The sequence below is a fragment of the Nonomuraea antimicrobica genome, assembly GCF_039536965.1.
GTDB classification, from domain to species: domain Bacteria; phylum Actinomycetota; class Actinomycetes; order Streptosporangiales; family Streptosporangiaceae; genus Nonomuraea; species Nonomuraea antimicrobica.
This window is the reverse complement of the sequence record NZ_BAAAZP010000106.1, coordinates 53967-99002: the sequence shown is the minus strand read 5'-3', so window position 1 is coordinate 99002 and position 45036 is coordinate 53967. Positions and strand designations below refer to the sequence as shown.

Below are 45036 nucleotides of genomic sequence, written 5' to 3'. Positions count from 1 at the left end.
GCGTTCGTGGGGTTCGTGGACACCGCTCGCGACCCCGGCCACGACCTGGCCGCCGAGTCCCGCCGCACCGGCATCCGCCGCTACGCCCTCGGCCACCTCGTCGCGGACGGCGACGGCTGCGCGCCCAAGTGGGCGGGCCTCAAGGGCAGGGACGCGGCCGAGCTGGGCGGGGACGCGGCCGAGCCGGACAACGACACGGCCGAGCCGGACGGGGACGCGGCGGACGTCCGATCCGCCCGCCCGCTGGCCGAGCGGATCGAGCGGCTCAGAGCGGCGGGCGGTGACGTGGTCCCCGTACTCGGCGGCTCCGGCGGCAAGGAACTGGCCGCCACCTGCACCCGGTCCGGCGCTCTGACCGACGCCTACCGGCGGGTGGCCGACGCGTTCGACGCCCCCGCCGTCGACTTCGAGGTCCGCGACGGCGGCGAGCGCGCCACCGTGCTGCGCAGGGCGCGGGCGATCGGCGCCCTGCAGAACGAGCGCGACCTGCGGGTCAGCGTCACGCTGCCGCTGCGGCGCGACGGCCTGGCACCCGGCGACGTCACGATGTTGCGCCTCACCCGCGAGGCCGGCGCGGAGATCGCCACCGTCAACCTGCTGGCCCCCATCGAGCCTCGCGGCACCGAGGGCGGGCGGCTGGGGCAGGTGGCGATCGCCGTGCAGGCGGCCGTCGAGCAGCTCGCGCGGGCCCATGACCTGAAGGACCCCGGGCAGGCGTGGCGGCACGTCGCGCTGACCCCGGTGCTGGCGGGGGAGCGCGACCTGAGCGAGCTGGACGCCCGCAAGCTGACCGCGTACGCCGACCGCCACGGGCTGGCCTGGCTGTCACTGCGCGGAGTCATGCCGAAGCCGGACGTGTCATACATTCTTTGGCGTACTCCGGCCTGAAGATAGGATTCCGCTGACGGGGGAGCGTCGAGTCGGCGGGGAGGGCGTGATGGCGGCGCGTTCCGATTCCGCGAGAAATCTGCTGATCTACTGGATGGACGCCACGATCTGCCTCTTGCTCGTCGTGTCGGTGATCTTCACGGTCGGGGAGGCGCTGGCGGGCAGGATCTCGATCGTCAGGGCGGCGGGCGTCATCGTCCTGTCGATCGCCTTCTACGGGCTCGTCCCGTTGCTGCTGCGCGCGGGCTTCGACCGCGGTTCGGGGCTGGGCTGGCGGCTGGTGCTCGGCGGGATGCTCTCGGCGGCGTTGCTCGTGTTCGCGCCCATCGGCATGGATACGCGAAGCATGTGGATGGACTCCACGGCGCTGTGGCTGTCGATGGCCGCCCTCCACCTCAGGCCGCGGGCGACGCTCGCGGTGGGCGCGGGCACGGTCCTCCTGGTGAGCGCCTACGTGGTGTACAGGACCGGCAACTCCTGGCCGGGCGTGCTGCTCGGCCAGGCGGCCATGAGCGCGGTCGTGGTCGGGGCCATGCTGCTGTGGCGCTGGCTCTGGTGGGTGATCAGAGACGCACACAGGAGCAGGGAGGCCAGGGCCCGGCTCGCGGTCGCGGAGGAGCGGCTGCGCTTCGCACGTGACCTGCACGACCTGCTCGGGCACAGCCTGTCGGTCATCACGCTGAAGAGCGAGCTGGCCGCCAAGCTGGCGACCAAGGACGCGGGCCGGGCGGCGGCCGAGATGTCCGCCGTACGCGAGCTGGCCGGGGAGTCGCTGGCCGAGGTGCAGCAGGCGGTGCACGGCTACCAGGCCCTCGACCTGGACGAGGAGCTGGCAGGGGTGCGCGCGGCGCTGGCGGCGGCGGGCGCGCACTGCGTGGTCGAGGCCAGCACCGGCGACCTGTCGCCGGCCGCCAGGACGTTGCTGGCCTGGGCGGTGCGCGAGGGCGGCACGAACATCCTCAAGCACAGCGCGGCCACGCGCTGCGCGATCACGATCGACGCGGGGGTGCTGGAGATGGTCAACGACGGGGTGGACGGCACGGCGGCGACGCCCGGCAACGGCCTGCGCGGCCTGTCGGAGCGGCTGGTCACGGCGGGTGGCTCGTTCTCCGCCGGGCCCACGGGGGGCGGGGAGTTCCGGCTGCGGGCGGTGGTGCCGGGGTGAGGGCGTTCGAGCGGATCAGGAACGCGCCGAGGCTGACGAAGGTCCAGTGGCTGATCATCTACTGCACCGACGCCCTGCTGGTGTTCCCCCTTTTCGGCTACTACGACTTCTCCCTGCGCTTGCAGGCGGGCGTGGCGTGGCCGATCATCGCGGCCGGGGTCGTCCTGCTGCTGGTCTTCAACGTGCTGAGCTTCCGGCCGTTCCGGGTCGCGGTGCGCGGGGGCCGGCCGCCGACGGCGGTCCTGACGGTGACCGGGGTGATCGCGCTGGCGCTGGCCATGGTCGGACAGGTGTGGTCGGTGCCCACCTGGCTGGGGCTGCTGACCCCGTTCGTCCGCAGACGTACGATCATCGCCGCGTCGGCCGCCACGATCGTGGCCTTCAACCTGTACATCACGGTGCTGGGCGGCTATATGGTCTGGCTGATGGTCCTGGTCCAGACCGGGTTCACGGTGATCAGCGTCGGCGTGGTGTGGGCCAACCTGAAGCTGTGGCACCTGACCGTGGAGGCCCACGACGGGCAGGAGGCGATGGCCAGGCTGGCCGTCTCGGAAGAGCGGCTGCGCTTCGCCCGCGACCTCAACGACCTGCTCGGGCAGAGCCTCACCGACGTGGCGGCCAGGACGGCGCAGGCCGAGCGGATGCTGGAGCGCGACCGGGAGGCCGCGGCGGCCGAGATGTTCGAGGTGCGCGACCTGGCCAGGCGGTCGCTGCGCGAGGTGCGCACCGTCGTGCAGAACTACCGGGCCGTCGACCTCGACGAGGTGCTGGCCAGCGTGCGCGCGGTCCTGGAGGCCGCCGACGTACGCTGCGTCGTGCACGCCGACACCGGCGCGCTGGCTCCTGAGACCCGCACGCTGCTGGCCATCGTCGTACGCGAGGGCGCGACGAACGTCCTCAAGCACAGCAAGGCCGAACGCTGCACGATCACGATCGAGGATGGGGTGCTGGAGATGTCCAACGACGGGGTGAGCGGCCCGGTGGGCGAGCACGCGCCCAACGGCCTGGCCGGGCTGGCCCAGCGGGTGCGCGCGGTGGGCGGCACCCTGGAGGCCCAACCGGCCCAGGGCGGTCGCTACCTGCTGCGGGCGGCGGTGCCGGCATGACCACCCGCGTGCTGCTGGCCGACGACGAGCACCTGATCCGCGGCGCCATCGCGGCCCTGCTCGACCTTGAGGAGGGCATCGAGGTCGTCGCCCAGGTCGGCCGGGGCGACGAGGTCGTGGCGGCGGTCGCCGCGCACCGGCCCGACGTGGCCGTGCTCGACATCGAGATGCCCGGCATGGACGGGCTCAGCGCGGCCGAGCAGATCAGCTCCCAGTGCAAGATCGTCATCCTGACGAGCCTGGGCCGTCCCGGCTACCTGCGCCGGGCCATGGCGGCGGGCGTCAGCGGCTTCCTCGGCAAGGACGCCTCGGCCGAGGAGCTGGCGATGGCCATCCGCAAGGTCCAGTCGGGCGGGCGCTACCTCGACGCCGAGCTGGCCGCCGCCGCGATGGCCGCGGGTGACAGCCCGCTGACCGAGCGCGAGCGCGACGCCCTGCGCCTGGCGGGCGACGGCGCCACGATCTCCAGGATCGCCGCCGAGCTGCACCTGACCGAGGGCACCGTACGCAACTACCTGTCCAGCGCCATGACCAAGCTGAGCGCCCAGAACCGCCTGGAGGCCATCCGCACGGCCCAGCGCATGGGCTGGCTGTGACGGACGACCAGACGGCGCGCCGTACGGTCAGACCCTGAACTCCTCGGTGCGGTGCCCGTAGCGGGGCACGGCGGCCCGCATCTCGTCGGTGACCACGGGCGGGGGCAGCGGCACGATCTCCCGCGCGTGGAAGTCGCGCACGTCCTCGCCCTCCTCGAACAATCCCTGGACGGCTCGCAGGCACGGGGTGACGACCGCGGGGTCGGTGATCCGCCGACCGCCCCGGCCCCCGCCGTACTCGTCGTAGAGCACCTCGTACATCAGGGAGGGAGAGAAGATCACCAGCTCGGGCACGGGGTCCAGGGCTGCCACGCGGGCCCCCGGCACCACCCGGCACGGGGAGCCCGCCGCCGCACGCAGCGCGAGCACGTGCATCTCCCACTGCAGGTACGCGGTGACCGGCAACTCGACCACCCGCACCCGTCTGACCGGCTGGCGGCGCAGGAAATAGTCGGCCAGCGGCCCGGCCACGCGCTCGATCAGGGCCAGGGAACGCTCCCAGTCGCCGTCCATCATGGCCCGCCAGCTCGCCACGTCGGGCTCGTAGAAGTCCTGCGCGCGTTCGAGCTTCCACATCGGCTCGACGCAGGCCGCGTGGTCACGGTCGAAACCGGCCTGGTACTCCGGCACGTCCAGGACGAGGCCGCCGGCGTCGGCGACGGCGACGGCGACGAACGGATTCGTGAGACGGACCGGAGTGCCCTGCTCGGTCATGCGGCTTTCCCCTTCGCTCTGAAGACCCGCCCCAGATCATCAGTGGCGCCCCTGACCCGGTCAAGGCCCAAAACGATCTGGGCGGGCCGTCAGCCGCGGTAGTGGAAACGCCGGTGCGCGAGGCTGAACAGCATGGCCCCCAGCCACACCACGAACAGCACCTTGAAGATCCCGAAACCGCCGATGATCAGCCCCAGCATCATGAGCACGAACAACATCGGCAGGAACGGGTGCGGCCCCCGGTGCCGGTGCCGCATCTGCCCGCGCCGGGCGGCCCACGCGGCGCGGTGCATCTCCCGCTGCGCGTCCCGCATGGCCTGTATCTGGTGCTGCTGGGCGTGCATGTGGGCGTGCACGGTCGCCCGCCAGTCGCCCGCCCCGTAGGGGGAGACGGGCTCCTGGTAGGCGGGCCGCTGCCCCGGGAGGTCGGCCGTCACCTGCGCGAGGTCACGGACCGTCTTGGCGGCCAGTGTCTGGTCGAGTCGCTCGTCGAGCTCCTCGTGGGTCAGGCGGCCCTGCGCGAAGTGCTCGCGCAGGTCGGCCATCGTCTGCTCGCGCTCGGCATCGCCGATGCGGAGTTCGCTGCGGAGTTCGTTGCGGTCCACGCCTGGATTCCTCGCTCTCCCCGAACGTCGGGTATCACTCCTCGCCCGGGTCGCCGTCGGCCAGGATCTGGTAGAGCTTGCGCCGGGTCTCAACCAGAGTCTTACGCGCTTCGCGGATTTGTGCGTCGTTTCCGGTCTGAAGAACCTGCATCATGGCGAATGCCGACTGCCGGGCGATATGCCAAAGATCAGCGGTGTTGTCGTCGATGTCTGGGCGCATCTCGTCCCACGGGGCGCGGACTTCATCGGCGTGCGCCTCGATGTAGTTGCGGCCCTCATCGGTGAGGCGGAAGGTCTTGCGACCCTCGTTCTCCTCCGGGATCACCAGGCCCTCGTCGGTGAGCTGCTGCAACGCCGGGTAGACGGCGCCGGGGCTGGGCTTCCAGCCGCCCTCGCTGCGCTCGGCGATCTCCTGGATGACCTGGTAGCCGTTGCGCGGCTCCTCGGCGAGCAGGGCCAGGATCGCGGCGCGTACGTCGCCCCGCTTGGCCTTGCGGCCCCGGCCGCCCCAGCCTCGGTGGCCGCCCCACGGCCCGCCCGGGCCGCCCCAGGGGCCGCCGCGCCCGAAGTCGAACGGGAACGGGCCGGGCCCGCCCCTCCCGCCGCGCCGGCGGTGCTCTTCTGGGCCGCCCCTGCGACCGCCCCGGTGGCCGCCGATCTGCTCGAAGGCGTCGGCCATCGCGTGGAACGCCTCGCGGGCCGCCCGCTTGTAGTCGTGTGCGCCGGGCCAGGGGCCGCTCGCCGCCATGTTGTGAGTCATCTTTCCCCCTATATCGTGATCTATTCTCGATGCGTCAACGATATATCGATAGTATGTCGTCAGCAAGCCCCGCGGAGGAGTGAGCCAGATCACGAAAAAGTTGCGGAATCCGGGAACAGGATCGGGGAGGGCGTCGTTATTCACGTCGGACGAGGTCGTTCCGCGTCGGCAGGGCTGGGGGGTGCTGTCGCCGCGGAGGCGGCCTCGTCTGCGTTTGCGGGCACTTCCCGGGGAAGGCTCCGGCACGCCTCGGCGCGTAAAGAACTTCTTTGCCGTACAGTCCCGATCATGATGGGGCACACGCACGCGATGACGGGGGCCATCGCCTGGCTGGGGCTGGCGCCTCCCCTCGCCGCCCTCCCGCTGCTGAACGAGTCCTCCCGCTACATCGACACCGGGATCATGGCCAATGCGCTCACCCCCGCGGAGCTGATCGCCGGCGCGATCCTCTGCGCGGGCGCCGCCATGCTGCCCGACCTCGACCACCCCAGCGCGACGATCGCGCAGACGTTCGGGCCGATCACGTGGGCGCTCAGCAAGGCCGTCTCCTGGCTTGCCGGCGGGCACCGCGGCGCGACGCACTCGTTGGTGTTCGCCGTGGCGCTCGGGTTAGGTGCGCACTGGCTGGCCGACACCTATCCGATCGGGCGCGACGTCATGGTGGTGCTGCTCATCGGGCTCGCCCTGCGCGCCATCGGCGTCGGCATCCCGGGCAACAAGATCGGATCCGCGCTGATCAACGTGGGTCTCACCGCCGGACTCTACGCCGTCTTCCTCTCCCTCGGCGTGGGCTACGCCTGGCTGGGGCTCGCGGTGGCGATCGGCTGCTTCATCCATGTCGTCGGCGACTGCATGACCGAGCGGGGCTGCCCGGTGTTGTGGCCGCTGAGGGCCAAGTTCGTGCTGCCGTGGAAGATCGGCATCAAGACGGGCAGGAAGTTCGAGCAGAAGATCCTGGCCCCGGCGCTGTCGGTGGCGATCGTCGGGCTGCTGTTCTGGCGGCTGGCGCCGGTTTAACTTGATGTCGAGATATCCTAGAGATATCTTGACGTCGAGACATCCGCCGCGGCCTGCGAGTTAGGGTTGCCTTACGTGCTCCCCAGTCGCGCGATGCGGCAGGATTCTGTCTGAACACCTGTCTATGGAGGAGGCGAATCACCGTGTCCGCGAACAGCTTCGGCAGCCGTGACACGCTACGCGTCGGCGACGCGTCATATGAGATCTTCCGGCTGGATGCCGTCGAGGGCGCCGCACGTCTCCCGTACAGCCTGAAAATCCTGCTGGAAAACCTCCTCCGCACCGAGGACGGCGCGAACATCACCGCCGACCACATCCGGGCGCTGGGCGGCTGGGACCCGGCCGCGACGCCGAGCGTGGAGATCCAGTTCACCCCCGCCCGCGTCATCATGCAGGACTTCACCGGCGTGCCCTGCGTCGTCGACCTGGCCACGATGCGCGAGGCCGTACGCGACCTCGGCGGCGACGCCTCCCGCATCAACCCGCTCGCGCCCGCCGAGATGGTCATCGACCACTCGGTCATCGTCGACTACTTCGGCCACCCCGACGCCTTCCAGCGCAACGTCGAGCGCGAGTACGAGCGCAACCGCGAGCGCTACCAGTTCCTGCGCTGGGGCCAGACGGCCTTCGACGAGTTCAAGGTCGTGCCCCCCGGCACCGGCATCGTCCACCAGGTCAACATCGAGCACCTGGCCCGCGTGGTGATGACGCGCGACGGGAAGGCCTACCCCGACACCTGCGTCGGCACCGACTCCCACACCACGATGGAGAACGGCATCGGCGTGCTGGGCTGGGGCGTCGGCGGCATCGAGGCCGAGGCCGCGATGCTCGGCCAGCCGATCTCCATGCTCATCCCGCGCGTGGTCGGCTTCAAGCTCAGCGGCAAGCTGCCCGCCGGTGCCACCGCCACCGACCTGGTGCTGACCATCACCGAGATCCTGCGCAAGCACGGCGTGGTCGGCAAGTTCGTGGAGTTCTACGGCGAGGGCGTCACGTCCGTGCCGCTGGCCGACCGGGCCACGATCGGCAACATGAGCCCCGAGTTCGGCTCCACCTGCGCGATCTTCCCCATCGACGGCCAGACCATCGGCTACCTGCGCCTGACCGGCCGCTCCGAGGAGCAGATCGCCCTCGTCGAGGCGTACGCCAAGGCCCAGGGCCTGTGGCTCGACCCGGCCGCGCCCGAGCCGGTGTTCTCCGAATACATCGAGCTCGACCTGGCCACCGTCGTCCCGTCGATCGCCGGCCCCAAGCGCCCGCAGGACCGCATCGCCCTGTCGGCCGCCAAGACCACCTGGCGCCACGACGTGCAGAACTACGTGACCGACAGCGTCGACGAGGCCGTCGAGGAGACCTTCCCCGCCTCCGACGCGCCCGCCTCCAACGCCCGCGCCAACGGCGCCCGGCCGCACAAGCCGGTGCCCGTCACGCTGGCCGACGGCACCTCGTTCGAGATCGACCACGGCATCGTCTCCATCGCCGCGATCACCTCGTGCACCAACACCTCCAACCCGTACGTCATGCTCGGCGCGGCCCTGCTGGCCCGCAACGCCGTCGAGAAGGGCTTGACCCGCAAGCCGTGGGTCAAGACCTCGCTGGCCCCCGGCTCGCAGGTGGTCACCGGCTACTTCGAGCGCTCCGGCCTCCAGCCCTACCTCGACAAGATCGGCTTCAACCTCGTCGGCTACGGCTGCACCACCTGCATCGGCAACTCGGGCCCGCTGCTGCCGGAGATCTCCGACGCCATCCAGGCCAACGACCTGGCCGTCACCGCCGTGCTGTCCGGCAACCGCAACTTCGAGGGCCGCATCAACCCCGACGTCAAGATGAACTACCTGGCCTCGCCGCCGCTCGTGGTGGCCTACGCGCTGGCCGGGACCTTGGACCTCGACCTCGACACCGAGCCGCTCGGCGTGGGCGCCGACGGCGAGCCGGTCTACCTGCGCGACATCTGGCCGTCGCCCGAGGAGATCTCGGCGGTGGTCAACTCCTCGATCGGCCGCGACATGTTCGAGCGCGACTACGCCGACGTGTTCAAGGGCGACGACCACTGGCGCTCGCTGCCGATCCCGACCGGCGACACGTTCGAGTGGGACCCGTCCTCGACCTACGTGCGCAAGGCTCCCTACTTCGACGGCATGCCGTCCAAGCCCGAGCCGGTCACCGACATCACCGGGGCCCGCGTGCTGGTCAAGGTCGGCGACTCGGTCACCACCGACCACATCTCGCCGGCCGGCTCCATCAAGACCGGCACCCCGGCCGCGCAATACCTGCAGGCCAACGGCGTCGAGGTGAAAGACTTCAACTCCTACGGCTCCCGGCGCGGCAACCACGAGGTGATGATCCGGGGCACGTTCGCCAACATCCGCCTGCGCAACCAGATCGCGCCGGGCACCGAGGGCGGCTACACCCGCGACTTCACCCAGCCCGACGGTCCGGTGTCGTTCATCTACGACGCCTCGGTCAACTACGCCGCCGCCGGTACGCCCCTCGTGGTGCTGTCCGGCAAGGAATACGGCTCGGGCTCCTCGCGCGACTGGGCGGCCAAGGGCACGGCGCTGCTGGGCGTGCGCGCGGTCATCGCCGAGTCGTACGAGCGCATCCACCGCTCCAACCTGATCGGCATGGGCGTGCTGCCGCTGCAGTTCCCCGAGGGCGCCACGGCGGAGTCGCTGGGGCTGACGGGCGAGGAGACGTTCGACATCACGGGCGTCGAAGAGCTCAACAGCGGCGGCATCCCGCGCACGGTGCGCGTGAAGGCCACGGCGCCGTCCTCGTCCGGTGACGGGGTCGAGTTCGACGCGGTGGTCCGCATCGACACGCCGGGCGAGGCCGACTACTACCGGCACGGGGGCATCATGCAGTACGTGCTCCGCTCCCTGCTCGCCAAGTGAGGCCCGCCAGGTGAGGCTCGCTTTGTGAGGCTTGATTAGCGAGTCAGAGCTTCCCGCGCTCCCGCCCGGTCAAGAGCCGAGACGGGGGCCGGGGAACCCTTGGCCGTAGGGCCGGGGGTTGGGCGCGATCCTCACGCGCCCAAATCGGGGGAACCACCCGACACCCATGAGAGCCGCCCTGCGGGACACCCCCCGCGGGGCGGCTCTTGTCATGCGGTGACGGCGGGTTCCCAGGTCACCTTTGCGATGGGGACCGACCAGAGGTCTTCAGGCGGTGGGCCGATCCAGACATTTCACGACCGTCCGAGGGTGCCTCTGGTTCTGCGGGATCCCACCCGAACTGATCGGCCCCTCCGGCGTGCTACCAGCCCGGGCCACCGACTGGGCGGTGGCGTGAGGAGAGAGGCGGGTGGCCAGCGTGGTAAGGGTGAGGTTGAGGGGCGAGAGTGGCACGCTGGGCAGCCTGGAGGCACCCGACTGTGGCAGGATGAGGAGAGCCACCCGGCGAACTCTTATTTCGCCGGGCGGCGCTCAGATCATCCGCTTCAGCACGGTGACTGCTTCTGCCACCACCTCCTCCGGCACGCTGCCGACGAAGAAGTCGAACCGGTCGGGGGAGATGGCCCTGACCTGCTCCACCATCGCCCAACTCGTCTTGGCCAGGCCGGTGCTGTCGCGCCCGAGGCGGATGTGGGTGACGTATCCGCGATCGCGCGTGGTCAGCGGCACGGCCAGGACGAGATCAAGGCGTGACTGGTTGAGATTGTCGTTGCTGACGATCAGAGCCGGGCGGTCGAAACCCTGCTCACGACCAGTCGGTCGGCCGAACCGGGTGAACCAGATGTCACCTTGCGCTAGCTTCACTGTCTCTCCTCGGGAAATACGATCAGGCCCTCCCATTCGGGCGCGACCTGGCGGGCGCGGGGGCGAGGGCCCAGCACGAGCTCGCGCTCGGCGAGATAGTCGGCCCAAGCTTGCGGGTCTTCGCGCTGGGTCCGCTCGATCTGCTCGTTGACGGTCTCCCAGAACTGCTTCTGCTCGTAATTGGTGATGGCGTCGTTGAGTACCTCGGTCATGTTTCGGCCCTCCTGTCGTGCGATGCGGGCTAGGCGGTCTCGGGTGGTGACGCTGACGCGTATCGTTGTCGCCGCTTTTGACTTCATGTTCATACTCCAGAGGCTACGTCCGCGTCGTCGACGACTCTACCGTGCGGCGGTCACTCTCGCAGATATTGCGGCAACAGAGAGTAAAGATGATTGACTCTCGTGCATGACTAATGCGGTGTTGGTGGTTCTTATAGGTGGTTTGGCGGTTTTGGTGGGGTCGATCGTCCAGGGGGCCGTGGGTTTCGGGCTCGGCCTGGTCGCGGCCCCCATGCTCACCCTGCTGGCGCCCGACCTCATGCCCGGCGCCATCCAGGTCGTCAACCTGACCCTTCCGTTGTTCACGCTGGCCGTCGAATGGCGGAAGGTGGACTGGCGCGGGGTGGGGTTCGCGATCCTCGGCAGGTTGCCCGGTAGTGCCTTAGGCGCAGTCATTATTGTCTACGTTTCCGTATACACCCGAGGCATCCTGGTGGCGGTCATGGTGCTGGTGGCCGTGGCGCTGACCGCCAGGGCGCTGAGCGTGCCGCGCAACAGCTACACGATCACTTCGGCGGGCTTCGTGTCAGGTGTCACCGGCACCGCCACCGGCATCGGCGGCCCGCCCATCGCGCTCGTCTACCAGGACGCCAAGGGCCCGCAGATCAGGGCCACGCTGGCGATGTTCTTCTTCCTGAGCGCCGCGCAGTCGCTGGCCATCCTCGCGTTCGTGGACGAACTGCCCGCCCAGGCGCTGCTCACCGGGGGTGTGCTGATCGTGCCCATGGTGCTGGGGTTCCTGGTGTCGGGGCCGCTGCGGCGTCATCTCGACGGGGGCAGGGTACGGGTGGCGGTCCTGGTCGTGGCGGCGGCCTCGGCCGTGGGACTGATCGCGCAGAACGTCGTCACGCAGCTCTGGGGATCCTGACCCGGGGTCCGGCCTCTTCCGCTCCGCCCGACGAGGTGGACCCTGAGCTCCGCCCGATGAGGTGGACCCTGACGGGAGGCTCGTTGTTCCGCCCGTGGGGTGGGCCGTTCCACCCCATGGGCGGGCTGGTGCATGAGCGGCGCTCACGCTGGGGAGGCGGTCACAGATCGTGGCGGGCGGCCCAGGCGGTGATCGCTTTGGCGATGGCCTGGGGCTGGTCCTCGGGGCGTGGTGGCCGGACGGGCCGCAGTGCTCCGTCTCCAGGGTGGCGATGTCGGCGGTGCACCACTCGATCATCCGGTCGTTGATGAGGAGGGTCGGGGAGGAGTCGAAGGTGAGCAGGAGCTTGGGCGCCTCGGTGCTGGCGGCCAGCCACCGGTCGTACTCCTCGACGCGTTCGGCGACGTCGGCGGGCTCGCCGTCGAGGGGCAGCGAGCGGGCCCACTCCAGGATGGGGCGGCGGCTTTCCGGAGTGGGGTAGGGCTCCAGGTAGGCCCGCAGCTCCTGTTCGTCCGCGGGTTGAGCACGCCGCCGGTGAATGCCGACCGTACGAAGAAGTCCTGGTCGAGGACCAGGCTCGCGCCCTGCGGCCCGCGTATGGCCTCGGCGCGCGAGCGCGGCCCCTCGCCCAGTTCGCTCCAGGAGATCGGGCGGACGATCGTCTCGAAGAAGGCGACGCCCCGGACGCGGTCGGGATGGCGGGCGGCCCAGTCGAAGGCCAGCGCCCCGCCCCAGTCGTGACCGACCAGCACCACCTGGTCCAGGCCCAGCTCGTCGAACCAGGCGTCCAGGTAACGGGCGTGACAGTGACCGCGGGCTCGTGACTGTGACCCCGACCATGACCCCGACCATGACCCCGACCATGACCCCGACCATGACCGCGACTGTGGCTGTGCCTGTGTCTGACCTCTGATGGCGCGCACGTGCCGGGGTTCAGGAAACGTCGGCGAAGGTTCCCCGGCGAAGGTTCCCGGCGCCGGTCAGGCGACGACCGCGAGGAGAGCTGTCATGGCGGCGGTGAGCTCGGGGTCGCCGCTCGTCCGGGAGCGGTCGCGGGCCTGTTCGACGGTGATGCCCCGGGTGGCGAGCCGCCAGAAGGTGTCCTGGTCCATCGTGACGCGGGCCTCCGGCTCGGGCCCCGGTGCCGCCATGTGCCACCGGCCCTCCTGCCGGGCCGCGCTCCACCGTCCGCCCGCGGCCCCGAGCACCTCCAACTCGGCCACCGTCCCCTCAGGCCGGTCGTGCCCCCGCAGGCTCTGCGGGAGAGCACGCGCGAAAAGGTCCAGCACCGGGGCCAGGAGCGCGGGCTCGGTGGCCCCCGGCCGGGCGACGGCGTCGCGGACCTGCTGCTGGTGCACCCAGAACTCGGTGTATTCGCGCCCGATGTCCAGCCAGGCGGGGCTGGCGACGTCGGTGGCGGCCCACGACACGTTCAGGTCGGCGGGCGCCTCCAGCTCACGGGAGGCCCAGAGGGCGTCGAGCCGATGCCCCAAGTGCTCAAGCAGCTCGATGAGCAGCTCAGGGCTGATCTGGCGGGTCGCCTGGACGAACTCGCCGTTGACCCGTGTCAGGTAGCCGGGCAGCGTCTCGCCCTCGGCGAAGCGCGCGCCCGCATGCCCGTCACGGCCTCCCGAGATGCGCCGCAGGTAGTCATTGAGGACATGGCCGACGACGTCGTGGACGTCCCATCCCGGGCAGACCGTCGGCTTGGCCCAGTCTTGCGGGCTCAGGTCGCGCAGCAGTGCGAGCAGGGCACGCCGCTCGACAGGGAAGAGCGGGCGCACGTCGATCGGCGTACCGAAGATCGTCATGCGGCTCAATCCTAGCGCGGACGGCTAATGACCTCGGAGGGTGATGAAGCACCCGCACGACAGCCGCGACAGTGAGGCTGTGAACGACAGATGGCCGTTGGGAGCGATAGGTGGCCACGATGAGCGAGGCCATCGCCCAGTCACTGCGACCCCCAGCTATAGGTGGCGCGCATGGGGTTGCAACGGCGACAGTATCGTCGCTTGGTTCCTTGCCGCTTTCACGTGACCTTCGGTGATTTCTACGGACCATCCAGTCGCCTGGTGACCGTGTCGAGTGTCGGCCAAGGAGGACCCTTGCGCAGCGAGCGCAAGAATTCCTCTCCGAATCGCCGCCCGTTCGGAAGCTGGTCGCCAGGTTCCCAGCGCCAGGCTGCGACCATCGCGAGAACGAGCTGCCGGCACTCGTCCAGCAGTCCTTGGTCAACGTTCGGATAGTGCTCGCAGACCGCCTCGGGGACATGGGCGAGATCGAACTCGACGGGTCCACGGCAGCATGTCTCAAGGTCGATGAACAGCGGGCCGTCCTTCGTGCCGAGCACATTGCCTGGATGCGGCTCGCCGTGCAGCAGCTGCTCTACGGCGCCGCGGTCCTCGATCGCCCGTCGCAGGCTTCCCAGTCTGCTGCTGAGGAACGTGCGGTCCGCGTCGGCCAGCTCTGGCGAGAGATGCGGGTTGGCAACGACGTCTTCCGCCTCCGCGATTCGATCCGTGAACCGCGGGCTCGGCACGTCAACCTTGCGCATGCCGTCGTGCAGTTGCTCCAGCGCCTTGGCGTAGTCGACTGGTGAGGTGTGAGGTGTCACGGGTTCGTAGTAGGTCCACAGCGTCACTCTGAAGCCATCGCGCGTGTACACAAGTGGGTCCGCCCGAGGGTCCAAGAGGCCCGTCGGGCATCCGACCTGGGCGAGCCGTTGAGCGAGCTCGACTTCAAACTGTGCAGCCTCATGTCGCACGGGGGCGACCCGGGCAAGGACATCGCACGGCGTCAGCCGCAGCGCCAGCCTGTTCGAGTTGTGGAGAACGATTGCGTCGTTGGTCGGCAGGTTGAGCGATGCGGCGACCGAAGTCGCAGCCGCGATCGCGCGCGTGATGTCGGTCATCTCCACCCCTCGAATCTTGGCATGGATGACCGAGGACGGTGCCAACCGGCCTGGCCAGGTGCCAACTGTCGTGGCTCGGCACAGCGGGTGACCAACTACCGCTCTCAGGGTGGCCAACTACTGCTCACACTGGCCATCTACCGCTCACACGCTCAGACAGGAAGAGTCGGGAGCGTTGAGCCGACGTTTCTGGATTGTTACCGGAAACAACAAACTAGCCCCCGCCACCCCCTTCCAAAGTGCTCCATCCCGAAATACGTTGCCGCAAACAACATTCATCCGGGCCCCTCCGGAAGAAAGGACCCTGCACCATGCGCAAGGGGATCCTCAGCATGACCGCCGCGGCAGCCGCGCTCGCCCTCGGTCTCACCGCCTGCGGGGGCGACAGCGGTCAGACCACGACCTCGACCTCGACCGCCTCCGGCTCGGCCGCCCCGGCCAAGGTGGGCAAGGTCGGCGTCATCCTGCCGGACAGCAAGTCCTCCGCCCGGTGGGAGACGGCGGACCGCAAGTACCTCCAAGAGGCGTTCGACGCCGCCGGCGTCCAGTACGACATCCAGAACGCCCAGAACGACAAGACGGCGTTCCAGACCATCGCCGACCAGATGATCACCAACGGCGCGACAGTCCTGATGATCGTGAACCTGGACAGCGGCACCGGCAAGACGGTGATCGACAAGGCCAGGTCGCAGGGCGTGGCCACGATCGACTACGACCGGCTCACGCTCGGCGGCGGCGCCGAGTACTACGTCAGCTTCGACAACACCAAGGTCGGCACCCTCCAGGGCGAGGGGCTGAGCAAGTGCCTGACCGACAAGAAGGCCGACAAGCCGATCGTGGCCTACCTGAACGGGTCGCCGACGGACAACAACGCCACCCTGTTCAAGAACGGCTACGACGGCGTGCTGAAGCCCAAGTTCGACGCGGGCGAGTATGTCAAGGGCCCCGACCAGGCCGTGCCCGAATGGGACAACACCCAGGCCGGCACGATCTTCGAGCAGATGCTGACCCAGCAGCCGAAGATCGCCGGCGTGCTGGCCGCCAACGACGGTCTCGGCAACGCCGCCATCACCGTGCTGAAGAAGAACAACCTCAACGGCAAGGTCCCGGTCACCGGCCAGGACGCCACCGTCCAGGGGTTGCAGAACATCCTGGCGGGCGACCAGTGCATGACCGTCTACAAGGCCGTCAAGAAGGAGGCCGACGCCGCCGCGGCTCTCGCGGTCGCGCTGGCCAAGGGCGAGAAGCCGGCCGCGAGCAGCAGCGTCAAGGACCCCGAGACCGGCCGCGACGTGCCCGCCGAGCTGATGGAGCCGCAGGCCATCTACTTCGACAACGTCAAGGACGTGGTGGCCGACGGTTACGTCACGAAGGAGGACCTGTGCACAGGTGACTTCGCCGAGAAGTGCACCGAGGCAGGAATTCAGTAACTCTGCGGGGTACGGCCCGCGTCACGAGCGCGGCCGTGCCCCTCACTAGGGAGCCACATGACCCCCCTCCTTGAAGTGCGCGGGATCGACAAGAGCTTCGGTCCGGTGAAGGTGCTGCACAAGGTGGAGCTCTCGGCCTACGCAGGCGAGGTCACCGCCCTGGTCGGAGACAACGGCGCGGGCAAGTCCACGCTGGTCAAGTGCATCGGCGGCATCTATCCGATCGACGCGGGCCAGCTCCTCTTCGACGGCCGCGACGTCCACGTGCACAGCCCCCGCGACGCGGGTGAGCTGGGCATCGAGATCGTCTACCAGGACCTCGCCCTGTGCGACAACCTCGACATCGTCCAGAACATGTTCCTCGGCAGGGAGCGCAGGAACGGCCTGCTGCTCGACGAGGACACCATGGAGGAGCTGGCCGAGAAGACACTCAGCGGCCTGTCCGTCCGTACGGTGAAGTCCATCAGGCAGCAGGTCTCCAGCCTGTCCGGAGGGCAGCGGCAGACCGTGGCCATCGCCAAGGCCGTGCTGTGGAACAGCAAGGTCGTCATCCTCGACGAGCCGACCGCGGCGCTGGGCGTGGCCCAGACGGCGCAGGTGCTTGAGCTGGTGCGCCGGTTGGCCGACACCGGCCTGGCCGTGGTGCTCATCTCGCACAACATGAACGACGTGTTCGCCGTCTCCGACCGGATCGCGGCGCTCTACCTCGGCAGGATGGCCGCCCAGGTCAGGACCTCCGACGTGACGCACGCGCAGGTGGTCGAACTGATCACGTCCGGCCGCAGCGGCGAACTGGGCCTCAGGAACGGGGTCACCTCATGAACAGCCCCACGAACAGCCCGATGAACAGCCCCGTGAACAGCTCCATGAACAAGGTCAAGGAACTCCCCGGCGAGGCCATCGTCGCGGCGGCGCAGGCCCCGTCGATCAAGAACAGCTTCCTCGCGTACGTCCAGCGGGTGCGCGGCGGCGACATGGGCGCCCTGCCCGCCGTGCTGGGCCTGGTCGTGCTCTGCGTGGTGTTCGCCGCCGCCCGCCCCTCGTTCGTCACCGCCATCAACTTCGCCAACCTGTTCACGCAGGGCGCGGCGATCACGCTCATCGCCATGGGCCTGGTGTTCGTGCTGCTGCTCGGCGAGATCGACCTGTCGGCGGGGTTCGCCAGCGGGGTCTGCGCGGCGGTCCTCGCCGTCACGCTGACCGGCGCCGGCCTGCCCTGGTACGTGTGCGTGCCGGCCGCCGTGCTGACCGGTGTGATCATCGGCACCGTGCTGGGGACGCTGGTGGCCAAGGTCGGCATACCGTCGTTCGTGGTCACGCTGGCCGCCTTCCTCGCCTTCCAGGGCCTGGTGCTGGTGCTGGTCGACGAGGGCACGAACATCTCCATCCGCGACAGCGTGGTCGTCGCCATCGCCAACAGGAACCTGGCGCCCTGGCTCGGCTGGGTGCTCTACGCGGTCTGCGTAGGGGTGTTCGCCGGCGTGCAGCTCCGGCGGGCCGGCAACCGCGCCAGACGCGGCCTGGTCGCCGACCCGCTCTCGCTGATCGCGTTCCGGGTCGGCCTGCTGGCGCTGTTCGCCGGGCTCGCGGTCTTCGCGCTCAACCTCGAACGCAGCCGCAACCCCGCGCTCGTCTCGCTGACCGGCGTGCCGATCGTGGTGCCGCTCATCCTGGCGCTGCTCATCGCCTGGACGCTGGTGCTGCGCAGGACCGCGTTCGGACGTCACCTGTACGCGGTCGGTGGCAACACCGAGGCCGCCCGGCGAGCCGGCATCCCGGTGGACCGGATCAAGATCAGCGCGTTCGTGATCTGCTCCGCGATGGCCGCCGTCGGCGGGATCGTGGCCGCGTCGAGGGCCAGCTCCGTCGACCCGAACACGGGCGGCTCCTCCGTCCTGCTGTACGCGGTCGGCGCGGCCGTGATCGGCGGCACCAGCCTCTTCGGCGGCAAGGGCAGGGTGCTCGACGCCGTGCTCGGCGGCGCCGTGGTGGCCGTGATCGAGAACGGCATGGGTCTGATGGGGTACGGTTCGAGCGTGAAATACCTGGTCACAGGGTCTGTACTGCTGCTGGCCGCAGGCGTCGACGCGCTGGCGCGCAAGCGGGCGGCTGCCGCTGGTCTAAGGTGAGCAGCGACTCACAGCCCCTGAAGGACCCTCAGACGATGCGTGCCGGCCCCTCCCAAGAGGACATCAGGCGCCACAACCTCGGCGCGCTGCTGCGCCATGTCCACCTGGGCGGACCGATCTCGCGCGCCGAGCTGACCTCGAAGCTGGGGCTCAACCGCAGCACCATCATGGCGCTGACCTCCGACCTCACCGCCGCCGGGCTGGTGCGCGAGGAGCTGCCGCGCGAGACGGGCCGCGCCGGGCGGCCCTCGCTCGTGGTGCGCCCCGAGTCGGCGCGGGTCTACGTCTTCGCCTTCGACGTGGGCCCAGACCGGCTGGCGGCGGCGCGGGTCGGGCTGGGCGGGGTGATCCTCGACCGGCGGGAGACCGTACGCGACCGCGACACGTTCGAGCTGGACGAGCTGACGGGCGTGCTGGCCGGGTTCGCCCGGCTGATGCGCCGCAAGACCCGCGACGACACGGTCTGCGTGGGGGCGGCGGCGGCCGTGTCGGGCGGCGTGCGCAAGGCCGACGGCGTGGTCAGGTTCGGGCCCAACCTCAAGGCCGAGGAGGTGCCGTTCGGCGAGGAGCTGGGCCGACGGCTCGGCCTGGGCCTGCCGGTCAGCGTGGGCAACGACGCGAACCTGGGCGCGCTCGCCGAGCACAGCCGGGGCGTCGGCGCGGGCGTCAGAGACCTCATCTACCTGCACGGTGACGTCGGCATCGGCGGCGGCATCATCGCCGCCGGCCACCTGCTGGGCGGTCACGAAGGCTACGGTGGCGAGGTCGGCCACATGGTCGTCAATCCCGGGGGCCGCGCCTGCGGGTGCGGCTCGCACGGGTGCCTGGAGGCGGAGGTGGGGGAGCGGGCCCTGCTGGAGTCGGCCGGGCGCGCCTCGGCGGGGCGGCAGGGCCGCGACGCGGTGCGCGCCGTGGTGGACGCCGCCGACCGGGGCGACATCGTGGCCCAGGAGGCGCTCAGCCGGGTGGGCGACTGGCTCGGGCTGGGCGTGGCCAACCTGGTGAACGTCTTCAACCCGGAGATGGTGATCTTCGGGGGGATGCTGCGGGAGATCTATCTGGGTTCGGCGGCCCAGGTGCGTTCGCAGCTCACCCTGCACGCCATGGCGCCGCAGCGGGAGCGGCTGCGGCTGCGTACTTCGGCGCTGGGCGACTCCGCCACGCTGGTGGGCGCGGCCGAGCTGGCCTTCGCCCACGTCCTGTCCGACCCGCTGGAAGTCCTCGCCCGCGTCAACGGCTGACCCCGCGACCTTCTCTTTGGGAGGGCTCGAACTCCTCAGCCGACCTTGTCCCGGTCGGCCGTCCACGTGTTGCAGTCGGCCGTGGATCCGCCCCGGTAGCCCCGGTCCTGCCAGAACGCCAGGTTGCGGGGCTTGCCGTGGACGTCGCTCTCGTCCGCCGTCCGTACGGCCGTGATCCAGTCCTCCCACGTGATCCCCGGTTCGATCGACGTGAGCGTGGCCCGGTAGAAGACCCCGGCGAAGCATTCGGCCTGCATCTCCAGCCGGTGGCTCAGCAGCTTGCGCGCCCCGTCCGAGGCGGGCACGTACAGCGCCGCCTGCGCGTCCAGCACCCCGATGAGCTGCTGCACGTGGTGCCCCCACTCGTGGGCGACGGAGTGCGCGATGTTCATCCTGAAGGGGTCGCGCAGGTCGTTCTTCATGATCCGGATGACGATCGTGCGTTGGTCGGGGCAGTACTGCGCGCCGCTGCTGGTGATCGTCCCGCACACCGAGTCGTTCCCGGTGGTGACCGTCACCTCGGGCGGGCTGTACGCCAGGCCGGCGGCGGCGAACCGGCCGGACCAGAAGCGGTCGGCGCAGTCGGCCATCGCCTGGTGGAAGGACCTGAGTGAGGCCACGCTCCCGAGCCGGATCGCGGGCACCGCGCAGGACTGGCGGGCCGCGTCCTCGCCCATCGCGCTCAGCAGCCCGGCCTGCGTGACCCGGCCGGCGGCCCGTGCGGAGGCGGGTGCGAGCAGACCCGCGACCACGCACGTGGCCAGCGCTATGAGGGATATGCGCATGATCGCGGATCTTAGGCGTTCTGATGGGTTTTGTAGAGGTATCTCGTGGGGGAGGGGTCTAAAGGACCTTGGCCGCGGGGGCGGTCCAGGTGTTGCAGGCGCTCGCCGACTGGACGGTGAAGCCGCGCTGCAGCCAGTGGGCGTTGTTGCTGTCGTTGCCGTGCGTCTGGTCGGCGCCGCTGCGCACCTTCACGCCGATGGCGCTCAGGTCGAGGAAGTTGTGCGTGGACTTGAGTATCGCGTCCCAGTCGGCGTCGTCGCGGCCGAGCGAGGTCCACACGCGGCCCACGAACGCGCCCGACAGGCACTGCGCCTGCAGCTCGGAGCGGCGGATGCCGTCGAGCGTGCGCTTGTCGGCCTTCTTGCTGCCGTAGAAGGCGTCGGTGGCCTTGCCGATGCCGGTGATCTGCTGGACGTGGTGGCCGTACTCGTGGGCGAGCACCACCATCAGCGCCAGGTTCGTCGGCTCCTCGACGATCTCCGGGCTGAGCAGTACGGTGATCGACTTCGCCGCCGGGCAGTAGAGGGCCTGCGCGCCCGCGGGGAAGCGTCCGCACGGGGTCTTCTCGCCCACCTTGGTCACCACGGCGAGCTTCGGCGAGCCGAACCCGTAGCCCGCCTTCTTGACCACGGGGCTCCACGCCTTCTTGAGGCAGACCATCACGGTCTCGAAGTAGACCGTCGCCTCTTCGACGGTCCCGTTCTGGACCGTCGGCTCCTCACACGTGTCCGTGCCGAGCTTGCCCGTCTTGTACAGCGGGTTCTTCGTCAGGGCCGGCTGGAACGCCGGCGCCGCGGAGGACGTGGCCGCGTGGGCGGTACCGGCGAACAGCACGCTCGCCAGGGCGCCCGCCATGAGCGCCAATCGGGGGATACGCATGGGAAGGCACCCTATTAAAGAGGGAGTTCCAGGTAAAGGCAGATTAAAGAGGCATCAGGTGACTTTTCGGGGATCGGCGGCCCAGGTGTTGCACGCGCCGGGAGTTCCCCGGTTGAAACCCCTCGTCATCCACGCCGCCTGCGTCGGCCCTCTGCCGTGGTCGTTCTGCGGCCAGCCCTTGGCGCCGTTCTTCCTGAACCAGTTCACCGTGTACGCCCAGTCGGCGTCCGTGACCAGCGACGTGCCCTTCATCGTGCTCATGAAGACCGCGGAAAAGCACTCGGCCTGCAACTCGGAATTGCGCGAGAGTTGCAGCCGCCTGGCCTTGCCGGCGATGGCGCGGGCCGTCCAGTAGTACCTCCAGATGCCGGAGACCTGCTGGACGTGGTGGCCGTACTCGTGGGCGATCAGCCGGGTGATGCCCAGCGGGAACGGGTTGCGGAGCTGGTCCTTGCTGATCATCAGGTACATCGTGCGGTCGGCGGCGCAGTAGACGCCGTCCGCGCCGGTGTTCCACGCCCCGCACGGCGTGTGCACCTTGCTGGTGATGATGCGCAGGCGCGGCTTGGTGAACGAGATCCTCGCCTTGCGGAACTGCGCGCCCCACGCCTTGTTCAGGCAGGCCGTCACCCGGGTCAGGAACCGCCGGTAGGCCACCATGCTCCCCGCGGGGAGCGCGCCGGGCGAGCAGTTCACGTCGGCGAGGCGGCCGGTCCTGTAGAGGCGGCTCGCCGTCGCCAGGCTCTGTCCCGTCTGCGTGGCCGGCTGCTTGCCCTTGCCATCGCCGCCGCCGTTGGCATCGCCGTTGCCGGGCGCCTTCGCGGGCGGGGACGCTAACTTCTGGGCCTCGTTGACCGGGTCGGCGGACGTGGTCGCCACGTCCGCCAGAACGAGCACCAGAGCGGCCACGGCCAGGGCGAGCGCCACCACGGCTGCGACGAGCGTCACAAGTCGGCTTTTGGGGACGGAGTTCATAGGTATCGAAAGACTAGGTCAAGAGCTGACATATGTGGGTGGATTTGACTCGATGGAGTCAGTGAGGCATCCGCGAACTACACTCTTGGGATCGGCGCAAAAAGAAGAGGGGAGTCGCATCCGTGAGCGGGTTGCTGGGCTCGATCAAGGGACCGCATGACGTCAAACGGCTCAGTGTCGAGGAGTTGCCGCGGCTCGCGGGGGAGATCCGTGACGTGCTCGTCGACTCGTGCGCCAGGTTCGGCGGTCACCTCGGTCCCAACCTCGGCGTGGTGGAGCTCACCATCGCCCTCCACCGCGTCTTCGATTCCCCCGACGACCCCGTCGTCTGGGACACCGGCCACCAGGCGTACGTGCACAAGGTCCTCACCGGCAGGGCCGCCGGCTTCGCGGCGCTCAAGCAGGAGGGCGGCCTGTCCGGCTACCCGAGCCAGGCCGAGTCCGAGCACGACTTCGTGGAAAACTCCCACGCCTCGACCGCACTGTCCTACGCCGACGGCCTGGCCAAGGCGTTCAAGCTGCGCGGCGAGCGCGACCGCACGGTGGTCGCGGTGATCGGCGACGGCGCCCTGACCGGCGGCATGGCCTGGGAGGCGCTCAACAACATCGCCGCCGTCGAAGACCTGCCGGTCGTGATCGTCGTCAACGACAACGGCCGCTCCTACTCGCCCACGATCGGCGGCCTGGCCTCCCACCTGTCCACCCTGCGCGTCACCCGCCGCTACGAGGACCTGCTCGGATACGTCAAAGACAAGATCGGGAATGTTCCGGTCCTCTACGACGCGCTGCACGGGCTCAAGAAGGGCGTCAAAGACGTCCTGGCGCCCCAGGCCCTGTTCGAAGACCTCGGCCTCAAATACGTCGGCCCCATCGACGGCCACGACGAGCAGGCCATGGAGGCGGCGCTGCGCAAGGCCCGCGACTTCCGCGGCCCCGTCATCGTGCACGCCCTCACCCAGAAGGGCCGCGGCTACAGCCCCGCCGAAAACCACGACGAAGACCAGTTCCACTCGCCCGGCGCCTTCGACCGGGCCACCGGCGCGGAAAAGCCCAAGGGCCGCATCTGGACCAACGTGTTCAGCGAAGAGCTGGTCACACTCGGCAAGGAGCGCGACGACCTGGTCGCGATCACCGCCGCCATGCTCCACCCGACCGGCCTGCACGCCTTCGCCGAGGCGTTCCCCGAGCGCATCTACGACGTCGGCATCGCCGAGCAGCACGCGCTGACCAGCGCCGCCGGGCTCGCGCTCGGCGGCCTGCACCCGGTGGTGGCCGTCTACGCCACGTTCCTCAACCGGGCCTTCGACCAGCTCCTCATGGACGTCGCCCTGCACCGGCTGCCGGTCACGGTCGTGCTCGACCGGGCGGGCGTCACGGGCGACGACGGCGCCAGCCACAACGGCATGTGGGACCTGTCGATCCTCCAGGTCGTCCCCGGGCTCCGGATCGCGGTGCCGCGCGACGGCGAGCGGCTGACCGAGCTGCTGCGCGAGGCCGTCGAGGTCACCGACGGCCCCACCGTGCTGCGCTTCCCCAAGGGCCCGGTCGCCGAGTCCGTCGAGCCGGTCGGCAAGCTGGGCGAGATGGACCTCCTGCGCGCCGCCGACGAAGAGCCCGGCGTGCTGCTCGTCGGCGTCGGCCCGATGGTCCAGGTCTGTCTGGAGGCCGCCGTCCTGCTCGACGCGCAGGGCATCCCGGCCACCGTGGTCGACCCCCGCTGGGTCAAGCCGCTCGACGAGGCGCTCGTGCTGGCCGCCTCCGCCCACAAGCTGGTGGCGGTCGTCGAGGACAACGGCCGCGTGGGCGGCGTGGGTGACGCGGTGGCCCGCCTGCTGCGTGACGCCGACGTCGACGTGCCCGTACGCACCTACGGCATCCCGCAGCAGTTCCTCGACCACGCCAAGCGGGCCGCGATCCTCGGCCGGATCGGCCTGACCGGCCAAGACCTGGCCCGTCAGATCACCGAGGCGGTCGCGAAGCGTACCTCCGCCGTGGAGCCCGCCTCCCACTGACCTGCCTCCGCCTGACCTGCCCGCCGCGGCCCTGCCCGCCGCGGCCCTGCCCGCCGCGGTCCTGCCTGTCACGGTCCTGCCCGGACAGAAGGGCCGGTCGCCTGCTGCGGGGGCTCCATGCGAGCCCCCGCGGGCCGGGTCCGCGCGGGCGTGATCACGGGGGGTGTGGGAAGGATCACCAGGTGTGGAGATCTTTCGCACGAAGAGCGTCGAGCAGTCGATCCGCGACACCGAGGCCCCCGAGCACCAACTGCGAAAGCGTCTGACCGCCACCGATCTGACCGTCTTCGGCATCGGCGTGATCGTCGGCACCGGGATCTTCGTGCTGACGGGGCAGGTCGCCAGGGAGATGGCGGGCCCGGCGGTGGCGGTCTCGTTCGTGGTCGCGGGCATCGTGTGCGGGCTCGCGGCACTGTGCTACGCCGAGTTCGCCTCCACGATCCCGGTCGCCGGCTCCGCCTACACCTTCTCCTTCGCGACCCTGGGCGAGTTCCCCGCCTGGGTGATCGGCTGGGACCTGACGCTTGAGCTGGCGCTGGCCGCCGCCGTGGTGGCGGTCGGCTGGTCGGGCTATTTCGCCTCGCTGCTGTCGTCCATCGGCCTCGGCCTGCCCGCCTCGGTGGCCGGCGACGACCCGGTGGTGAACATCCCGGCCGTGCTCATCGTGCTGATCCTCACCCTGGTGCTGGTGGCCGGGATCAAGCTGTCCTCGCGGATCAACCTGATCCTGGTCGCCACCAAGATCGCGGTGGTGCTGCTGGTCATCGTGGCGGGGCTGTTCTTCGTCAAGGCCGCCAACTACACGCCGTTCATCCCCGAGGCGGTCTCCACGGCGCGCGTCGAAGGGCTCAAGGCGCCGCTCATCCAGGTGCTGTTCGGGATCACGCCGGTGGCGTTCGGGGTGATCGGCATCTTCTCCGCGGCGGCGATCGTGTTCTTCGCCTTCATCGGGTTCGACATCGTCGCCACCGCCGCCGAGGAGACCGTCGAGCCGCAGCGTGACGTACCGCGCGGGATCATCGGCTCGCTGGCCATCTGCACGGTCCTGTACGTGGCCGTCTCGCTCGTCGTCGTCGGCATGCAGCGCTACGACCGGCTGAGCACGTCAGCGCCGCTGTCGGACGCCTTCGTCGCGGTCGGCCACGCCTGGCTGGCCACGATCATCAGCCTGGGGGCGATCGCCGGCCTGACGACCGTGGTGCTCGTGCTGCTGCTCGGCCAGACCCGGGTGCTGTTCGCCATGTGCCGCGACGGGCTGCTGCCGCGCCCGCTGGCCAAGGTGCACCCCGTCTACGGCACCCCGGCCCGGCTCACGGTCGTCGTCGGGCTGGTCACGACGGCGCTGGCCGGGTTCGTGTCGTTCGGCGAGCTGGCCGAGCTGGTCAACATCGGGACGTTGTTCGCGTTCGTGGTGGTGTCGGTCGGGGTGCTGATCCTCCGGCGGACCCGGCCCGACCTGCCACGGGGGTTCCGGGTGCCGCTGGTGCCGGTGCTGCCGGTGGCGTCCGTGCTGGCATGCCTCTACCTGATGCTCAACCTGCCCGTGCAGACGTGGCTGAGGTTCCTGGTGTGGATGGTCGTCGGCGTGCTCGTCTACTTCGTCTACGGCTACCGGCACAGCCGGGTGGCGGCCCCCGGCAGCGGCCCGGACGCCGAGCGCGCGGACCCTGCCGGGTGACCTGCCCGCCCGGTCAGAGCGCGAGGACGGCTCCCGTGGCCGCGCGCATCTGGCAGCCGTTGACGAAGACCTTGGCCCACTTCACGTGGGTGTTGTGCCAGCGGCCGGCGACCACGACCGCGTGCGGCTCGATCTCCTTGGTGCACGTGGTGTTCGGCGCCACGTTGAGCTGCGACGGCTCGCCCTTGACCTGCTGCAGCAGGCGGCAGGCCGCGCGGGCGTTGGGGTGGGTGCCCCCGACGGGCGCGCAGTGGAGCCAGGCCGTCTTCGTGCCCCCGCCCTTGACGGCATCGACGATCTTGAGCTGCACCTTGGGCGGAGGTGCGGCCAGCGTGGGTGACGACGTGCCCAGCAGGAAGGCGCCGCAGAGTGCGATGGTGCCGGCTGCTCTCATCATGACTACTCTCCGTTCGTAGGACGGCACCAAACGCTACGGCGGAGACGGGGGAGAGGTGAGGAGACCCGCGTACGGGCCTCCTCAAGGCCCCTTAAAATCAGGCGGGCAGCGAGGCGACTCCCGGCGGGAGGAACCGGGGCCGCGCGACGCCGGTCCTGTCCAGATGCGGGGTGATCCCGCCCAGGTGGAACGGCCATCCGGCGCCGAGGATCATGCACAGGTCGATGTCCTGCGGCGCGGCCACCACGCCCTCGTCCAGCATGATCCGGATCTCCCCGGCCAGCGCCGCCAGCACGCGCTCGCGTACCTGCTCGGCCGTGGACGGGGCCGAGCCGCCCGCGAAGAGCGCCACCGCCTCGGGGTCGAGCGTGAAGTCGGGCCGGTAGACGCCCGGCTTGCCCGAGGCGACCAGCTTGCCCATGTTCTCCGAGACGCCGAAGCGGTTGGGGAAGGCCGCGTGCAGCGTCTCGGCCACGTGCAGGCCGACGGCCGGGCCGACCAGTTGCAGCAGCGCGAACGGCGTCATCGGCAGCCCGAGCCCGTCGAGCGCGTGCTCGGCGGTCTCCAGCGGCGTGCCCTCGTCCACGGCCGCCACGACCTCGCCCATGAAGCAGGTGAGCAGCCGGTTGACCACGAACGCCGGCGCGTCCTTCACCAGCACCGACGACTTCCTCAGCGTCTTGCCCAGCGCGAACGCGGTGGCCAGCGTGGCGTCGTCGGTGGCGGCGCCCTTGATGATCTCCAGCAGCGGCATGACCGCGACCGGGTTGAAGAAGTGGAAGCCGACCAGCCGCTCCGGGTGGGCCAGGTCGGCGCCCATCTCGGTCAGCGAGAGCGAGGAGGTGTTGGTGGCCAGTACGCACTCGGCCGACACCACGGCCTCGACCTCGGCGAACACCTGCTTCTTGACCGCCAGGTCCTCGAACACGGCCTCGATCACGAAGTCGGCGTCGGCGAAGGCGTCCTTGGTCAGCGAACCCGTCACCAGCGACGTGAGCCGGTTGGCCTGGTCCTGAGAGATGCGGCCCTTGGTCAGCAGCTTGGCCACCTCGGCGTGTACGTACCCGACGCCCTTGTCCAGGCGGGCCTGGTCGAGGTCGGTCAGCACGACCGGCACCTCCAGACGGCGCGCGAACAGCAGCGCCATCTGCGAGGCCATCAGCCCCGCGCCCACCACGCCGACCTTGGTGACCTTGCGGGCCAGCGCGGCGTCGGGAGCACCCGCCGGGCGCTTGGCGCGGCGCTGTACCAGGTCGAACGAGTAGAGCCCGGCCCGCAGCTCGTCGCCCATGAGCAGGTCGGCCAGCGCCTCGTCCTCGGCGGCGAAGCCCTCGTCGCGGCCGGCCGTCTCGGCCAGCGCGATCAGGTCGAGCGCCCGGTACGGCGCGGGGGAGGCGCCACGCAGCTTCATGCCCACCAGGAACCGCGCGTCGGCGACCGCCTTCTCCCAGCCGTCGTGGGCCGGCCGCGCCACCGTGACCTCGCCCTTGACGACGCGGGCGGCCCAGCGCAGCGACTCCTCCAGGAAGTCGGCGGGCTCGAACAGCGCGTCGGCGACACCCAGCTCGTACGCGTCCCTGCCCTTGATCATGCGGTTGTTCGACAAGGGGTTCTCGATGATGAGCTTGACCGCCTTCGCCGGGCCGACGAGGCGCGGCAGGAGCTGCGTGCCGCCCCAGCCGGGCACCAGGCCGAGGAAGCACTCCGGCAGCGCCACCGCGGGCACGCCCGCCGAGATCGTCCGGTAGGCGCAGTGCAGCGCGAGCTCCAGGCCGCCGCCCATGGCCGCGCCGTTGACGAACGCGAACGACGGGGCCGCCAGCTCACCGAGCCGCCGGAAGACGTGGTGCCCGAGCGCGCCGATGGCCAGCGCCTCCTCGCGCGCGGCCACGCTCGCCGCGCCCTTGAGGTCGGCGCCGACGGCGAAGATGAACGGCTTGCCCGTCACGCCCACCGCGGCCAGGTCGGTACGCTCGGCGATCTCCGACAGCGCCCCGTTCAGCGCGAACAGCCCGTGCGGGCCGAACGTGTTGGGCTTGGTGTGGTCGAAGCCGTTGTCCAGCGTGATCAGCGCCATCGTGCCGGCCCCGTAGGGGAGTTGCACGTCGCGCACCAGCGCCTTGGTGACCACCTCGTCGGCGTTGCGCTCGCTCAGCAGCGCCCGCCACGTCTCCATCTCACTCATGCCAGGTTCTCCCAGATCACGGTGCCGCCCATGCCCATGCCGACGCACATGGTGGTGATGCCGTAACGCACGTCGGGACGCTCGCCGAACTGCCGGGCGAGCTGCGTCATCAGCCGCACGCCGGAGGAGGCGAGCGGGTGCCCGTAGGCGATCGCGCCGCCGTAGGGGTTGACGCGGGGATCGTCGTCGGCGAGGCCGAAGTGCTCCAGGAAGGCCAGCACCTGGACGGCGAACGCCTCGTTGATCTCGAACAGCCCGATATCCGAAATTTCGAGATCAGCCAGGCGGAGTGCCCGTTCCGTGGACGGGATCGGCCCCACGCCCATCACCTCGGGGTCCACCCCCGCGAACGCGTACGACACCAGCCGCATCTTCGGCCCCAGCCCCAGCTCGGCCGCGACGTCCGCGGCGGCCACCACGCACCCGGTGGCGCCGTCGTTGATGCCGGAGGAGTTGCCCGCCGTGACGTGGCCGTGCGGCCGGAACGGCGTCTTGAGCGCACCCAGCCCTTCCATCGTGGTGCCCGGCCGCGGCGCCTCGTCCTCGACGGCCAGGCCCCAGCCCCGCTCCGCCGTCCTGATCGCGGCCGGCACCAGGTCGGGCTGGATCTTGCCGTCGGCGTACGCCTTGGCCGCCTTCTCCTGCGACAGCACCGCGTACGCGTCGGCGCGGTCCTTGTTGATCGACGGGTAGCGGTCGTGCAGGTTTTCCGCCGTCATGCCCATGACCAGCGCGCTCGGGTCGACCAGCTTCTCGGACAGGAAACGCGGGTTCGGGTCGACGCCCTCGCCCATCGGGTGGCGGCCCATGTGCTCGACGCCGCCGGCGATGGCCACGTCGTACGCGCCGAACGCGATGCCGCCCGCGACCGTGGTCACCGCGGTCATCGCGCCCGCGCACATGCGGTCGATCGCGTAGCCGGGCACGGACTTGGGCAGCCCGGCCAGCACGGCGGCCGATCGGCCGATCGTCAGGCCCTGGTCGCCGATCTGCGTGGTCGCGGCGATGGCGACCTCGTCCACGCGCTCTGGGGGCAGGTTGGGATTGCGCCTGATGAGCTCGCGGATGACGCGGACGACCAGGTCGTCGGCGCGGGTCTCCGCGTACAGCCCCTTCGGCCCCGACCTGCCGAAAGGCGTGCGCACGCCGTCCACGAACACGACGTCACGAGAGGAAGGCACGGATTCGCTCCTCGTTGTTAGCAGGGGTTCCGGTCCTATGCTACTCGTCAGTAACTACTCCGCAGACGAGGGCCACGGTGAGCAGGGCGTAGACCACGCCGACGGCCGGCTCCCAGAGGTGGGCGCGGGCCCCGAGCAGGGCCGCCACCGCCATGGCGGCTCCCGTCCAGAGCACCGCGCCCTCTCTCGGACGCGCGCCGCGGCCGGGGTCCCACGGATCGCCGGGCGATCCGCCCGACCGCAGCGCACGCGCCACTGTCCCCACCGCGTCCCGTGCCCACCACAGCAGGAACAACACCCCCGCGGCCACGCTGATCAGCGACAGCGCCTCCGCGGCCCGGCTCAGGACGTCGGCGAACGCGTAGTGGGCGGCCTGCCGGAAGAAGCGCGGAACGGTCCAGCCGAGCAGCAGCGTCACCGCCCAGCAACAGGCGAAGGCCAGCCGGGTCAGCGGGCGGGACGCGCCGGAGCGGGCGTCGGCGTACAGTTCGCGCTCGCGCCGCCGCACCCGGCGGGCCCGGACGCCCCAGACGTACTGGGTGATCGCCAGCGCGGGCAGGGCGGCGGCGAACACCGCCAGTGACAGCACGGCCAGCGGTAACGTCTGCTCCCTGGTCGAGGCCCGGTCGGCGAGCACCTGGACGGTGGTCAGCAGCGCGATCGAGGCGGAGAGCGCCACGAGGGCGCCGCGCCGCGCGGTCCTGGCGCGGGCGCGCAGCCCGGCCACCTCCTGGGCGCCGGGGGGCGGTGCCATCTCGGTCAACAGCATGACCGTCATGATGGCGTCACCGTACGTGGTGGCGCCGGAAGTTCGCGCGCATTGGATGGAGCCCTCGCTCCTCGGAACGGGTCCCGGGGTGAGAAAGGAGTACCGGTGTGGTCAGGTCCGCCGGATGACGGGACGGTGAACCACCCGGGATTGACGTGCTTATCTTTCTTCTACCTGTTGGGAGATATGCTTCGCGATCATGTCGCAAGGGGTGAACCGCGTGAGAAGGCAGCAGGAGGAGGAAGCGGTTCTGGGACGCAGGGTCGCGCCACCCGAGCCACCCCCGCCGGGCTCGCACAAACGGCCCTCCGAGCCGCGCCGGGGCCGGCTGACCCCGCTCGGCTGGGTGAGCCTGGCGCTGACGCTCGTGCTGGTGGCCGTCTCGCTCAGCGGGTACGGCTACTACCGCTACCTGGAGAGCCTGATCGATCGCACCCCGATTCAGCCGGGCGCCAGCCGCCCGCCCGAGACCGGCGCGCTCAACGTGCTGCTCGTCGGGTCCGACTCCCGCGAGGGCGACAACAAGGCGTACGGCCCTCAGTCGCAGGGCCTGGGCGAGCGCACCGACACGATCATGCTCCTGCACATCGCGCCCAACCGCGACAACGCCACCATGATCAGCTTCCCGCGCGACTCTATGGTCATGATCCCCGAGTGCACGGGCACGAACGGCGCCGTCCTGACGGCCGGGATCCGCCAGATCAACTCCGCGTTCAACGACGGCGGCATCAACTGCACGATCAAGACCCTCGAGTCCCTCACCAACATCAAGATCGACCACTTCGTGAAGGTCGACTTCACCGGCTTCAAGTCCATCATCGACGCCATCGGCGGCATCGAGATCTGCCTGCCGAAGCCGGTGAACGACCCCCAGGCCAAGCTGGTGCTCGACGCGGGCGAGCACGTGGTGAACGGGGAGCAGGCGCTGGGCTACGTACGCACCCGGTACGCCCTGGGCGACGGCAGCGACCTGAGCCGGATCCAGCGCCAGCAGGTCTTCCTCACCGCCGTGCTGAAGAAGGTCACCGACGGCGGCCTGCTCGCCGACCCCGGCAAGCTGGACGCCTTCCTCCAGGCCGCCATCCGGGCCGTCAGCGTGGACGACGGGCTCTCCCTCGACGAGATGCTGGAGATCGGCAGGAGCGTCAGCGGGCTGACCGCCAAGGAGTTGAAGGGCATCACGGTGCCGGTCGAGGCGTACCCGCCGGACAAGAACCGGGTGCAGTTCGCCGAGCCGGCCGCGCGCGACTTCTTCGAGAGCGTACGCCTCGACACCGAGATCACCGCCGCCCCCACGCCCGGCAAGTCCACCGCGCCGAAGATCGAGAACGAGCAGGTGCGCCTGCAGGTGCTCAACGCCACCGGCGAGGTGGGCAAGGCCAGTCAGGTGGCCGACGCGCTGGCCGCCCAGGGGTTCGTGGTCGCGCAGGTCGGCAACGCCGCCCCGGCCGACACCACCACGATCCGGTACGCGAAGAAGGACGCCCAGGACGGGCCCGCCTATGGCGACGTGGTGGCCGCGCGGCTGTCGAAGGACAAGCGGAAGCCCGTGGTGGGCAAGATCAAACCGCTCAACACGCAGCCGTACGAGTCGACGGCGAAGCCCACCGCGACCTCCGCCGCGACGCCCGCCGAGTCAGCCGCGGGACAGCCCGCGGGGACGTCCGCCGAGCCGCCCGGCGGGCCGGTCATCCAGCTCGTCATCGGCAAGGACTGGCCCGGGGTGCGGGTGGTGTCGGCCATCCCCGACTCGCTCAAGGACAAGGTCGTCGACAGCAACACCAACCCGTGCCAGTGACGCCCGGGTGCGGCGGGGCAGGGCCCGTCAGGCCGTGACGCCGCCGTCCACGGCGATCGTCGTGCCAGTGACGGCACGCCCGCCCTCCCCGGCCAGGTACGACACGGCGGCGGCGATCTCGTCGGGAGTGCAGTAACGCCCCAGCGCCGTGTACCGCCGCTCGTCGTCGGCCTCGGGGCTGTCGGCCGGGTTCATCTCGGTGTCGGTCGAGCCGGGGCTGACCACGTTCGCGGTGATGCCGCGCGGGCCCAGGTCCCTGGCCAGGCCCTTGGCCAGGCCGCTCAACGCCGACTTGCTCATCGAGTACGCCGTCCACCCCGCGTACGGCACCCGCTCGGCCAGGCTGCTGCCGATCAGGACGATCGCCGCCCCCGCGCCCATGTGCCGCGACGCCGCCTGGGCCAGCACGAACGACGCCCGCGCGTGCACGGCCAGCAACTCGTCCACGTCGGCGAGCGACATGTCCTCCAGCGCTCCGTAGGCGGCGATGCCCGCGTTGCTCACCAGCACGTCGAGGCGGCCCAGCTCGCGCGCCGTCTCCTCGACCGCCGCCACCAGCTCGGTCGCGTCGGACGCCTCCGCCCGCAGGCCGAGTGACCGCCCGCCGGCCGCCTCGATCTCCTTGAGCACGGCGTCGGCCCGGTCGGCGGCGTTCCGGTAGGTGATCGCCACGTCGAACCCGTCGACCGCCAGCCGCCGCGCGACGGCCGCGCCGATGCCCCTGCTGCCCCCGGTCACCAGGGCAACTCTCCTCGTCATGATGCCTCCTCGATGCGGAATAGGTTCCGGTTCGACTGTAAGCGGAACGCGTTCCGCATGCAAGCGGTGCGTCGGCGGACGGCGGTGCGAGGATGGACACCGTGAGACGCGAGCGCACCGACGCGGGAGACGCGGGACACGAGGGGGACGCGGGAGGCGCGGCGCCCGTGCGCACGGGTGCCGCGGGGGAGAGGCGCGAACGCACGGACGCCGCGCGCAACCGGGCCAAGATCCTGGCCGCGGCCGAGGGCATCGTCGCCGCCCAGGGGGTGCGGGGGTTGTCCATGGCCGAGGTGGCCGCCGCCGCGGGCGTCGGGGTTGGCACGCTCTATCGGCGTTTCGGCGACCGTTCGGGGCTGGCGTACGCGCTGATCGACGCGCGGGAGCGGGAGTTCCAGACGGCGTTCGTCCAGGGGCCGCCGCCGCTCGGTCCAGGGGCCGAACCGGCCGAGCGGGCCAGGGCGTTCCTGCGCGCGCTCACCGACCGTACGGTGGAGCAGCTCGACCTGCTGCTCATGGCCGAGACGGCGGCGCCGTTGGCCAGGTTCGGCGGGGCGTACGACGCCCACCACGCGCACCTGTCCATGCTGATCGGCCAGGCGCGTCCGGGGGTCGACGCCGCCGGCCTGGCCGACGCCCTCATGGCGCCCCTCGCCGCGCCGCTGCTCGCCCACCGGCTCAGGGAGTGCGGGGTGGAGGTCGAGCGGGTGAAGGCGGCGCTCGACGACCTGCTCTCCGGGGTCATCGGCGGCTGACGGCGGCACTCCGGCCAAAGGCTCGCCATACCCGATATTGGGACGGTCCAATCTCTAATGGGGCAGATGTTACACAGGGTAGTTTTAGCGAAACAAGTGAAATATCCAGACAAGTAGTGGTAGGAAAGGGCGCGGTCCGCATTCGTACTAGAGAGGTTCCACCGTGGCGCGCGACGAGAACGACAGGCCATACGAGGATGGACAGGGTAGGTCGTTAAACCCCGAGTTGACGGGCGACGTGCTGTCTCCGCGGTGGAGCACCGATGACACCGACGAGCAGCCCGCGATCCAGGTGGTCGGCAACGAGACCTACATCCTGCCCCCCGGCGGGGGTCCGCTGACCAGCGTGGGCGGGCGTGACGTGTTCGACGACCCGGCGCCGCGTGACGTGCTGTCGGGCGACCCGCACGACGTGCTCGGCGGCGGTACCCGGCACGACGTGCTGGGCGGCGCCAGTGGCGCTCATGACGTGCTCGGGGCCCACGACCTCGGCGGGCCGAGCGGCGCCCACGACGTCCTCTCCGCTCACGACCTCGGCGGGCCGAGCGGTTCGCATGACGTGGTGGGCGGCGCGTACGAGGCGTACGACGCGTACGACACCTATGGTGAGCAGAGCGGACCGCACCGGGTGGAGGGCGACGACAACGCGTACCTTCCGCTGGACCGCGGCTACGAGGCCGGGCGCGACGACGACCGCGACCACCACGGTGATCGCGACTACCGCGACGACGGCGACTACCGTGATGACCGCGACTTCCACGACGACCACGACGACGACCGGCCCAAGCGCGGCTTCCTCGGCTCCGGCTGGACCGACGACTCGCAGGACTCCCGCGACACCCGCGACACCCGCGACACCCGTGACTCCCGTGACTCCCGCGACTCCCGTGATTCCTACGATGACGGGCGTTCCGGTGACGGCGAGGGCGAGGTGCGCCGCCGTACCAGGCTGCTGCTGGTGGCGGCCGTCGCGGTGGTGCTGGTCGGCGTGGGTGTCGGCTGGATGCTCACCGGTCCGTCCTCCGACGACCCCTGCGCGGGCAACGCGTGCGCCAGCGCGGGCCAGGTGACCTCGCCGTCCGAGTCGACCGTCCCCGAGGAGGAGGTGCCGGTCGAGGAGGACTTCGACACCGGCGAGCCCACCGACTCGGCCACCGCGGAGCCGACCGACTCCGAGTCCGCGATGCCGACCCCCACGGAGCAGCGGGCCCGGCCGACGCGCGAGCCCTCCGAGCGTCCGTCGCCCACCAACGACGACACGCCGACCAGGAAGAACACCGGCGAACCCACGCGCTCGCCCGAGCGCACCATGAACGACACCGCGCCCTCCGGCGACGAGCGCGACAACAGCGACAACGACAGCGGCAGCGGCCGTTCGGGCGACGGGCAGTCGGACACGAGCGAAAATCCGCCCGCCACCCAGGCGCCCCCCACGACCCAGGCGCCGGCGCCCGCGCCCACGCAGGAAGAGCGCAAGGGTATCTTCGACATCCTCTTCCCCTGGGCCTGAGCCCCTTTCGGGGGATCCCGGGCGGGGCATCCTGTTCTCGTAGGCCGTGGGCGTGGCAGGATGCGGATCCAAGTGCCGGTAGGGCAGACTTGGAAACCGCTTTCCGGGGAGGTGTCGTGGTCACGCTTGAAGACGTCGCCAGGCAGGCGGGCGTCTCGCTCGCGACCGCCTCGCGGGTGCTCAACGGCAGCACCCGCCAGGTGGGTGCGGCCCTGCGGGCGCGCGTCGAGCGGGCTGCGGACGAACTCGGCTACCGCGCCAACATCGCCGCCCAGACGCTGGCCCGCGGAGCGAGCAACGTCATCGGCATCGTCGTCCACGACCTGACCGATCCGTACTTCGCGGCCCTGGCCGACGGGGCGATGCGGGCGGCGGCCACCGAGGGCCTGCTGGTCATGGTGGGCACCACGCATCGCGACCCGGAGCAGGAGATCGCGTACGTGGCCACGCTGAACGCCCAGCGCGTACGAGCGGTGCTGCTGGTCGGCTCGCGCGTCGCCGACCCCGCGGTCACCGGCCGCCTGCGTGACGAGCTGACCCGCTACCGGCAGGGCGGCGGCCGGGCGGCCTGCGTGGGCCAGGACCTCCTCGGCGTCGACACCGTGGCGCCCGCCAACCGGGAGGGTGCCGCGGAGCTGGCCAGGGCGCTGGCCGGGCTCGGCCACACCCGCTTCGCGGTGCTGGCGGGGCCGCCGCACCTGGTGACGGCGGCCGACCGGTGCGCGGGGTTCGCCGAGGCGATCGAGGAGCTGGGGCTGCCCGCGCCGCAGGTCGTCCACGGAGCGTTCGACCGCGACGGCGGGTACGCCGCGGCCCAGCAGGTGGGCGACGCCACCTGCGTCTTCGCGGTGAACGACGTGATGGCGGTGGGCGCGCTGGCCGCCTACCGCGAACGCGGGGTCAGGGTGCCCGAGGACGTCTCGGTGGCCGGGTTCGATGACATCGTCACCCTTCGTGATCACGTGCCCGCGTTGACGACGGTACGGCTGCCGCTGCAGGACATGGGGGCGCGGGCCCTGGAGCTGGCGCTGAACGAGGCGGAGCCGGTGGTGGTCGAGCAGGTCGCGGGCGAGGTCGTGCTGCGGGAGAGCGTCCGGAGAATGACGTGAGGTCGGTGCGGGTGCCGGGACCCGGACGGAATGGCGTGAGGGCTGTACTGGTGCAGGAGTCCGGGCGGAATGGTGTGTGGTCTGTGCGGGCAGCCGAGCCCGCGCGGGGCGGAGGTCGTCGGGTGATGCGGAGGGTCGTGTGAAGCTGGCGGTCAGCACGCTGGGGATGCCCGGCGAAGGGCTGGACAGTGCGATCGAGATCGCGGCCGGGCACGGCTGCCAGGGCCTGGAGCTGCGGCTGCACCCGGACACCGGGGTGCACGCCGGCCTGGGCGCGGCGGAGCGGGACTCGGTGCGGGAGCGGGTGGAGCGGGCGGGCCTGGAGATCTCGGCGCTCGCCGGTTACGTCCGCGTCTGCGAGCCGGGCCCCGACGAGCCCTACGTCGAGGCGCTCCTCGCCGACCTGCGGCTGGCCGCCGACCTGGGGGCGCCGGGCGTACGGGTGTTCCCCGGCGGCGACGACCCGGCCGTCGGCGCACGACGGCTCAAGGCGGTCTCCGGTACGGCCGGTGACCTGGGACGCCGCGTGCTCGTCGAGACGCACGACCACATGGCGACCGGTGCGGCGGTGGCCGCGCTGCTGGCCGAGACGGGCTCCCCCGAGACCACCGGCGCGCTCTGGGACCTGCTGCACCCCTGGCGGCACGGTGAGACGCCGGCCCGGTCGCTGGCCGCGCTCGCTCCGCACCTGTCGTACGTGCAGGTCAAGGACGCGGTCTCCGCGCAGGACACCACGCCCGTGCCCATGGGGGCAGGCTCGGTGCCGCTGGAGGAGGCGGGCGAGTTGCTGCGCGCGGCCGGGTACGACGGCTGGGTGTCGCTGGAATGGGAACGCACCTGGTATCCGCAGGTGGCCCCGGTCGAGGAGATCCTGCCCGGCGCGGCCGAGTGGGTACGCCGCTTCTTCCCATAAGGGGACGGGCCGCTTAGATGGTGCCATGCCCCCATCTCAAGGGTCCCCATCTCAAGGGTCCCCATCGCACGGCTCCCCGACTCCGGCCTCCCCGCCTCTGGGCACCGCTCCCCGTGACGCCGCTCTCCGGGACAAGGTGCTCGTCGTCGGCATGGACGGGCTGAGGTACGACCGGCTGCTCGCCCTCGAAGCCCCCGTGCTGGCCGGGCTGATGTCCTCCGGCGCGTACGGCACCAGCAGGCTCCCGTACGGCGAGGCCGGCACTCCGCGTACGGGGTCGCCCGGCGAGGTCGTCCCCAAGAGCCCCGAGCCGGGCGACGGCGGCCGGGTGATCAGATCGCGTACCGACTCCGGCCCCGGCTGGTCGTCGATCGCCACCGGGGCCTGGCCGGACAAGCACGGCGTCGTGGACAACGGCTTCGCGACCGCCCAGTTCCAGAAATTTCCGGATTTCCTGACGCGCGCGAAGACCGCCCGGCCCACCCTCACCACCTCCGCCTTCTTCTCGTGGGCCGCCCTCGCCGAGCACGGCGCGTTCGGCCCGGCGATCGACCGGCGTTTCGTGCTCGACGGGTACGCCGTCGGCTGGGCCCTCGCCGACCGCCAGGTGGCCGACGCCGCCGAACGCCACCTGGCGGCGGACGACCCCGACGCCCTGTTCGTCTACCTGGGCGACACCGACGAGGTGGCCCACGAGCTGGGCCCCCACTGCCCCGAGTACGCCGCCGCCCTCCGGACCCAGGACGCCTACCTCGGCCGCCTGCTCGACGCGATCCGCGCCCGGCCCGCGTACCCGGGCGAGCGCTGGACCGTGCTGGTCACCACCGACCACGGCCACGTGGACGAGGGCGGCCACGGCGGCACCTCCGACGAGGAGCGGACGGTCTTCGTGATCGCCAACAGGCTGGGTGCGGACCTGGGCGGCGGCTCGCTCGGCGTTCCCCGGCTGGTCGACGTCGGCCCGACCGCACTGGCCGTGCTGGGCGTGCCCGTCGACCCGGCCTGGGACCTGGACGGCGTGTCCCTGCTGCACGGACCCGATGATCTCCAGGCACTGCGCGGCCCCGACGAGCCCCACGCCGTGCGCGGCCCGGACGACACCCGCCTGTGATTCATCGCATGTTGAATTCTGGTCCAGGAAGCGTGACACTGGTGACGTCACGCTGAACGGCAGGGGAGCGCGCGATGAAGACGATCCTGGACTTCGCCGAGATCGACGCGGGCATGCTCGCCGACGTGGGCGGCAAGGCCGCCAACCTCGGTGAGCTGACCGGGGCCGGGCTGCCGGTGCCGCCCGGCTGGGTGCTGACCACACAGGCGTACGGGCAGGTCGCGCAGGGCCTGGAGATCGGCGGCGACGACCTGGCCGAGCGGGCCAGGCGGCACCTGCTCCAGGCCCCGGTGCCGGACGCCGTGCACGAGGCGATCGTCACCGCGTACGCCGCGCTCGGCGACGACGTGCCCGTGGCGGTGCGCTCCTCCGCCACGGCCGAGGACCTGCCGTTCGCCAGCTTCGCCGGGCAGCAGGACACCTTCCTCAACGTGGTGGGCGCGCAGGCGGTGGTGGCGGCCGTACGCCGCTGCTGGGCCTCGCTCTGGACCGACCGCGCGGTCGCCTACCGCGAGTCCAACGGCATCGACCACGCCTCGGTGCGGCTCGCGGTGGTCGTCCAGACGATGGTGGACGCGCGGGTGGCGGGCGTGCTGTTCACCGCGAACCCCGTGACGGGACGGCGGCACGAGGCCGTCATCGACGCGAGCCCGGGTCTCGGCGAGGCCGTCGTCTCCGGGGCCGTGAACCCCGACCGGTTCCGCGTCCTCGACGGTCGGATCCTCGAACGCCACGCCGGGGACAAGCGGCTGGCCATTCGCTCCCTGCCCAGCGGCGGCACCGAGCGCGTCGAGACCGCCGAGCGGGGCCTCTGCCTGACCGACGACGAGGTACGCCGCCTCGCCGCCCTGGGCGCCCGCGTCGAGAAGCACTACGGCTCACCGCAGGACACGGAATGGGCCATCGACGGCGACGGCACGATCTGGCTCACCCAGGCCAGGCCGATCACGACGCTCTACCCGCTGCCGGAGCGGCCCCGGCCGGGGCTGCGGGTGTACTTCTCGATCAACGTCGTCCAGGGCGTGATGGGGCCGATCACGCCGATGGGGCGGTCGGTGTTCCGGGTGATCGGCGCGGGCGGCGCGGGCCTGGCGGGGCACGGTCCGGCCGATCCGCTCGACGGGGCCGCGTTCATGGCGGTGTCGGGGGAGCGGCTGTGGCTCGACCTCACCGCGGCGGTGCGCAGCCGTCCAGGCCGCGCGCTGATGTCCCGCCTGCTGGCGCTCGGCGAGGCCCGCGCGGCAGGCGTCATGGAACGGCTCTTCGACGATCCCCGCCTGGCGCCGGAGCCCGGGTCGCTGCGGCCGTTCCTGCGGGGGTTGGGGCGCTTCGCCCGCCGCCTCGACCTCCCCGTCCGCCTCCTGACGGCGCTCACCAGACCGGGCAGGTCACTCGCCTTCACCGTCAAGCTGGGCGCGGACCTCGACAGGGGACTCCGGGTGCCCGGCTCCGCGACCCCGGCCCAGCGGCTGGACCACGCCGAACGCGTGCTCACCGGCACGTTCCCGCTGATCATCTCGATCATGCCGATCGCGATCACCGGCTACGGCATGTTCGCGCTGGCCGCCAAGCTGTCCGGGGTGCCGATCGACGAGATGAGCGACGTCCTGCGCAGCCTGCCGCACAATCCGACCACGCGGATGGACCTCGCGCTGTGGCGTCTGGCCACCCGCGTCGAGCCGGAGCCGTTCCGTGAGCTGCCGGTGCCCGAGCTGGTCCGCCGCTACCGGGAGAGACGGCTCCCGCCCGTCGCGCAGCGCGAGATCGCCGCGTTCCTCGCCGAGTACGGCCACCGCGGCGTCGCCGAGATCGACCTGGGCGTGCCGCGGTGGTCGGAGGATCCCACGCACATCCTCGGCGTGCTGGCCAACTACCTGCGCATGGACGGCACCGGTCCCACCCCCTCCGAGCTGTTCGCCCAGGGGGAGCGGCAGGCCCGCGCCACCATCGCCCACGTGGTGACACGGGCCCGGCGCAGGGGCCGCTGGCGGGCCGCCGTGGTGCGCTTCGCGCTCGGGCGTACGCGCAGCTACGCCGGGCTGCGCGAGCTGCCCAAGTTCTACGCGGTCAAGACGCTCGCCGCGGTCCGGCGCAGCCTGCTCGCGGTGGGGGAGCACCTGGTGGGGCTCGGCGTGCTGGACTCGGCCGCCGACGTGTTCTTCCTCGACCTGCGGGAGGCCAGGGCCGCGCTGGACGGGGGCGACCTGCGGGAGCTGGTGGCGGCGCGGCGGGCGTCGTACGAACGGGAGCGGCGCCGCAGGCACGTGCCCCGCGTGCTGCTCTCCGACGGCACCGAGCCCGAGGCGCTGGACGAGCCACCGGGCGGGGCACGGGGCGCGGCAGGGGGTGCGGCGGCGGCTCAGGGCGTGCTGACGGGCACCCCGGCCTCGCCCGGCACCGTCACGGGGGTGGCCAGGGTGGTGCTCGACCCGACCGGCGCGCACCTGGAGCCGGGCGAGATCCTCGTCTGCCCCTCGACCGACCCCGGCTGGACGCCACTGTTCCTGACGGCGGGCGGGCTGGTGATGGAGATGGGCGGCGCGATGTCGCACGGGGCGGTGGTGGCCCGCGAGTACGGCATCCCCGCCGTGGTCGGCGTCCCCGACGCCACCCACCGCATCGCCTCCGGCCAGAAGATCACGGTGAACGGCGCCGCGGGAACGGTGACGCCTCCGTCATAGCGAGCGCGGTCAGGGCAGCACCACGTCCCGGTAGCGGGCCTTGATCGTGGCCACCACCTCGTCGGGATCGGCGGCCCAGAGGTCGGCGTTGAAGATCTCCACCTCGACGTCGCCCGCGTATCCCGCGTCCCGCACGGCCCGCGTGATCGGCGGGAAGCCGATCACGCCGTCGCCCATCATGCCCCGCCCGAGCAGCACGTCCTCGGGCAGCGGGTGCAGGTAGTCGCACACCTGGTACGCGGCGATCCGGCCGCCCGCCCGCGCCACGTCCTCGAACAGCCGCGGGTCCCACCAGACGTGGAACGTGTCCACCACCACGCCCACCTGCTCCTCGGGATAGGGCAGGCTCAGCTCCAGCGCCTGGCCCAGCGTGGACAGCACCGCGCGGTCCGGGCAGTAGATCGGGTGCAGCGGCTCCAGGGCCAGCTTGACCCCCCGCTCCCCGGCGTACGGGGCCAGCTCCGCGAGCGCCTCGGCCACCCGCGCCCGCGCCCCCGCCAGGTCCCGCGTGAAGCCCGTGGCGGGCAGGGGCTCGCCGGGCCGCACCCCGGGCAGCCCGCCCACCACCAGCACCAGGCAGGCCGCGGCCAGCTCGGCCGCCTCGTCGATGGCTCGCCGGTTGTCCTCCAGCGCCCGGGCGAAGGCCGTGCGGCCCTCCTCGCCGGGCAGCCCGCCCGCGGTGAGGAAGCCGCCGCGGCACAGCGACGACACCCGCAGCCCGGCCGCCCGCACCAGCCGGACGCTCTCGGCCAGCCCCTGCTCGGCGACCTTCTCCCGCCACAGCCCGATCGCCTCCAGACCGTGCCGTACGCACCCGTCCACGGCCTCGGCCAGCGACCAGCGCCGGGTGGTCCACTGGTTGAGCGAGAGGCTCACAGCCCGTTCACCGCCAGCAGGCTCTTCATGCGGCGCACGGCCAGCTCCTGGTCCGACAGCAGCCCGGCCTGGTCGGCCAGGCGGAACACCTCCGACAGGTGGCGCAGCGAGCGGGCCGACTGGGCGCCGTTCACCATGGCGAACGCGTCCTGGTGGCCGTTCAGCCAGGCCAGGAAGACGATGCCGGTCTTGTAGTGGTAGGTCGGCGACTCGAAGATCTTCCGCGACAGCGCGACGGTCGGGGCGAGGATCCCGTCGTACGCGGCCAGCAGCCGCTCGCGCGCCGCCTCGTCACAGGCGGCCTCGGCCGCGTCCAGCACCTGGAGAGCCGCCGCCGCGGCCGGGGCGATCGCGTCGAAGATGCCCAGCAGCGCGTGCGAGCCCGACCTGATCAGCGACGGATAGTTGAAGTCGTCGCCCGTGTACAGCCTGACGCCCTCCGGCAGCGCGGCCCGCAGCCCGACCTCGTGCTCCTCGTCCAGCAGCGACACCTTGACGCCGTCCACCATCGGGGCGTGGGCGTGGATCAGCTCCAGGAACGAGTCCGTCGCCGCCGCCACGTCGGGCGAGCCCCAGTAGCCGGCCAGGTTCGGATCGAACATCTCGCCCAGCCAGTGCAGGATCACCGGCCGCTCGGCCAGGCCGAACAGTTTGCCGTAGACCTGGTGGTAGTCGCGGGGACCTGTGGCGACCCTGGCGAGCTGGCGGGAGGCCATGACGATCACGCCCGCCCCGGCCGACTGCACGGTCTCGATCTGCTCGGCGTAGGCGGCGGCGATCGTGTCCAGGTCACGGGCGTCGGGGACGTGGTCGGTGCCCGCGCCGCAGGAGACCAGCGTGGTGGGGTCTCCGTACGTGCGGGCCTCGGCGGCGCTGCGCCGGATCAGCTCTCTGGTCGCCGGCCAGTCCAGGCCCATGTTGCGCTGGGCGGTGTCCATGGCGTCGGCCACGCGCAGGCCGTGCGACCACAGGTGGCGGCGGAAGAGCAGCGTGGCGTCCCAGTCGAGGGCGGCGGGGGAGCCGGGGGTGTTGTCGCCCAGCGGGTCGGCCACGACGTGGGCGGCGGCGTACACGACGCGGCTCGACGCCGGTGTCCGGACGGCCGGCCAGACGACCGGCTCGTTCAGCGCGTACGCGCCGACGCCGGGAAGGTCGATCCTCATAGCTGCGGCACCTCGATCCTGCGGCCCTCGGCGGACGAGCGCAGCCCCAGCTCGGCGAGCTGCACCCCACGGGCGCCGGAGGCGAAGTCGTTCGGGAACGGCGCGTCCTCCACCACGTGCCGGACGAACCCCTCCCACTGGATCTTGAACCCGTTGTCGAAGTCGGCGTTGTCGGGCACCTCCTGCCAGCCCTCGCGGAACCGCGCCGTCGCGGGCAGGTCGGGGTTCCAGACCGGCTTGGGGGTGGCCGAGCGGTGCTGGACGCGGCAGTCGCGCAGGCCCGCCACGGCGCTGCCGTGCGTGCCGTCCACCTGGAACTCGACCAGCTCGTCCCGGTTCACGCGGACCGTCCAGGAGGAGTTGATCTGGGCGATCACGCCGCCCTCCAGCTCGAAGATCCCGTACGCGGCGTCGTCGGCGGTCGCCCGGTAGGCGTTGCCCTGCTCGTCCACCCGCTCGGGAATGTGCGTCACGGCCCGCGCGTAGACGGACGTGACCCGGCCGAACAGGTTCTCCATCACGTAGTGCCAGTGCGGGAACATGTCGAGCACGATGCCGCCGCCGTCCTCGGCCCGGTAGTTCCACGACGGACGCTGCGCCTCCTGCCAGTCGCCCTCGAACACCCAGTAGCCGAACTCGCCGCGCACCGACAGGATCCGGCCGAAGAAGCCGCCGTCGATCAGCCGCTTCAGCTTGAGCAGGCCGGGCAGGAAGAGCTTGTCCTGCACGACGCCGTTCTTGACGCCCTTGGCGGCGGCGGCCTCGGTCAGCGCGACCGCCTCCTGCGTCGTCTCGGCGATGGGCTTCTCGGCGTAGACGTGCCTGCCCGCCTCGATGGCCTTCAGCACGGCCTTCACACGGGCGCTGGTGACCTGGGCGTCGAAGTAGATCGGGTTGCCGTCGTCGGCGAGGGCCCGGTCGAGCTCGGTGGTGAAATCGGCGATCCCATGCCTGTTCGCGATATCCGCAAGTTTGTCGGCGTTACGGCCGACCAGTACGGGCTTGAGGGTGACCCTGGAGCCGTCCGAGAGCGTGACGCCGCCCTGGTCGTTGATGGCCAGGACGGAACGGACGAGGTGCTGGCGGTAGCCCATCCGCCCGGTGACGCCGTTCATCACGACGCCGATGGTGCGCACACTCATGGGGATCCCTTCAGGCTCCAGATGGAAAGCGCTTTCCAAGACGGTACGGCCGGGCCACCGAGGGCGTCAAGTGGCGCCACCCTCAGGTGGGCCTCGACCGGGGGGCGACGACGGCGAAGAGGCCCCCCAAGACGAGCTTAGAACTCGTCGCGCGTCCCCAGCCTGGACAGGGCATTGGCGATGGGGTGGGCGGCGAGGGAGAGCTGCCACTCGCGGGCGCCCAGCTCGCGCAGCCGGGCGGTCACGCTCTCGTCGCTGACGTCGGCCGGTGGCTCCCACGTGAGCCTGCGTACGGCGTCGGGCTGCAACAGGTTCTCCGTGGGCATGTGGTACTCGTCGGCCAGCGCGGCGACCACGGCGCGGGCGGCGGCCAGGCGCTTGGCGGCGGCCGGGTCGCGGTCGGCCCAGCGGTTGGGCGGGGGCGGGCCGTCACCGGGGGTGCTGGGCTGGGGGAGCTGCCCGTCGGGCAGGGCGCGGGCCCTGGCCACGGCGGCGAGCCAGTCGCTCATGTGCCTTCGCGCGCTTCGCCCGGTGAATGCCGAAATTTCGGTCAATGCCTTCTTCGTACGAGGCCCCTCCAGCGCGGCCGAGACGATCGCGGCGTCGGGCAGGACCCGGCCGGGCGCGAGGTCGGCCTCGCGGGCGATGCGGTCGCGCATGGTCCACAGCTCACGCACGACGGCCAGGGCGCGTACGTTGCGTACTTTGTGGATGCCGGACGTGCGCCGCCACGGGTCGGAGCGCGGCACCGGCGGCGGGGTGTCGAGCACGGCCGCGAACTCCTCGCGCGCCCACTCCAGCTTCCCGGCCTCCGACAGCTCCTGGTGCAGCACGTCGCGCAGCTCGACCAGCACCTCCACGTCGAGCGCGGCGTAGCGCAACCAGTCTTCG

General features: G+C 71.1%; 40 protein-coding genes and 1 pseudogene (1 of these 41 cut by a window edge). 21 read left to right on the top strand and 20 right to left on the bottom strand.

Translation table 11 applies throughout. The features are described 5' to 3' along the window. The 4 genes from ABD844_RS31030 to ABD844_RS31015 all read left to right on the top strand — a co-directional run. The coding region (locus ABD844_RS31030) for a glycoside hydrolase family 18 protein (RefSeq protein WP_344886101.1) at positions 1-888 on the top strand (888 nt) is incomplete at its 5' end. Between the two features lie 49 nt (positions 889-937). After that, the gene (locus ABD844_RS31025; RefSeq protein WP_344886098.1) at positions 938-2053 is read left to right on the top strand and encodes a sensor histidine kinase; all 1116 of its coding nucleotides are present in this window, start codon (positions 938-940) and stop codon (positions 2051-2053) included. Continuing rightward, the gene (locus ABD844_RS31020; RefSeq protein WP_344886095.1) at positions 2050-3159 is read left to right on the top strand and encodes a sensor histidine kinase; all 1110 of its coding nucleotides are present in this window, start codon (positions 2050-2052) and stop codon (positions 3157-3159) included. Before ABD844_RS31025 ends, ABD844_RS31020 begins: the two co-directional genes overlap by 4 nt. Next, a complete protein-coding gene (locus tag ABD844_RS31015; protein ID WP_344886091.1) occupies positions 3156-3755 on the top strand; it encodes a response regulator transcription factor in 600 nt (199 codons plus the stop codon). The genes ABD844_RS31020 and ABD844_RS31015 overlap by 4 nt, the downstream gene beginning before the upstream one ends. A gap of 27 nt (positions 3756-3782) precedes the next feature. Here the strand turns inward: ABD844_RS31015 and ABD844_RS31010 are convergent, their stop codons facing one another. From ABD844_RS31010 to ABD844_RS31000, 3 genes are all read right to left on the bottom strand, one after another. Next, positions 3783-4469 (bottom strand): DUF6879 family protein, encoded by a 687-nt coding sequence (locus ABD844_RS31010; protein WP_344886088.1) that lies wholly within the window; start codon positions 4467-4469, stop codon positions 3783-3785. Positions 4470-4558: 89 nt separating this feature from the next. Continuing rightward, positions 4559-5074 (bottom strand): DUF1707 domain-containing protein, encoded by a 516-nt coding sequence (locus tag ABD844_RS31005; protein ID WP_344886085.1) that lies wholly within the window; start codon positions 5072-5074, stop codon positions 4559-4561. A gap of 34 nt (positions 5075-5108) precedes the next feature. Continuing rightward, positions 5109-5834 (bottom strand): PadR family transcriptional regulator, encoded by a 726-nt coding sequence (locus ABD844_RS31000; RefSeq protein WP_344886082.1) that lies wholly within the window; start codon positions 5832-5834, stop codon positions 5109-5111. Positions 5835-6122: 288 nt separating this feature from the next. Between ABD844_RS31000 and ABD844_RS30995 the strand changes: the two genes are divergently transcribed. Together ABD844_RS30995 and acnA are read left to right on the top strand one after the other, a co-directional pair. Then, positions 6123-6851, top strand: a complete 729-nt coding sequence (locus ABD844_RS30995; protein ID WP_344886079.1) for a metal-dependent hydrolase — start codon at positions 6123-6125, stop codon at positions 6849-6851. 143 nt (positions 6852-6994) lie between these two features. Next, positions 6995-9745, top strand: coding sequence for an aconitate hydratase AcnA (gene acnA / locus ABD844_RS30990; RefSeq protein ID WP_344886076.1), 2751 nt, complete (start codon positions 6995-6997; stop codon positions 9743-9745). Positions 9746-10276: 531 nt separating this feature from the next. Here the strand turns inward: acnA and ABD844_RS30985 are convergent. Further along, positions 10277-10609 (bottom strand): type II toxin-antitoxin system PemK/MazF family toxin, encoded by a 333-nt coding sequence (locus tag ABD844_RS30985; protein ID WP_344886073.1) that lies wholly within the window; start codon positions 10607-10609, stop codon positions 10277-10279. Further along, positions 10606-10821: a hypothetical protein gene (locus ABD844_RS30980; protein WP_344886070.1), complete on the bottom strand. Its 216-nt coding sequence runs from the start codon at positions 10819-10821 to the stop codon at positions 10606-10608. Before ABD844_RS30980 ends, ABD844_RS30985 begins: the two co-directional genes overlap by 4 nt. Positions 10822-11050: 229 nt before the next feature. Here ABD844_RS30980 and ABD844_RS30975 point away from each other — a divergent pair, with 229 nt between their 5' ends. After that, positions 11051-11755, top strand: coding sequence for a sulfite exporter TauE/SafE family protein (locus tag ABD844_RS30975; RefSeq protein ID WP_344886067.1), 705 nt, complete (start codon positions 11051-11053; stop codon positions 11753-11755). A gap of 334 nt (positions 11756-12089) precedes the next feature. Further along, positions 12090-12236, top strand: a complete 147-nt coding sequence (locus ABD844_RS30970) for a hypothetical protein (protein ID WP_344886110.1) — start codon at positions 12090-12092, stop codon at positions 12234-12236. 211 nt (positions 12237-12447) lie between these two features. Here ABD844_RS30970 and ABD844_RS30965 read toward each other — a convergent pair. The 3 genes and pseudogenes from ABD844_RS30965 to ABD844_RS30955 form a co-directional block, all read right to left on the bottom strand. Further along, positions 12448-12507, bottom strand: a pseudogene (locus ABD844_RS30965) (hypothetical protein); the annotation flags it as partial. A gap of 228 nt (positions 12508-12735) precedes the next feature. Then, positions 12736-13566, bottom strand: coding sequence for a maleylpyruvate isomerase family mycothiol-dependent enzyme (locus ABD844_RS30960; protein WP_344886064.1), 831 nt, complete (start codon positions 13564-13566; stop codon positions 12736-12738). Positions 13567-13805: 239 nt separating this feature from the next. Further along, positions 13806-14666 (bottom strand): phosphotransferase, encoded by an 861-nt coding sequence (locus ABD844_RS30955; RefSeq protein ID WP_344886061.1) that lies wholly within the window; start codon positions 14664-14666, stop codon positions 13806-13808. 311 nt (positions 14667-14977) lie between these two features. Here ABD844_RS30955 and ABD844_RS30950 point away from each other — a divergent pair, with 311 nt between their 5' ends. The 4 genes from ABD844_RS30950 to ABD844_RS30935 are packed head-to-tail and all read left to right on the top strand — an operon-like array spanning position 14978 to position 19466. Then, on the top strand, positions 14978-16096 hold the full coding sequence (locus ABD844_RS30950; RefSeq protein WP_344886058.1) for a sugar ABC transporter substrate-binding protein: 1119 nt from the start codon (positions 14978-14980) through the stop codon (positions 16094-16096). Positions 16097-16153: 57 nt separating this feature from the next. Then, complete coding sequence (locus ABD844_RS30945) at positions 16154-16918, top strand: ATP-binding cassette domain-containing protein (protein ID WP_344886055.1); 765 nt, start codon at positions 16154-16156, stop codon at positions 16916-16918. 20 nt (positions 16919-16938) lie between these two features. Continuing rightward, the gene (locus ABD844_RS30940) at positions 16939-18225 is read left to right on the top strand and encodes a sugar ABC transporter permease (protein WP_344886052.1); all 1287 of its coding nucleotides are present in this window, start codon (positions 16939-16941) and stop codon (positions 18223-18225) included. Between the two features lie 35 nt (positions 18226-18260). Next, complete coding sequence (locus ABD844_RS30935) at positions 18261-19466, top strand: ROK family transcriptional regulator (RefSeq protein ID WP_344886049.1); 1206 nt, start codon at positions 18261-18263, stop codon at positions 19464-19466. Between the two features lie 35 nt (positions 19467-19501). On the opposite strand, the gene ABD844_RS30930 is transcribed toward ABD844_RS30935, so the two are convergent. From ABD844_RS30930 to ABD844_RS30920, 3 genes are read right to left on the bottom strand one after another with little or no spacing between them, the layout of a single operon-like run. Then, positions 19502-20251 carry a neutral zinc metallopeptidase gene (locus tag ABD844_RS30930; protein ID WP_344886046.1) on the bottom strand — a complete coding sequence of 250 codons (750 nt, stop codon included), beginning with the start codon at positions 20249-20251 and terminating at the stop codon, positions 19502-19504. Between the two features lie 58 nt (positions 20252-20309). After that, the gene (locus tag ABD844_RS30925; RefSeq protein WP_344886043.1) at positions 20310-21131 is read right to left on the bottom strand and encodes a neutral zinc metallopeptidase; all 822 of its coding nucleotides are present in this window, start codon (positions 21129-21131) and stop codon (positions 20310-20312) included. 54 nt (positions 21132-21185) lie between these two features. Continuing rightward, the gene (locus ABD844_RS30920) at positions 21186-22079 is read right to left on the bottom strand and encodes a neutral zinc metallopeptidase (protein ID WP_344886039.1); all 894 of its coding nucleotides are present in this window, start codon (positions 22077-22079) and stop codon (positions 21186-21188) included. Positions 22080-22237: 158 nt separating this feature from the next. On the opposite strand from ABD844_RS30920, the gene dxs reads away from it, so the two are divergent. Together dxs and ABD844_RS30910 are read left to right on the top strand one after the other, a co-directional pair. Continuing rightward, complete coding sequence (dxs, locus tag ABD844_RS30915) at positions 22238-24118, top strand: 1-deoxy-D-xylulose-5-phosphate synthase (RefSeq protein WP_344886107.1); 1881 nt, start codon at positions 22238-22240, stop codon at positions 24116-24118. A 184-nt stretch (positions 24119-24302) separates the two neighbouring features. Further along, the gene (locus ABD844_RS30910) at positions 24303-25796 is read left to right on the top strand and encodes an amino acid permease (protein WP_344886036.1); all 1494 of its coding nucleotides are present in this window, start codon (positions 24303-24305) and stop codon (positions 25794-25796) included. Positions 25797-25809: 13 nt separating this feature from the next. Here the strand turns inward: ABD844_RS30910 and ABD844_RS30905 are convergent, their stop codons facing one another. From ABD844_RS30905 to ABD844_RS30890, 4 genes are all read right to left on the bottom strand, one after another. Then, the gene (locus ABD844_RS30905) at positions 25810-26193 is read right to left on the bottom strand and encodes an SSI family serine proteinase inhibitor (protein ID WP_344886033.1); all 384 of its coding nucleotides are present in this window, start codon (positions 26191-26193) and stop codon (positions 25810-25812) included. Positions 26194-26290: 97 nt separating this feature from the next. Continuing rightward, positions 26291-28378, bottom strand: a complete 2088-nt coding sequence (locus ABD844_RS30900) for a 3-hydroxyacyl-CoA dehydrogenase NAD-binding domain-containing protein (protein ID WP_344886030.1) — start codon at positions 28376-28378, stop codon at positions 26291-26293. Further along, the gene (locus tag ABD844_RS30895; protein WP_344886027.1) at positions 28375-29559 is read right to left on the bottom strand and encodes a thiolase family protein; all 1185 of its coding nucleotides are present in this window, start codon (positions 29557-29559) and stop codon (positions 28375-28377) included. Before ABD844_RS30895 ends, ABD844_RS30900 begins: the two co-directional genes overlap by 4 nt. A gap of 40 nt (positions 29560-29599) precedes the next feature. Then, positions 29600-30328: a hypothetical protein gene (locus ABD844_RS30890; RefSeq protein WP_344886024.1), complete on the bottom strand. Its 729-nt coding sequence runs from the start codon at positions 30326-30328 to the stop codon at positions 29600-29602. Positions 30329-30548: 220 nt separating this feature from the next. Between ABD844_RS30890 and ABD844_RS30885 the strand changes: the two genes are divergently transcribed. Continuing rightward, positions 30549-32126 carry an LCP family glycopolymer transferase gene (locus tag ABD844_RS30885; protein ID WP_344886021.1) on the top strand — a complete coding sequence of 526 codons (1578 nt, stop codon included), beginning with the start codon at positions 30549-30551 and terminating at the stop codon, positions 32124-32126. Between the two features lie 27 nt (positions 32127-32153). Here ABD844_RS30885 and ABD844_RS30880 read toward each other — a convergent pair whose 3' ends face one another. After that, positions 32154-32885: an SDR family NAD(P)-dependent oxidoreductase gene (locus ABD844_RS30880; RefSeq protein WP_344886018.1), complete on the bottom strand. Its 732-nt coding sequence runs from the start codon at positions 32883-32885 to the stop codon at positions 32154-32156. Between the two features lie 101 nt (positions 32886-32986). Between ABD844_RS30880 and ABD844_RS30875 the strand changes: the two genes are divergently transcribed. From ABD844_RS30875 to ABD844_RS30850, 6 genes are all read left to right on the top strand, one after another. Further along, the gene (locus ABD844_RS30875) at positions 32987-33640 is read left to right on the top strand and encodes a TetR/AcrR family transcriptional regulator (protein ID WP_344886015.1); all 654 of its coding nucleotides are present in this window, start codon (positions 32987-32989) and stop codon (positions 33638-33640) included. 238 nt (positions 33641-33878) lie between these two features. After that, positions 33879-35150 carry a hypothetical protein gene (locus ABD844_RS30870; protein ID WP_344886013.1) on the top strand — a complete coding sequence of 424 codons (1272 nt, stop codon included), beginning with the start codon at positions 33879-33881 and terminating at the stop codon, positions 35148-35150. Between the two features lie 116 nt (positions 35151-35266). After that, a complete protein-coding gene (locus ABD844_RS30865) occupies positions 35267-36259 on the top strand; it encodes a LacI family DNA-binding transcriptional regulator (RefSeq protein WP_344886011.1) in 993 nt (330 codons plus the stop codon). A 139-nt stretch (positions 36260-36398) separates the two neighbouring features. Continuing rightward, on the top strand, positions 36399-37172 hold the full coding sequence (locus tag ABD844_RS30860) for a sugar phosphate isomerase/epimerase family protein (RefSeq protein ID WP_344886008.1): 774 nt from the start codon (positions 36399-36401) through the stop codon (positions 37170-37172). A gap of 151 nt (positions 37173-37323) precedes the next feature. Then, the gene (locus ABD844_RS30855; RefSeq protein ID WP_344886006.1) at positions 37324-38283 is read left to right on the top strand and encodes an alkaline phosphatase family protein; all 960 of its coding nucleotides are present in this window, start codon (positions 37324-37326) and stop codon (positions 38281-38283) included. 74 nt (positions 38284-38357) lie between these two features. Then, positions 38358-40964: a PEP/pyruvate-binding domain-containing protein gene (locus tag ABD844_RS30850; RefSeq protein WP_344886003.1), complete on the top strand. Its 2607-nt coding sequence runs from the start codon at positions 38358-38360 to the stop codon at positions 40962-40964. A 9-nt stretch (positions 40965-40973) separates the two neighbouring features. Here ABD844_RS30850 and ABD844_RS30845 read toward each other — a convergent pair whose 3' ends face one another. From ABD844_RS30845 to ABD844_RS30830, 4 genes are all read right to left on the bottom strand, one after another. Beyond that, positions 40974-41840, bottom strand: a complete 867-nt coding sequence (locus ABD844_RS30845) for a sugar phosphate isomerase/epimerase family protein (RefSeq protein WP_344886000.1) — start codon at positions 41838-41840, stop codon at positions 40974-40976. Then, positions 41837-43003 (bottom strand): dihydrodipicolinate synthase family protein, encoded by a 1167-nt coding sequence (locus tag ABD844_RS30840; RefSeq protein ID WP_344885997.1) that lies wholly within the window; start codon positions 43001-43003, stop codon positions 41837-41839. The genes ABD844_RS30845 and ABD844_RS30840 overlap by 4 nt, the downstream gene beginning before the upstream one ends. After that, positions 43000-44145 (bottom strand): Gfo/Idh/MocA family protein, encoded by a 1146-nt coding sequence (locus ABD844_RS30835; RefSeq protein ID WP_344885994.1) that lies wholly within the window; start codon positions 44143-44145, stop codon positions 43000-43002. The genes ABD844_RS30840 and ABD844_RS30835 overlap by 4 nt, the downstream gene beginning before the upstream one ends. Positions 44146-44282: 137 nt before the next feature. Beyond that, on the bottom strand, positions 44283-45036 hold the 3' portion of the coding sequence (locus tag ABD844_RS30830) for an HRDC domain-containing protein (RefSeq protein WP_344885991.1). 473 nt of this gene lie beyond the right edge of the window; only the last 754 of its 1227 coding nucleotides appear in the window; the start codon falls outside the window, past its right edge; its stop codon occupies positions 44283-44285.

Excerpts from the sequence above, each read along its gene's own strand:
- ABD844_RS30935 (WP_344886049.1), top strand. The coding sequence starts at position 18,261 with ATGCGTGCCGGCCCCTCCCAAGAGGACATCAGGCGCCACAACCTCGGC.
- ABD844_RS30940 (WP_344886052.1), top strand. The coding sequence starts at position 16,939 with ATGAACAGCCCCGTGAACAGCTCCATGAACAAGGTCAAGGAACTCCCC.
- ABD844_RS30955 (WP_344886061.1), bottom strand. The coding sequence starts at position 14,666 with ATGACCGACATCACGCGCGCGATCGCGGCTGCGACTTCGGTCGCCGCA.
- ABD844_RS31015 (WP_344886091.1), top strand. The coding sequence starts at position 3,156 with ATGACCACCCGCGTGCTGCTGGCCGACGACGAGCACCTGATCCGCGGC.
- ABD844_RS30855 (WP_344886006.1), top strand. The coding sequence starts at position 37,324 with ATGGACGGGCTGAGGTACGACCGGCTGCTCGCCCTCGAAGCCCCCGTG.
- ABD844_RS30960 (WP_344886064.1), bottom strand. The coding sequence starts at position 13,566 with ATGACGATCTTCGGTACGCCGATCGACGTGCGCCCGCTCTTCCCTGTC.
- ABD844_RS30835 (WP_344885994.1), bottom strand. The coding sequence starts at position 44,145 with ATGAGTGTGCGCACCATCGGCGTCGTGATGAACGGCGTCACCGGGCGG.
- ABD844_RS30950 (WP_344886058.1), top strand. The coding sequence starts at position 14,978 with ATGCGCAAGGGGATCCTCAGCATGACCGCCGCGGCAGCCGCGCTCGCC.
- ABD844_RS30995 (WP_344886079.1), top strand. The coding sequence starts at position 6,123 with ATGATGGGGCACACGCACGCGATGACGGGGGCCATCGCCTGGCTGGGG.
- ABD844_RS30980 (WP_344886070.1), bottom strand. The coding sequence starts at position 10,821 with ATGACCGAGGTACTCAACGACGCCATCACCAATTACGAGCAGAAGCAG.
- ABD844_RS31025 (WP_344886098.1), top strand. The coding sequence starts at position 938 with ATGGCGGCGCGTTCCGATTCCGCGAGAAATCTGCTGATCTACTGGATG.
- ABD844_RS30945 (WP_344886055.1), top strand. The coding sequence starts at position 16,154 with ATGACCCCCCTCCTTGAAGTGCGCGGGATCGACAAGAGCTTCGGTCCG.
- ABD844_RS30905 (WP_344886033.1), bottom strand. The coding sequence starts at position 26,193 with ATGATGAGAGCAGCCGGCACCATCGCACTCTGCGGCGCCTTCCTGCTG.
- ABD844_RS30900 (WP_344886030.1), bottom strand. The coding sequence starts at position 28,378 with ATGAGTGAGATGGAGACGTGGCGGGCGCTGCTGAGCGAGCGCAACGCC.
- ABD844_RS30880 (WP_344886018.1), bottom strand. The coding sequence starts at position 32,885 with ATGACGAGGAGAGTTGCCCTGGTGACCGGGGGCAGCAGGGGCATCGGC.
- ABD844_RS30840 (WP_344885997.1), bottom strand. The coding sequence starts at position 43,003 with ATGAGGATCGACCTTCCCGGCGTCGGCGCGTACGCGCTGAACGAGCCG.
- ABD844_RS31010 (WP_344886088.1), bottom strand. The coding sequence starts at position 4,469 with ATGACCGAGCAGGGCACTCCGGTCCGTCTCACGAATCCGTTCGTCGCC.
- ABD844_RS30850 (WP_344886003.1), top strand. The coding sequence starts at position 38,358 with ATGAAGACGATCCTGGACTTCGCCGAGATCGACGCGGGCATGCTCGCC.
- ABD844_RS30930 (WP_344886046.1), bottom strand. The coding sequence starts at position 20,251 with ATGCGCATATCCCTCATAGCGCTGGCCACGTGCGTGGTCGCGGGTCTG.
- ABD844_RS30890 (WP_344886024.1), bottom strand. The coding sequence starts at position 30,328 with ATGCTGTTGACCGAGATGGCACCGCCCCCCGGCGCCCAGGAGGTGGCC.
- ABD844_RS31000 (WP_344886082.1), bottom strand. The coding sequence starts at position 5,834 with ATGACTCACAACATGGCGGCGAGCGGCCCCTGGCCCGGCGCACACGAC.
- ABD844_RS30925 (WP_344886043.1), bottom strand. The coding sequence starts at position 21,131 with ATGCGTATCCCCCGATTGGCGCTCATGGCGGGCGCCCTGGCGAGCGTG.